We start from the raw sequence: 42669 nt of genomic DNA on the forward strand, positions 1-42669 counted from the left end.
CTCAGGCGCGACCATCGGGCCACCTTAATGAGCCGGGGACCGTGCAGACGTACCGCCAAAAGGATGCATCACGGATATTGGAACCCCCGGTAACACATGGCATTCTGAGCTTGTTGACCAGCGGTTAACGGCGGGGAGGCCACTATGGACATACTCGCCGACATCGGCGCGCACTGGCACGTCTACGCCACCATGCCGCTCATCGCCGCGCTCATCGGCTACCTCACCAAGCGCGTCGCCATCGAGATGATGTTTCGCCCGCTGGAGTTCAAAGGCGTCCGGCCCTTCGGCTGGCAGGGCGTCATCCCGGCGAACGCGCGGCGGATGGCCACCACGGCCGTCGACCTGCTGACCCGCAACCTCGTCGACCCGAAGGAGATCTTCAGCAGGCTCGATCCGGAAGAAATGGTCAAGGAGCTCGAACCACCCCTGCTGAAGGCCGTCGAAGAGGTCACGCGGGAGGTCATGGAGACCTACCAGCCGCGGCTGTGGGAGATGCTGCCGGCGCGGGCGCAACGGCTGCTCGTCGACCAGGTCCGCGCGCAGGCCCCCGCCGTCGTCAAGCGGCTGCTGCGGGACGTCTCCGCCAACATCGACGACGTCCTCGACGTCAACGACATGTTGATCGGCGCGATGGTCCGCGACAAGTCGCTCACCTGCCGGCTGATCCGCGAGGTCGCCACGCCCGAGTTCAAGTTCATCGCGCGCTCGGGGATCTGGTTCGGGTTCGTCATCGGGCTCGTCCAGTCCGTCGCCTGGGCGCTGACGAAACAGCCGCTGATCATGCCGATCTTCGGTTTCGTCACGGGCTTCGTCACGGACTGGCTCGCCCTCAAGATGATCTTCTACCCGCGCGAGCCACGCGGGTTCGGCTTCTTCCGCTGGCAGGGCATGTTCCAGAAACGCCGCCAGGAGGTCGCCGCCGACTACGGGGCGCTGATCGCCGACGAGGTGCTCACCGTGCGGAACGTGATGGAGGCCGTGCTCACCGGGCCGCGCTCGGACAAGCTGTTCGCCATGGTCACCCGCGAGGTCCAGCGCACGATCGACGCGCAGGCGAGCATCGCCAAGCCACTGGTCGCGCTGACCATCGGCGGCCGGCAGTACCAGGAGATGAAGCGCGCGGCAGCCGCCAAAGCGATCGAGTTCCTCCCCGAAACGGTGAAACACGTCGAGAGCTACGCCACCGGCGCCCTCGACGTCCGGAACACGATCGTCACGAAGATGCAGCAGCTGACCCCGCTCGAGTTCGAAGGCATCCTGCGGCCGGCGTTCAAGCAGGACGAGTGGAAGCTCATCGCCGTCGGCGCGGTGATCGGCGGCCTGGTGGGTGAACTCGAGGTGCTGCTCCTGCTGCACTGACCGCGGCCGATAACGTGCGCGCGTGGACTTCGGCACGCACTGGCAGGTGTACGTCACCATGCCGGTCATCGCGGCGCTGATCGGCTACGTCACCAAGCGCGTCGCCATCGAAATGATGTTCCGGCCACTCGAATTCGTGGGCATCAAGCCCTTCCTCGGCTGGCAGGGCGTGCTTCCCGCGAACGCCGAGCGGATGGCGGCCACTTGGCCCTCAAGATGATCTTCCTGCCGCGCGAACCACGCCGGTTCTTCGGCCTCTGCACCTGGCAGGGCATCTTCCAGAAGCGCCGCGACCAGGTGGCCGCCGACTACGGCGACATGATCGCGCGCGAGATCATCACCATCCCGAACCTGCTGGAGGCGGTGCTGCGCGGCCCGAAGTCCGACCGGCTGTTCGCACTGATCACCCGCGAGGTGCAGAAGACGATCGACGCGCAGGCGAGCGTCGTCAAGCCGTTCGTCGCCATGGCCGTCGGCACGAAACGGTTCCAGGAGATGAAGCAGACGGCGGCGGCGAAGGCGGCGGAACGCGTCCCGGAGACCATCCGGTACGCCGAGGACTACGCAATCAACGCCCTCGACGTGCGCAACACGATCGTCGACCGGATGAAGCGGCTGAGCGCGCTGGAGTTCGAGCAGCTGCTGCGGCCGGCGTTCCGGCAGGACGAGTGGAAGCTCATCGCCGTCGGCGCGGTCATCGGCGGGCTCGTCGGGGAACTGCAGGTGCTGGCCCTACTCGGGTAGGGCGGTACGGTTTCGATCTCGGGATCGCGAGGGAGGCCGGAATGGACGCTGTCCTGCACGACCTCGCCCTGCACTGGCCGCTCTACGCGGCGATGCCGTTCGTCGCCGCGCTGATCGGGTACGTCACCAAGCGCGTCGCCATCGAGATGATGTTCCGGCCCCTCGAGTTCATCGGGATCCCGCCGCTGCTGGGCTGGCAGGGTGTCGTCCCGAAGCACGGCGGGCGGATGGCCGCGGTCGCGACCGAGCTGCTGACGGCCAACCTGCTGGACCTGCGTGAGGTGCTCGAACGGATCGACCCGGTGATCATCACCAGCGAGCTGGAGCAGCCGCTGCTGAAGGCGGTCGACCACACCGCGCGCGAGGTGCTGGCCGAGCACCACCCGCGGCTGTGGGAGGTGCTGCCGACGCTGGCGCAGGAGATGCTGATCAAGCAGGTCCAGGCGTCGGCGCCGCGGCTGGTGCGCGAGTTCCTCGACGACGTCCGCGAGAACCTCGACGAGGTGCTCGACGTCCAGCACATGACGGTCCAGCGGCTGACCCGGGACAAGAAGCTGCTCGTGCGGCTGATCCGCGAGACGTCCCGGCCGGAGATGGCGTTCATCGCGCGGATGGGCATCTACTTCGGCTTCGCGCTGGGGCTCGTCCAGACGATCGTGTGGGCGTTCACCCGCGAGCCGTGGGTGCTGCCGATCTTCGGCGGCGTGATCGGCCTGTGCACGGACTGGCTGGCGATCAAGCTGATCTTCGTCCCCCGCGAGCCGGTGCGGGTCGGGCGGGTGATCTTCCAGGGCAAGTTCCAGCGCCGCCGGGCCGAGGTGGCGCGGCAGTACGGCGAGCTGATCGCGAACGAGGTGCTGACCGTCCAGAACCTGCTGGACGCGATCCTGCGCGGCCCCCGCGCGGACCGCCTGGCGGCTCGGGTGGAGCACCTGGTGTCGGAAACGGTCGACGCGCAGATGCCCCTGGCCTGGACGGTGGGCGGCACGCGCCTGAAGGAGATGAAGCACGCGGCGGCCCGCAAGGCCCTCGAACAGCTGCCGGACACGGCCCGGCACGCCGAGGGCTACCTCACGGAGGCGATGGACGTGGCGAAGGTGATCGAGCAGCGGATGCTGGCGTTGACACCGCTGGAGTTCGAGGGCCTGCTGCGGCCGGCGTTCCGGCAGGACGAGTGGAAGCTGATCGCCGTCGGCGGGGTGATCGGGTTCGTGGTCGGTGAGCTGCAGGTCCTGCTGATGCTGGGTTAGGCCGCCGCGACGAGCGCCGGGTCGACCGAACGGACCCGGGTCCGGCGGTCGCGCTGCCACGCCAGGATCCGGCACACCACGTAGATGAGGAACGAAATCGCCGTCACGAACGCGCTCACCGGGAGGCCCGGCGCCAGTGACAGCACGATCCCGCCGATCGCCGACACCTCGGCGAACACCACCGCCAGCACCGTCGCCTTCCACGGGGACGCCGTCACGCGAGCGGCCGCGGCCGCCGGCGTCACCATCAGCGCCACCACCAGGAGCGACCCGACCACCTTCACGCTCAACGCGGTCGAAACACCCACCAGCAGGGCGAAAACCACCGTCAACGACTTCACCGGGACCCCGCGCGCCACGGCCACGTTCCGGTCGACCGAAGCGAACAGCAACGGCCGGTACACCAGCGCCAGCACCGCCAGCACCACCACCGACGACACCACGAACAACGTCAGGTTCGTCGAGTCGATCGTGATGATCTGACCGGTCAGGATCCCGAACTTGTTCCCGGACCGTCCTTTGTAGAACGACAGGAACAGCACGCCCATGCCGAGCCCGAACGACAGGATCACGCCGATCACCGAGTCGCGGTCGGCGTCACGCGCGCCGAGGATGCCCAGCAGCAGCGCCGCCACCACCGCGCCGATCAGCGCGCCGTACTCGACGCCGATGCCGAGCAGCAGGGCCGCCGCGCCGCCGGTGAACGCCAGCTCCGACGTCCCGTGCACCGCGAACGACATCCGGCGCATCACGATCAGCGGGCCCAGCACGCCGGCCACCAGACCGAGGATCGCGGCCGCGAGCAGCGCCGTCTGGACGCCGTCGAGCTCGGTGATCAGCTCCCAGGTCTTGCCGAAGTCGAACAGATCCAAAACTCAGCCCACTTGCTCTTCGACGTCGTGTTCGTGGTGGTGCGGCTCGGCTTCGCACAACGCGCTCTGCGCGCCCGCGATGTGGATCTGGCCACCGACCTTGAGCACCTCGACGCGGGTGCCGTACAGCTGCGACAGCGTCGACGTGGTCATGACCTCGTCCGGCCTGCCGATCCGGAACTGCCCGTTGACCAGGTAGAGCACGCGGTCGACGAACGGCAGCACCGGGTTGATCTCGTGCGTCACGAACAGCACGGCGGTGCCCGACGACCGGCGCCGCTCGTCGATCAGCTCGCTGATCGCGCGCTGGTGGGCCAGGTCGAGGGACAGCAGCGGCTCGTCGCACAGCAGCACTTCGGGGTCGCCGACCAGTGCCTGCGCCACCCGCAGCCGCTGCTGCTCGCCGCCGGACAGCCGGCCGACCGGCTGCTTCGCGTAGCGGGTCGCCCCCACGGCGGAAACCGCCGCGGCGACCTGACGGCGTCGTGCCGCCATGCCGGCCAGCCCGAACCCCCAGCGGTGCCCGTCGAGGCCCAGCCCGACCAGGTCGACGCCCCGCAGCGTCAGCGCCTCGTCGATGGCGCGCTGCTGCGGGATGTACCCGACCCTGCGGTTCGCGCCGCCCGGACGGCCGCCCGCGATCTCGACCGTGCCCGCCGACAGGTCCTGCATGCCGAGCAGCGCCTTGAGGAAGCTGCTCTTGCCGGAACCGTTCGGGCCGAGCACGGCGAGGAACTCCCCCGGCTCGACGACGAGGTCCAGCCCCGACCAGAGGGTGCGGGGGCCGAACGCGAGCCCCGCCCCGCGGACCCGGACCGCGGGGCGCACGTCGTCGGATGCGGGTGACATGGCTACTTCAACGCCCCAGCCAGCTCGTCGACTTCCGCGGTCATCCAGCCAATGTAGTCCGTCACACCCGCGGGGAGCGTTTCGGTCACGCCGACCACGCCGATGCCGGCTTCCTTCGCCTGCTTGACGACGTCCTGGGTCAGTGGCGTCACCGTCTGCTCGTTGTTGATCAGCGCCTTGACCTGCTTGGTCGCGATGAGCTGCTTGTACGCGCTGACGGCGTCGGCCGGCACGTCGGTGTCGTTCTCCACCGCGTCCGAGAACGCCTTCGGCGTCGCGTCGGTGATCTTGGCGCTCTCCAGCAGGTAGTGCGCGACCGGCTCGGTGACGACGACCTTCGTACCCGGGTGGGTGGCACCCAGCTCTTCGAGCCGCTTCTCGAGCGCGTCGACCTTCGTCTTGAACGCGGTCGCGTTGTCGGCGAACTGCTGCTTCGACGCCGGCTGGAGCTCGCCGAGCTGCGTGGCGATCTGGTCGGCGATCTTGTCGACACCCGGCAGGTCGTACCAGACGTGCTCGTTCTCGTCGCCGGTCGCGGCGATGTCGTAGGCGACGAGCTTCTTGGCCGTGGCCGCCTGCTCGGTCAGCTTGCCGAAGAACTCGTCGTACCCGCCGCCGTTGGACAGCAGCAGCTGCGCGCCCTTGGCCGCGAGCGCGTCGTCGGCCGTCGTCTCGTACGAGTGCGGGTCGGCCGACGGGTCGTGGATGATCGACTTGACCTCCACCTTGTCGCCGCCGACGGCGCTGACCACGCTGCCCCAGACGTCGGTCGACGCGACGACCTTGATCTTGGCGTCGCTGCTCGCCTGCGCGCCGCCGCCGTCGGAGGACGTCCCGCCGCCGGAGCACGCGGCCAGGGCGAACACGGAGAGGGCCGAAGCGGCGGCGAGCACGCTCCTGGTGCGGCGAGAACTCATCGAGGTACTCCTGAGAAAAGACACAGACGCTAATGGTAACCGTTGTCAGATTCAGCTTACCCCATCCGGATGACTTCCTGGCCATCAGTTCGCACTTTGGTGTATGCGTCTCCGCGCATGCGGATCGAGACATCGACCACGCGGGGTGTCTCTTCAGGAAACCGATCTGAACCGTTACGGTTTGCTGATGGGACGTCCTATTCGCACCCGGAGGCAGGCGACACTGGCGTCGCTCGCGGCGGAGCTCGGTGTGTCCAGGACCACGGTGTCCAACGCCTACAACCGGCCGGACCAGCTGTCCCCGGAACTGCGCCGCCGCGTCCTCGAGACCGCGCGGCGCCTCGGCTACCCCGGGCCCGACCCGGTCGCCCGCTCCCTGCGCACGCGCAAGGCGGGCGCGGTCGGCCTGCTGCTCACCGAGAACCTCTCCTACGCCTTCCGCGACCCCGCCGCCGTCGGCGTGCTCGAAGGACTGGCGCTGGCCTGCGAAGACGCCGGCGTCGGCCTGCACCTGGTGCCGGCCAGCCCGGGCCGTGAGGACGTCGCCGCGGTGCACCGCGCGGGTGTCGACGGCTTCGTCGTCTACTCCGTCCCGGACGACGACCCGCACCTCGCCGCCGTGATGGAGCGGCCGGTACCGACGGTGATCATCGATCAGCCGAGCCTCGAGGGCATCGACCGCGTCGGCCCGGACGACGCCGCCGCGGTCGGCAAGATCGCCGAGCACCTGGTGACGCTGGGGCACCGCCAGGTCGGCGTCATCTGCATGCGGCTGGCCCGCGAGCGCAACGACGACTTCGTCTCGGCGGCCCGCCAGAGCGGCGCGCACTTCCACGTCCAGCGCACCCGGCTGGAGGCACTGGCCGTCGCGTTCTCGGCGGCGGGCGTCGACTGGGCGAGCGTCCCGGTGGTCGAGCGCTTCGACCACACGGTGGACGACGGCGCGTCCGCGGCCCGCCAGCTGCTGGACGCGTACCCGCAGATCACGGCGGTGATCTGCACCTCGGACATCCTCGCGCTCGGCGCGATGGCCGAGGCCGAGCGGCGGGGGCTGCGGGTGCCGCAGGACCTCACGGTCACCGGCTTCGACGGCATCGCCGAAGCCGAGCGGATCGGGCTGACCACGGTCCACCAGCCGGTCCTGGAGAAGGGCAAGACGGCCGGGCGGCTGCTGCTCAGCTCGGGTGAGCGCAGCGCGCCGAAGGTGATCACGCTGCCGACCGAGCTGCGCATCGGACGGACGTCCGCGCCGCCGCGAACGGTCGAGGAGCCCTGGTTCGGCGGTTGACACCCCGTGACATTGCCCTTAGTGCATTGCTCATCGGGGTACTGACCCGGTCCAATGGAGTGGTACGCCCGCGCCGCGGGGCCACTGGCCGGAAGGTGACCGATGACCTCGATCGACGTACTGCTCAAGCGCAACCAGGAACTCGGCGAGGTGACGCCCGGCGACCGGTCGTCCCCGAAGCCCTCGCTCCAGGTGGCCATCCTGACCTGCATGGACGCCCGGATCCGGGTGTTCGAGCTGTTCGGGCTCCTGCAAGGCGAGTCGCACGTCCTCCGCAACGCGGGTGGCGTGGTGACCGACGACATGATCCGCTCGCTGGCGCTTTCGCAGCGCAAGCTGGGCACGCGTGAGGTGCTGATCGTCCAGCACACCGAATGCGGCCTCTCGATGGTGACCGAGGACGACTTCAAGGACGAGCTCGAGACCGACACGGGCCTGCGGCCGACGTGGTCGGTCGAGGCCTTCCGGAGCGTCGAGAACAGCGTCCGGACGTCGATGGAGCGGGTGCGGCGCAGTGCGTACCTGCCGCACACGGAGACCGTGCGCGGGTTCGTCTACGACGTGAAGACCGGGAAGCTCTCCGAGGTCCAGTAGCATCCCATCCAGATGATGATGACATCTGGATGGGGACAGCATGCGCATGCTCTTCGCCGGGCTGGCGTCCGCCGGCCACACGTACCCGATGCTCCCGCTCGCGACCGCGGCGCGGGACATCGGGCACGAGGTGCACTTCGCCGCCGGTGAGCACGTCCACGCGCCGCTGCGCCGGCTCGGGCTGAACCCGTTCCGGCCGGCGGACGCGTTCTACGACATCTACGCCGAAGACCTCGAACCGGACCTGGCACGCCTGCGACCGGACCTGGTCGTGCACGGCTGGGGCGTCCCGGAGGTGGGCGTCGCCGCGAAGCGCGCCGAGATCCCGTCGCTCTGGCACGGCTTCGGCCGGATGTTCCCCGACGGGATCGGGCTCCCGCGCCCTTCCGGTGGTGTGCACCTCGACATCTGCCCGCCGTCGCTGCAGGACGCGGGCTTCCTCGCGACCGCGGACCGGATCGCGCTGCGTCCGGTGCCGTTCGCCGAGCCGGGCGACTTCCGGGGACCGCTGGTCTACCTGACGCTCGGCACCGCCTTCGGCACCCCGGAGGTGCTCGGCACGGCGCTCGAAGGGCTGGCCACGCTCGGCACGCACGTCGTGGTGGCCACCGGCGGGGTGCCCCTCGGCCCGCTGCCCGCCCACGTCACCGCCCGGGCCTGGGTGCCGCAGGCGGCCGTGGTCCCGCACGCCGACCTCGTCGTGCACCACGGCGGCAGCGGCACCACCCTCGGCGCGCTCGCCGCCGGCGTCCCGCAGCTGGTCCTGCCGCAGGGCGCCGACCAGTTCGCCAACGCCGACGCGCTCGTCGCCGCGGGTGCCGCGCTCCGGCTCCTCCCCGGCGAGCTGACCGCCGACGCCGTCGCCGAACAGGCCCGGAAGGCGTCCTCCTGCCGGGACGCGGCCCGCGCGATCGCGGCGGAAATCGCCGCGATGCCGTCGCCGGACGAGGTCGCCCGCGAGCTGCCGAAGCACGCGAAGTAGCCTCCCGGCGTGGCTGTGGACGCTGACGTACTGCTCGACTGGTTTTCCGCACACGGCCGGGATCTGCCGTGGCGCGCGCCGGACTGCACGGCCTGGGGTGTGCTGGTCAGCGAAATCATGCTCCAGCAGACCCCCGTCGTCCGGGTGCAGCCGATCTGGCACGAGTGGATGGCGCGGTGGCCGGTGCCCTCGGCGCTGGCGGCGTCGTCGCAGGGCGAGGTCGTGCGGGCGTGGGGCAAGCTCGGCTACCCGCGCCGGGCGCTGCGGCTGCACGAGGCCGCCGGGGTCATCGCGAAGGAGCACGGCGACGTCGTTCCGTCCGATGTGGACACTCTGCTGGCGCTGCCCGGGATCGGTGCCTACACCGCGCGCGCCGTCGCCGCGTTCGCCTACGGCAGGCGGGCGCCGGTGGTCGACACGAACGTCCGGCGGGTCGTCGCGCGGGCGGTGCACGGCGCCGGCGACGCCGGACCCGCGTCCAACACCCGGGACATGAACGACGTCGAGGCGCTGCTGCCTGCCGAAGACGCGCCCGCGGCTCGCTTTTCGGCCGCGATCATGGAGCTGGGCGCGCTGATCTGCACCGCGCGGGCCCCGAAGTGCGCGGACTGCCCCATCTACGACGAGTGCGCGTGGCAGCACGCCGGCCGTCCGGAGTACACCGGCCCGGCCAAGCCGGTGCAGCGGTACGCGGGCACCGACCGGTACGTCCGCGGGCGGCTGCTCGACGTGCTGCGCGGCAGCGAGGGCCCGGTCGAGAAGGCCAAGCTCGACCTGGTGTGGCACGACGGCGGCCAGCGCGACCGCTGCCTGGACTCCCTGCTGGTCGACGGCCTCCTGGAGCAGACCCGCGACGGCCTCTTCGCCCTGCCAGGTGAACACTGACGCACTACAACCAAAGTTGGTCAATAGTTGTCATCGGCGCGATGCGGGGTTACCTTTTTCCGCATGGTCACTGTTGACCGCCGGACCCTGCTGAAGGCGGGGGTGACCGCGTCCGCGGCCGGCGCACTGGGGATGACGACCACGGGGACGGCCGGCGCGGCCGTGCCGGTTCCGGCGATCCACCCGGCGTCCGACTGGGGCGCCCGGCCCGCCGCGGGCACGATCGTGGTGGAGAACCACAAGCCGACCTACATCGTCGTCCACCACGCGGTCGACCCGCCGATGAACAACGACTTCTCGCTGGCGCGCGCGTACTACGTCTCGCGGTTCATCCAGAACCTGCACATGGACAAGAACGGCTGGATCGACAGCGGCCAGCAGTTCACGAACAGCCGCGGCGGGTACATCACCGAAGGCAGGCACCGCAGCCTGGAGATCCTGCGCGGCGGCACCCGGCACGTGCAGGGCGCGAACGTCGGCGGCCACAACAGCGAGGTCATCGGCATCGAGAACGAGGGCCTGTACAGCACGGTGGACGTCCCGCCGGCACTGTGGAACTCGCTGGTCTCGCTCGTCGCCTACATCGCGAGCCAGTACGGCATCGCGCCGGAGTTCATCAAGGGGCACCGCGACTTCAACTCGACCGAGTGCCCCGGCCAGGTGCTCTACAACCGGCTGCCGGAGCTGCGGACGGCCGTCGGCCGCGTCCTCGGCGTCGCGGTGGCGCGGGCCGAAGCCGAGTGGCCGCTGCTCAAGCCGGGTGACACGGGCCGGAAGGTCCGGCTGGCGCAGCAGTTCCTGCGGAAGTCCGGGTTCGGGGTGCCGACGGACGGCGTCTTCGGGAAGTCCACAAAGGACGCCGTGGCCGCGCTGTCCGTTCAGGCGGGGTTGCCCCGTGACACGTGCACCGCGGCGAAGGCGGCGGACGAGACGGGCTTCCTCGGCGCGGACGTCTGGCCCCTGATCGTCCCGGCGGACCGCTCGACGGCGGCCTGGCGAGCGGACCTGGCCCGTACGTGACCAGGAGGTCGGTGCGCCGGGCTCAACGACGCGCTCGGTGTGCCGTCCTTCTGCTCACGCGCGGCTTCAGCGGTTCAGGACCTGGCTGAGGAACGCCTCGACGGCACCCCGGTAGATCTCCGGGGCCTCGTCGTGGGGCAGGTGGGCCGAGCCCGGCACCACCAGGTGTTTCGCTCCCGCGACCCGGTCGGCGACGAGTGCCTGCTGGCCGTGCGGCATCGCGGTGTGCTCGCCCTCGACCAGCAGCAGCGGGCAGCGGATCGCGTCGACGACGTCCCAGTAGTCCCGGCAGCCCCACTCGGCGGCGATGCCGTACAGGTCCTCGAGATCCGCGACCAGGTGGAACCCGTCCGAACGCTCCTCGACGCAGTCGGCGAAGTACTCGCCCGCGTCGCCGAAGAACTCGCGGACGTGGTCGAGCGAGGAGAACGGGACCGGCCAGCTCTCGAAGTACCCGCGCCAGGTCTCGACGGTCCGGCCGCGCTGGTCCGGCGCGAAGTCCTCCGACACGACCGCGCGCACCAGCTCCGGGTGCCGCGCCGCCGTCGCCCAGGCGTGCAGGCCGCCCATCGAGTGCCCGATCAGCACCGCCGGGCCCGCGTCGAGGGTCCGCAGCGCGTCGGCGACGTCGTCGGCGAAGCGCTCGGTCGTCCACGGGCCGACACGCGGGGCGTTGCCGTGGCCGCGCGCGTCGAGGCCGTACACCGCGCCGTAGGGCCGGAGCCACTCCGCGACCCGCCACCACGTCCGCGCGCGGCCCATCAGGCCGTGGAGCAGAACGATCGGCACGCCGCTGCCGCCGAAACAGAGCACGCGGCCACCTAACCACAAAACCCCTGGTGCGGAACGTGACCAAATGATCGCATTCCATCACCTATGGTGGTGGGGTGCGCCGCCGACTGACCGCCCTGGCCGTCTGCGCCGCGGTGGTCTTCGCCGTGGCGTGCGGTGGCGACGCCGTCACCGCGGCACCCCCGCCGCCGCCCATGCACCCGCTGCCGGGCGCGTCCGGCGCGGGCGACCCGTACTACCCGGACGACGGCAACGGCGGTTACGACGCCCTCGGCTACCAGGTCGACGTCAGGTACGACCCGCCGAGCGGGCACCTCGACGGCGACACCACGGTGACCGCGAAGGCCACCCAGGACCTCAGCCGGTTCGACCTCGACCTGCGCGGGCTCGACGTGCACAGCGTCGAGGTCGACGGCAAGCCGGCGCAGTTCGGCCGCGAGAAGGCGTTCGAGCTGATCATCACCCCGCCGGCCCCGATCCGCGCGGGGACGACGTTCCGCACGCGGGTGCGGTACGGCGGCGACCCGGCCAGGACCCCGCACGAGGGCGGCAGCGAGAACGGCTGGAAGCACTCGGCCGACGGCGGCGCGTACGTGGTCGGCGAGCCGCACTCGGCGGCGTTCTGGTACCCGGTGAACGAGACCCCGCGCGACAAGGCGACCTTCACGCTCACCGCGCACGTCCCGCCTGGCTGGACGGTGATCTCGAACGGCCGCGAGGGCCCGCCTGGCACCTGGACCGACCCCAACCCGGTGGCGAGCTACCTGACGACGATCGCGATCGGCAAGTTCGGTGTCGACAGATCGACACTGCCGGACGGCACCCCGGTGGTCACGGCGTACGCGCCGGGCACCGAGGCCCGCCGCGCGATCGGCGACCGCCTCCCGGAGGTCATCGGCTTCCTGGCCGGCAAGTTCGGCCCGTACCCGCAGTCGGCGGCGGGCGGGATCTTCCTGAACGAGAACGTCCCGTTCTCCCTGGAGACGCAGACCCGGCCGACGTACGCGAAGTGGGCCGACCTGCCGACGCTGGTGCACGAGAACGCCCACCAGTGGTTCGGTGACTCGGTGTCGGTGCGGAACTGGTCCGACATCTGCCTGAACGAGTGCTTCGCGTCGTACTCGCAGTGGCTGTGGGCCGAGCGCGAGGGCCAGAACCTGGACGACCGCTACCGCGCGGCCATCGAGATCACCCGCGGCAGCACGGACTTCTGGGCGCAGCAGCTGGTCGACATGGGCCAGGGCCACGAGTTCGAAGGCGTCTACAACAAGGGCATCCTGGCGCTGCACGCCCTGCGCCGCGAGATCGGCGACCCGGCGTTCGGCAAGCTGCTGCGCGAGTGGCCGTCGCGCTACCGCCACGGCAACGCGACCTGGGCCGACTTCGAGGCGATGGTGACGCGGATCGGCGGCAAGGACCTGCGGGCGTTCTTCGACACGTGGTTCCGGGGGACGAAGCTGCCGGCGGACGCCGACCTGTTCCCCGGTTCACTGCGCAGCTGAACTGCCCAGCAACGACCGCGTCAACGCACTGCGCGCGTCCTGCATCTCCCGCAACGCCGTCGTCAGCTCCTCGTCGCCGACGACGACGTCCTCGTCCGGACGCACCGCCAGCGCCCGCAGCGACGCCCGCCGCAGCAGCTCCTTCGCGAACGACGCCGTCATCCCCGCCGTCGCCTCGACGATCGGCGCCAGGTCCGCTGTCAGCTTCAGGCCGCGCGCGTACAGCCGCAGCAGCGCCTCCCGCCCCGCCGCGTCCGGCAGCGGGATTTCCACCGCGAGATCGACGCGGCCCGGGCGGTCGGCGAGGGCCTTCTCCAGCTCGCCCGCCCGGTTGGTGGTGAGCAGGAACGTGACGTCGGCGTCGCCGCCCACGCCGTCCATCGCGTCGAGCAGGGTGAACAGCAGCGGCTGGACCATCGGCCCGTAGCTGCGGTCCTGCGCGATCAGGTCGACGTCCTCGAGCACGACCACGCTCGGCTGCAGGCGCCGGGCCAGCTCGGCCGCCTTGCCCACGAACTTCATCGCCGTGCCGGTCAAGATGAGGACCGTGGTGTCCGGCAGGCGGCCCATCAGGTAGCGGACCGTGTGCGTCTTGCCGGTGCCGGGCGGGCCGTGCAGCAGCAGGCCGCGCTTGAGGTGCTGGCCCGCCGCCAGCAGCCGCTCGCCGTGCTCGGCGATGCCGACCGTGTGCCGCTCGATCGCCTCGAGCACGCCGTCCGGCAGCACGACCTCGTCGCCGGTCAGCGTGGGCCGCGGGAGGAACGTGAGCAGCTCGTTGCCGCGGTGCTCGCTGGTGCCGAAGGCCAGCACCTGCCCGCGCAGGAGGTCGTGCTCGGCCATCAGCCGCTCGACGCGGTCGCGTACTTCGGTGGCGGTCGCCCGCGACGTCGCGAGGACCTCCAGCCGGCACTGCTCGAGCCCCCACTGCGGGTTCGGGCCGCGGATGGCGAGCAGCACCGGGTCCCCGCCCGGCCCGCTCGTGCCGACCAGCCCCAGCTGGACGGCTTCGGTGGCGTCTTCCGGGCCGGTCGCCGTGGTCGTGTAGTCCACCGAGCCCAGCTCGTACATGCCCTGCCGGCGCGCGACGGCGAGCATCCCGATCAGGTCCTCGTGCGTGCGCTGGCCGCCCGCGACGCCGAACCAGGGCACGGCCGTACCGTGCTCGGCCAGGTAGGCGTCCACCCCGCGCTGGAGGTTGGCGTGCTCCCACATCGGCCAGTTGCGGGTCACCACCACCACTTCCGGCAGCGCCGCCCCCAGGTGACCGGTCACCCGCTCGATCAGTTCGCTGCCCTGACCGCTCGCGACCTCGTCCGCGGTGGCGCGGACGATCCGGGCGAGGTCGGCGGCGAGGTCGCGCTCGGTGCTCCCCATGTCCTCAACAGTGGCACGGGTCACACCCGCGAGCCAACTAGGGTGGGAGCCATGAGTGTCGTGAAGATCAACGCGATCGAGGTCCCCGAGGGCGCCGGCCCCGAGCTGGAGAAGCGGTTCGCCGCGCGCATGCACTCCGTCGACGAGCAGCCGGGCTTCCTCGGCTTCGAGCTGCTGCGGCCGGTTTCCGGCGAGACGCGCTACTTCGTCTACACGAAGTGGGAGTCCGAGGAGCACTACCAGGCGTGGGCGACGGGCGGCCCGGCCGCGGCGGCGCACGCGGGCGAGCGCGCCAAGCCCGTGTCCACCGGCGCGAACCTGCTGGAGTTCGAGGTCGTCCTCGGTTCACAGCCGGGTGAATGAAGCCGCGAAGCTCCTGGACGGCGCCGGCGCGCTCCTGATCTGCGCCGGCGCCGGCATGGGCGTCGACTCCGGGCTGCCGGACTTCCGCGGCGGCGAAGGCTTCTGGCGCGCGTACCCGCCGTACGCCCGGCTCGGGCTGCGGTTCGAGGAGCTCGCCGACCCCCGGCACTTCGCCGAGGACCCCGAGCTGGCCTGGGGCTTCTACGGGCATCGGCTTTCGTTGTACCGCAGGACAGAGCCGCACGACGGGTTCCGTCTCCTGCGCGAATTCGGCTCGAACCTGCCCTGCGGCGCCCGGGTTTTCACGTCCAATGTGGACGGCCAGTTCCAGGCGGCGGGCTTCGGGTTCGTCGCGGAGGCGCACGGCTCGATCCACCACCTGCAGTGCCTCGCCGGGTGCACGGACGACATCTGGCCCGCCGAAATGGACGTCGTGGTCGACGAAGAGACCATGCGCGCGGTGCCGCCGCTGCCCTCGTGCCCCCGCTGTGGCGGCCTCGCGCGGCCCAACATCCTGATGTTCGGCGACTTCTCGTGGGTACCGGACCGCAGCCAGGCCCAGCTCGACGAGCTGACGGCGTGGCGCCGGACGGCCCGCGACCTCGTGGTGGTGGAGCTGGGCGCGGGCCAGGCGGTCCCGACGGTCCGCCGCCACAGCGAACTGGCCAGCGCGGCGACCGGCGCGTTGATCCGCGTCAACCCGCGGGAACCGCAGATCCGCCACGGCCGCGGCGTCTCGATCGCGGCCGGCGCGCTGGAAACGCTGAAGCAGCTCCTGCCGCGCTGATCACGGCAGCCGGACCTCGGCGAACACCGCCCGGTGGTCGCTGCCGGCGACGTCGAACACGCGGTAGTCCAGCACCGCCGCGCGGTTGTCCACCGCCACGTGGTCGATCGTCACCACCGGCATGGACGACGGCCACGTCGGGGCCAGGCCTTCGCCGCGTTCCTCGGCCGCGTCGCGGTAGCCACGGGACAGGACCGTGCGGTAGGCCGCGTGGTCCAGCGTGGCGTTGAAGTCGCCGGCCAGGATGCGCAGGCCGTGCTCGCCCGCCGGGCGCGAGAGGTCCTTGATCTCGCGCTCCCACTGCGGCGTGTCGACGTCCGGGGAGATCGGGTGGACGGCGACGATCTCGGCCACCACGCCGTCGCCGAGGTCGGCCTCCGCGCCCGGCTGCTTGGCCGCCGAGTCACCGGCCAGGTTGACCTCCTTCAGCGGGAAGCGCGAGGCGATCCCCGAGCCGAACGCGCCGGGTGCCGGGTGCAGCACCCGGTGCGGCAGCAGGTCGAACAGCCCGGCCGCGGTCAGCCGGTCGACCGCGGACGGCGTCATCTCGACCAGGTTCAGCACGTCGATCCGCTGCTCGCGCACCAGGTCGACGACGGCTTTCGCGTCCGCCCGGCCGTAGAGCAGGTTCGAGGCGAGGACGCGGAGCGTCTTGCCGTTCACCGTGCGTTGTTCGCCCGCCGACATCCGCGGCAGGACGAGGAGGGTCAGCGCGAGCGCCAGCACCAGCGCGACCCCGCCGGTCCACCACCGCCGCAACGCCAGCGCGACGCCGCCGACGAGCACGCCCGCGGCCGCCGCGTACGGCGTCAACGACAGCGCGACGAGCGTGTACCAGCCGCCGTCGTAGCCCACCAGGCGCAGCGCCGCCAGCATCGCCAGAGGCACGACCGGCAGTACCACCAGGCCTGTGACCAGCGGATTCTTCCGCCGCGACCGCGTCTCTTCCGCAACCACCATGCTGCCGAGTATGCCGAGATCGCCCGCCGCGGGCCCGGGCCCCGACAACTCCTCCACAAGATCTCCACCAGCGGCTGCCAGCCGCTGCCAGCGCGCTGTGCGCGGTCTACCAGCGCCGGCGTCCACTGTGATCCACAGACGCGACAGCGAAGGAGGACGCCCATGTCGCACGCAATCCAGGCCGAGGGCCTGGTCAAGCAGTTCGGGGAGACGAAGGCGCTGGACGGGGTGGACCTCGAGGTCCCGTTCGGCCAGGTCGTCGGGGTGCTCGGGCCGAACGGCGCCGGCAAGACGACCGCCGTCCGGATCCTGGCGACCCTGATGAAACCGGACGCCGGCCGGGCCACGGTCGGCGGCTACGACGTCGTCACCGACCCGGTCCGGGTCCGCAGCCTGATCGGGCTGACCGGGCAGTACGCGTCGGTCGACGAGGACCTCAACGGCATCGAGAACCTCGTCCTGATCGGCCGGCTGTACGGCTACTCCCGGGCCACCGCCAAGTCCCGCGCCACCGAGCTGATCGAGCGGTTCGAGCTGACCAAGGCGGCCAAGCGGCCGATCCGGACGTACTCGGGCGGCATGCGGCGGCGGCTGGACCTGGCGGCCAGCCTCGTCGGCCGGCCCGAGGTCCTCTACCTCGACGAGCCGACCACCGGGCTCGACCCGCACGCCCGCAACGAGGTCTGGGACGTCGTCCGCGGCCTGGTCGCCGAGGGAGCGACGGTGCTGCTGACCACGCAGTACCTGGAGGAGGCCGACCAGCTGGCCGACAAGATCACCGTGTTCGACCACGGCCGCGTCGTCGCCGACGGCCGGGCCGACGAGCTGAAGCGCCGCGTCGGCGGGCAGACGCTGCAGGTCCGGCCGACGCGACTGGCCGACATGGACGCCGTCAACCGGATCCTCGGCGACCTTTCCGGCGTCCGGCCGGTCCGCGACGACGCGACCGGCCTGCTCACCGCGCCGGTGGACGACCCGGTCCTGTTGTCCACTTTGGTCCGCAAGCTGGACGAGGCCGGGATCACCGCGGACGAGCTGGCGCTGCGGCTGCCCAGCCTCGACGAGGTGTTCCTCGCCCTCACCGGGCACACCGCCGAACAGTCCACCGAGGACAAGACCCTCGAAGGGAGCCTGGCATGACGACGCTGGCACTCGACCGCCCGGCCCCGCCGCGGCACATCAGCCCCGGCAAGGGGTTCCAGCACGCGCTTTCGCTGGCCTGGCGCGGCATCCTGAAGATCCGCAAGAACCCCGAACAGCTCGCCGACGTCACCCTGATGCCGATCATCTTCCTGGTGATCTTCGTCTACCTGTTCGGCGGCGCGCTGTCCGGCTCGACCGACGCCTACCTGCAGCTGGTGGTGCCCGGCATCATCGTGATGAACATCCTGCAGGCGTGCCTGACCGTCGGCGTGCAGCTCAACACCGACGTCACCAAAGGCGTGTTCGACCGGTTCCGCAGCATGCCGATCGCCCGCTCGGCACCGCTGGTCGGCGCGGTGCTCGCCGACGTCGTGCGCTACGTCGTCTGCCTGACCGTGCTGATGGTCGTGGCGACGATCATGGGCTACCGGATCGCGACCACCCCCGGCGAGTTCGCCGTGGCGATCCTGCTCGCGCTGGCGTTCGGGCTGAGCTTCTGCTGGGGCTCGGTGTTCGTCGGCATGCTGATGAAGACGCCGGGCTCGGCGCAGGCGCTGATGTTCGTCTTCATCATGCCGCTGACGTTCGGCAGCAACGTGTTCGTGCAGACGTCGACCATGCCGGGCTGGCTGCGGGCGTGGGCGGACATCAGCCCGGTCAGCCTGATGGCTAACGCGCTGCGCGGCCTGATGAACGGCGGGCCCGTCGCCGGTCCGCTGGCCGGGGCGCTGGCCTGGATGGCCGGGGCCGTGGTCGTGTTCTTCCCGCTGGCCACCTGGGCCTACCGCCGGCGGGTCTGAAAGGCGCGGAGACACGGGGGTGTTCCGCACCGGGGGAAGGTCGTGAGTGAGAAACAGGGGTTGGACACGGGTTATAGACCACGCACGCTTTCGTCCCTTCCCCCTGGGGTGTTTGTTTTTTTTTTAAAACTTTTTTTCCCACCTTCTCCCACCCCCACGACCGATTTCGTCCATGAGCCAGGCAATGGTGTCCTGTTTGGACGTTGCGAGGCCGGTTTCGTAGCGGGAGTCGTAGTCCGGGAGGGCCGCGCGCAGCTCGTCGATGAGCGCCCGCACCTCGGGGCTGCCGAGGTCCAGCCGCCCGCGGACGACGGCGGACGCGGCGAGCACCCGGGTCGCCGTCTCCGGACGGCCCTGCCGCTGCCGGATCATCGCCAGCAGCTCCACCGCCCCGGCCATGTCCGGCATGTCGCCGCGCCGGTTCGTCGCCCGGATCGCGGTGGCCGCGTGCCGCTCCGCCTCGTCGGCGCGGTCCTGGGCCAGCAGGATCCGGGCTTCGAACGCGTGGATGAACTCCTCGCCGATCCCGCCGGGGAACCAGTCGTCGCCGCCCATCCGGGCGACACGGTCGAGCAGTGCCCGCGCTTCGGCCAGCCGGCCGGTGCGCAGCAGCAGTTCGAGCCTGCCGAACATCAGGATGGCCCGGTGCTGCAGGTTCGTGATGCCTTCGCCGTAGCGCTCCGCGGCCTCCTGGTCGCGCCAGGCACCTTCGAAGTCCCCGGCGCGCGCCCGCTCGACGGCCAGCCGCCACCAGTGCTGCACCGCGTCCTCGTAGGACCGCAGCTCGATCGACAGCGCCAGGCCGCGCTGGTAGATCTCGATGGCCTTGTCGCTGTCGCCGGTTTGCGAGAGCGCGTACGCCTTGAAGCTCAACGTCATCGCGATGCCCCACCGGTCGCCCACCGCCTCGAACCCGGCGTGGGCCAGGTCACGTGCGCGGTCGGCACCCGCGACGTCACCGACGTCGTCGAGCAGGAAGCTCTCCACCCAGTGCCCGCCGGCGCGGGTCCAGGTGTCGCCGCTGTGCTGCGCCCGCCGCACCTCGCGGACGGCCACCTCGCGGTCGCCGCCGAGGAACGCCAGCATCGGCAACGCCACCGCGAGCCCGGGGTACCGCCGCACGGCGTCGGTGCGCACGCACTCGTCGACCAGCCGGAGGATCTCGTCGCGGTTCGCGTGCACCGGCACGTCGTCCATGAGGTAGACGAGCGCCCGGTAGGCGGCCCGCACCGCGGGCGGCAGCCGGTCGCCGAACTCGAGGGTCTCGTGGATCAGCCCGCCGGCCCGGCCGCCCTGGCCGAGAATGGTGAGGTACCAGAGCATCCCGTCCAGCAGCTCGACGGCGTTGTCCACATCGGACATCTCGATCGCGCCGCGCAGGGCCGCGACCAGGTTCGCGCTCTCGGCCTCGTACCGGTCGATCGCCCGCAGCTGCCCGGCGGTGCGCAGCGTCGGGTCCAGCCGCTGGGCGAGCTCGCCGTAGTAGGCGGCCATCGCCCGGCGCACCCGGTCGTGCTCGCCCGACTCCACCAGCCGCTCGGTGGCGTAGGCCCGCAGCGTCTCGAGCATCCGGTACCGCGGCTCGCCGGCGCCGTCGACAGTGTCCACTATGGACTTCTCGACGAGGCTGCCGAGCACGTACGGCACGTCGGCGGCGGGCAGCAGCCCGTCGGCGCAGACGGCTTCGATCGCCGCCAGCTCCGCCCCGCCCGCGAACACCGCCAGCCGCCGGGCCAGCACCAGCTCGGGCTCGGCCAGGAGGTCCCAGCTCCACTCGACGACCGCGCGCAGCGTCCGCTGCCGCGGCAGTGCCGTCCGGCTGCCCGAGGTGAGCAGCCGGAACCGGTCGCCGAGCCGTCCGGCGATCTGGGCCACGGTCATCGACCGCAGCCGCGCCGCGGCCAGCTCCAGCGCGAGGGGCATCCCGTCGAGCCGGCGGCAGATCTCCGCAACGTGGTCCACAGTGGACTCGTCGAGCACGAAGTCGGGGCGCACCGCGGCGGCCCGGTCGAGGAACAGCCGGGTCGAGTCCAGCTCGGCGGCCTCCGCGGGCGCGGCGCGTTCGGCGGGCACCGGCAGCGGGCCGAGCGGGCAGAGCGCCTCCCCGGTGATGGCCAGCGGCTCGCGGCTGGTCGCCAGGATCCGCAGCCGCGGCGCCCGGTGCAGCAGGGCGTCGGCCAGCCGGGCGGCGGCGTCGATGACGTGCTCGCAGTTGTCCAGCACCAGCAGGGCCTCGTCGCCGCCGAGCACCTCGACGGCCTGCGCCACCGGATCCGGCGGCCGCCGGTGGACCTCGGTCTCGGTGCGGATCTCGCGGACCTCGAGCGCGCCCAGCAGCGCACCGGTGACGTCGTCGGGGTCGCGGACGCCGGCCAGCGCGGCGAACCAGACCCGGCCCCGCTGGTGCGCGGGGTGCCGCGACGCCGCCTCGGTGGCCAGCCGGGTCTTGCCCGCCCCGCCCGGCCCGGTCAGCGTGACCAGCCGGGCGCCGCCGAGCAGCTCGGCCAGCAGCTTGAGCTCGTCGTCGCGGCCGACGAACGTGGTCAGCCGGGTCGGCAGCCGCTCGGCCACCGGTGGCGGCGGCGCGAACTCGCCGCGCAGCGCGGCGACGTGGACCTCCTGCAGCTCGGCGGAGGGATCGACGCCGAGCTGGTCGGCCAGCGTGCGGCGGATCCCGGCGTAGGCGGCCAGGGCCTCCGACTGCCGCCCGGCCGCGCACAACGCGCGGATCCGCAGCCCGGCGAGCCGTTCGCGCAGCGGGTCGGCCTCGGCCGCCACGGTCAGGTCGGCCAGCACCCCGGCGTGCTCGCCCAGCCGGATCAGGGCTTCGAACCGGTCCTCGGCCGCCTCGGTCCGCAGGTCGGTGAGCCGCCGCGCCGGCGAAGGCGCGAAGGGCGCGTCGAGGACGTCGGCGAGCGCGGCGCCCTGCCACAGCGCGAGGGCCTCGGTGAGCAGGTCGGCGGCCCGGGCGTCACGACCGGCGGCCAGCTCCCGGCGCCCCTCGGCGGCGAGCCGTTCGAACCGTTCGGCGTCGACGTCACCGGCTTTCACCGCGAGCCGGTAGCCACCCGGCCCGGATTCGACGGCCACCGGCAAGGCCTTCCGCAGCCGCGAGACCAGCGACTGCAGGGCGTTGGCGGCGTCGGCGGGTGGTTCGCCGCCCCAGAGCCCGTCGACGAGCGCGTCGGCCGGGACCGCGCGCCCGGCGTCCAGCGCGAGCCTGGCCAGGAGCATGCGGAGGCGGGCGCCGCCGATGTCGATCGGCGTGCCGTCGTCTTCCGCCACCCGGAGCGGCCCCAGCAGCGCAACGCGCATGCGTCCAGCTTTCCAGACGGCGGGCCGGCGCCGGGGCGGGCCGACGGAAGTGCTGATTATCCGGACAAACAAGACGGGATGCCCCGGACGGCCCGTTCCCGGCGATACGTTGCGGAGGAGGCTCACCCGAACACGGACAGGAGCGGTCATGAGGGGACGGAAACCGGTCGTGGTGGCGGCCGCGGTGGTCGCCAGTCTCTGCCTCGGCGCCGGTGTCGCCGCGGCGGGCGACGGCTGGGGCGCGGCGAAGCCCGGCAGCGACGGCGCCGGGGACAGCTACTACCCGCAGGACGGCAACGGCGGGTACGACGTGGCCGACTACGACCTCAAGGTCACCTACGACCCGGCGTCGCACCAGCTCACCGGGAACCAGGACATCTCCGCACGGGCGACCCAGTCGCTCAGCTCGTTCAACCTGGACCTGCACGGCCTGACCGTCGACTCGGTCGAGGTCGACGGCCGCGCCGCGGCGTTCACCCGGACCGGCGACCACGAGCTGGTCATCACGCCTTCGCGCGCGCTGTGGCGGGGTCAGCGCTTCAAGGTCGAGATCGCCTACCACGGCGTGCCGGCGCCGATCGACGACCCGGCGCTCGGCAACAGCGGCTGGCAGTACGCCAAGGCGGGCGGCGCGTTCGTCGCCGGCGAGCCGAAGTCGGCCACCACCTGGTACCCGGTCAACGACACCCCGCGCGACAAGGCCACGTTCCACCTGGCGATCACCGTGCCCGACGAGTGGGGCGTGATCGCCAACGGCCGTGAGAAGCCGTCGTTCCAGGCGCCCGGCGGCACCACGCACGTCTGGGCCGAAGAGACGCCGATCGTGCCGTACATGACGACGGTCGCGATCGACAAGTGGACATTCGACCGGCAGCGGCGGAAGGACGGGACGCCGATCGTCAGCGCGTTCGCCCCGGGCGTCCCCGACTCGACGAAGCAGGCCGAGGCGCGGCTGCCGGAGATCCTCGACTTCCTCGAGTCGAAGTTCGGCCCGTACCCGATCGACGCGGCGGGCGGCATCTTCCTCAACGAGGAGATCGGCTTCTCGCTGGAGACGATGAGCCGGCCGATCTACTCGGCGGGCTGGGCGGGCACGGTCCCGACGATCGTCCACGAGAACGCCCACCAGTGGTACGGCGACTCGGTGGCGGTCGCGCACTGGCGCGACGTCTGCCTCAACGAGTGCTTCGCCTCCTACGCCACCTGGCTGTGGGACGAGGCGAAGGAGGGCGTCGACCTGAACGCGCAGTACGCCAACGACGTCAAGACCGCGCCGGCGCGGCTCTGGGACGGCAAGCTCTACGACATGGGCGCCGGCAACGAGTTCACGTACGTGTACTCGAAGGGCCCGATGATGCTGCACGCACTGCGCAACTACGTCGGCGAGCAGGCGTTCGCCCGGGTGTTGAAGACCTGGCCGTCGCTGCACCGCGACGGGAACGCGAGCATGCAGGAGTTCCAGCGGTACACCGAGTTCGTCACGCACCGGAGCCTCAAGGGCTTCTTCGACGCGTGGGTGTACGGCACCGGCAAGCCGGCCGCCGAGTATCTCTTCCCGCGGACGTAGGGTGGCCTCGACGCTTGTTTCGGTCCGTTCCGGGAGGGGACATGGCCAGGGTGCTGATGACGGGGTTCGCCCCGTTCGGCGGCGAGTCGGTGAACCCGTCGTGGCAGGCGGTTTCGCTGGTGGCCGCGCGCCGTGACGACGTCGCGGCGGTGGAGCTGCCCTGCGAGTTCGCGGCTTCGCTGCCCGCGCTGCGCCGGGCGGTCGTCACGCATCGGCCTTCGCTGGTGGTCTGCGCCGGCCAGGCGGGCGGCCGGTCCGAGGTGACGCCGGAGCGGGTGGCGATCAACCTGGTCGACGCCCGCATCCCGGACAACGCGGGCGCGCAGCCGGTGGACATCCCGGTGGTCCCGGACGGCCCGGCGGCCTACTTCACGACGCTGCCGGTGAAGGCCTGCGTGGCGGCGATCCGCGCGGCGGGCGTCCCGGCGTCGGTCTCCCACACGGCCGGGACGTACGTGTGCAACCAGGTGTTCTACGGCTTGATGCACCTGCTGGCCACGGAGTTCCCGGCGGCGCGCGGCGGATTCGTGCACGTCCCGTTCAGCCCGGCCCAGGTCGCGGCGGCGGGCAAGAGCGACGCGTCGCTGAGCGTGGAGCTGATCGCCCGCGCGCTGGAAGCGCTGGCGGACACCGCGTTGCGGGTGACGGAGGACCTGATGGTCAGCGCGGGCGCGGAGCATTGAGCAGCGACCGCCGGGCGAGACCAGCGCCCCAATGTGGCCTTGGTTGCGTTCAACGCACCGAAGGCCACATTGGGGCGCATCGCCGGGCCGCCGTCGACGAGGTTCCCTAACCGCCGCGGCCGGTGAGCTCGACGAACGCCGGCGGGCCCGGGACGTTGTGGTGGACCGTCAGGTCCGCGACCCGGTCGCCGCTCCAGGACGGCGTGAAGCTGACCACCAGCGTGCACCGGCGGCCCGGGGCCACCTCCTGGCCCACGCACCCGCTCGGGTCCACCGCGAAGTCCGTGCCGTCCAGCTCGATCCCGCTCACCCGCACCGGGCTCGCGCCGACGCTGCGGACCGCCACCACGCAGGACGTCGTCGTGTGCACCGGGGTCGTTCCGCACGTGACCGACTCCGGGACGATCACCCGCGGCTCCGCGGCCACCGCCGGGACGCCGGGGAACGTGGCGGGGCGGCCGCGCACCAGGTCGAGCACCGTCACGCCCGTCACCGTCAGGACCAGCGCCCCCGCCGCCAGCAGCACGATCGCGATCGCCTTGATGCCGCGGGCGCTGCCGTCCTTGGCGGTGAACCCGCCGGCCGCCAGGACCGTGACCACCAGCGTGGAGATCAACGTCGCGTCCGGGCCGGCCCCGATCGCGGCCGGGACCAGCGTGCCGAGCAGCGACGCGCCGACCGTGACCGCGAATCCCGTCCAGGAGAAGCGTTTTGCCTCGCGCAGCTGCCGCCGCACGGTCGGCGCCCGCGGTTTCGTGACTGTGCTCATGCAGGTAGGAGCGTCGAGCCCCGCCGCCACGGACGACATTCGCCCGTTCGGCGGTACGGTAGCCGGGTCGTGATCTGGGGCACACCGTCCGCAATCCACCCTGTCGCGTGATCGAACGGTGTTTACATGTCCGGAACGCGCAGTCCGAAGAAGAGGTGAGCGATGATCGGATTCGAGACCGACCTGCAGGACCTGCGGGACTCGGCCCGGGCCCTCCAAGGCGCGGCCGATGCCGCGGAAGCCGCGTCGAACGGCCTGCGCGGCACCGACGTCCCGGTCAACTCCGGCGACACCGGCGGGTTCTTCGGCGGCCTCGGCGCGATGTTCCCCGCGGACAACGCCTTCGGCCGCACCCTCGGCATGCCGGCCGTCGCGGCCGCCTACAACGACCACCTGGCGAAGATCCAGAAGCTGGTCGCGCAGCTGCACCAGACCACCGCGGACACCAGCCACGCGCTGATGCGGGTCGCCGAGCTGTACGAAAAGGCCGACGAGAACTCCAAGCAGCGCGTCAACCGCGCGGCCGCCGGCCTGGAGGGGAACTGACGTGGACGGCTACTTCGACAGCGGGCTCGACGCCCAGCCGATGTCCGGTGGCGACAACCGCCGCGCGGAGCTCCTGGAAGGTGTCTCCGAGGACCTGAAGCAGGGCGCGAACGACGCCCTCGACGCCCTCGAGATCCTGCGCCTGACCGACTGGATCTTCGGCATGGGCCCCGGCGACGACGGCTTCAAGCAGATGCAGGACGACACCGCCGGCCTCTACCGCGAGTTCTCCGACGCCGACATCGACCACGACTCGGCCGAGGGCCTGCAGAGCCTGATCATGAAGCACGACGCCGTCTGGAAGGCGCTGCAGCGCGACTCGGGCCCGAAGCTCGACGACGCCCGGCAGTTCCTCGACGTCTGGCGCGGCTCCGCGGCCAACGCCGTCAAGGCCTACCTGAACAACCTCGCGGACACCTTCACCGAGGTCGAAACCAAGATCACCATCCTGGAGGCCGACCTCGTCGCCGCGCGCGAGGCCATCGCTTCGGCCCGGCAGGACCTGAACAACCTCGGCTCGACGTTCAAGAAGACGGCGGAGGACTACCAGAAGTCGCAGGATCGCAAGCGCGAAGCGGCCATGTCGAAGGTGCTGGCGGCGACGTTCGCGGGCGCGGTCACCGGCCTGCTCACCGTGGCCACCGCCGGCGCGGGCGCCGCGGCGGGCGCGGCGGTCTTCACCATGGCCAACGGCGCGATCGTCGCCGGGAACGCCGCCGGCGGCGCGATCACCGCGATGGTGGCGAACCAGGCGGAGATCACCGGCGACAACGGGTTCGACCTGTACAAGAGCTTCTCCGACAGCGCGGGCAAGATCCGCAACGCCGCCGGCGACGCGGCGCAGACGCTGGCGGACCGCATCGGCGACGAAGCCGTCGACCTGCCGAAGATCCCCGACGCGCCGGACGTCAGCCCGGGCTCGAGCTTCGACCCGGACAACTTCGAGACCGACCGCACGTCGCGGCAGACCGAGCAGAACGTCCGCGACGCGAACGTCGACATCGCGCCCGACGGCCAGGTGTCCAGCGGCGCGACGCACGCCGGGAGGCTGGATGGCTGACGGCCCGGACCGCGACGCCCTCCTGGCCGAACTGTCCGCGCTGTCGGCGACGGCGACGTCCGCCGACGGCGCGGTCACGCTGTCGGTCAACACCGACGGCGTGCTGACCCGGCTGCGGCTGAGCGACGCCGTCTCGCGGATGTCGCCGGCGGAGATCGCGGACGCCGTCCTGCGGACCTACGTCGAAGCGCAGCGCGACTCGGCGAAGCGGACCGGGCAGCTGCTGGCGCCGCTGGGCACCGGCGGCTACCTGATGGACCGGCTGCGCTGGCGCGTCCAGTTCGAGCCGGCCCCGGTTCCGGTGGCCGCGCCCGCGCCACCACCGGCCGCCGGGGATGCCGGGGGTGCGGACGGCAAGGTGCTCAAGGACCGGTCATCGGACGCCGCGGCCGCCGCGCCGCCGTCCGGACCGGTGCCGGACGACGACTGGTACGCCGGCGGCCTGCGGTTCGACAAGGCCTGGTGAGTCAGGCCGGCTTGACCTGGCTGGTGAAGAAGGCCACGAGGTCGGCGGTACGGCGCGCGTCGAGCGAGGTGTAGAGCGCGGCCGCCCGCCGGTCGTCCGAGCCGAAGAGCACGATCCCGGAGTAGCTGCCGACCCCGGCGACGTACCGGCCGCGCAGCCCGCCGCCGTCCCAGGTGCCCTGCACGATGTCGCGCGCGCCGACCTGCAGCTTCGTGCTCGCCTCGATCTCGCCGACGGTGACGCCCTGGTAGTAGCTGACGACGCTGCCCTTGCCGAACCCGCAGGTCACCGCCGTCTGGGCGTGCACCAGCTTGCCGACGGAGTCGGCGGGCCGGCAGGTGGTGCGGTCCGGGACGGTGCCGGCCAGCGAGCGCGTGCAGGGGGTGAACCCGGCCTGGTCGCGCTGCGCCGTCGTGGTGCAGTCCACTGTGGACTGGGCGGACTCGCTCTCCGTCGCGAAGAGGACGACGGCCACGGTGATCACGACGACGACGAGCGCCGCGATGCCGATGAGCAGGGCTTTGTTCTTCTTGCGCGGCCCGGGTTCCGGCGATGGCGGCGGGGGCGTGAACTGCCGGGCCGGTTGCTGCCACGGCTGCGGCCGCGGCGGCGGCGGCACCGGCGGCCGGACGGGCGCGAACGCGGGCACGGTGAGGTCGGTGGTGGTGCCCAGCGGAACGTGGTGCAGCCCGAACGCGACGGCCGTCTCGGGCTGGTCCTGCGTGGTCGGCGTGACGCCGAGCTGCCGCCCGAGCAGCGTGGCCAGCAGCGGCATCCGGCTCGGCCCGCCGACGAGGTAGACACCGGCGAGCTGCGCGGGGCTGAGCCCGGCGCGGCCGATCGTCGAGCCGAGCAGCTCGGCGCTGCGCAGCAGGCTGGGCCGCACGAGCGCTTCGAGCTCGTCCCGGCTGACGAGGACGTCACCGAAGGGCTCGGGCATCGGCACGTGGGTCTGCGCGTGCCGCGAGAGGCTTTCCTTGGCGTCGCGGACGTCCTGCAGCAACGCTCGCCGTGTGCGGCGGTCGGCGGTGGTCTGCGGGCGCAGGAGCCGTTGCCACTGCGCCGGATCGGCGTGCGAGACCGAGCGTCCGATGTGGACGAGCAGGGCCTGGTCGATGTCGAGGCTGCCGAGATCGGGCAGGCCGTCTTCGGCGAGCACGGTGAAGCCCTGCCGGGTGACGCCGACGACGGCGCAGTCGAAGGTGCCGGCCCCGAGGTCGTAGACACCGATGGGCCCACCGCCCCGGCTCCCGAGACTGGCGTAGTGCGCGGCGGCGGCCACCGGTTCGGGGATCAGCCGGACATCGGCGAACCCGGCCCTGGCCGCGGCGGCCCGGAGCACCTCCTGCCGAGCGGCACCCCAGCCGGCGGGGTGCGAGATCCGCGTCTGCGCGGGCGGCCGGCCCAGCTGCCGTTCGGCTTCCTCGCCGATCCGGCGCAGGATGGCGGCAAAGGCGTCGACGACGGGGACGTCGACGTCCCCGAGCTTGATCGCGCCCTCGTCGATCCGCCGCTTCGGGTTCGGTTCGAACCGGCTGGGATCGAGCCGGGCCCGCCGTTCGGCGTCCTGCCCGACGACGAGCAGGCCGTCATCGTTGGCGTAGACGGCGGAGGACATGGTGACGGAGCCGTCGACCTCGATGGCCCGGGGGCCGCGCCCGAAGGCGGAGAGCACGCCGACGGTGCTGGAAGTCCCGAAGTCGATCGAGAGCACGTCCACGCGGATTCCCCTCCCAAGGTCCGCGGGCATCGTCTCACGGCCGGGGATCGCCACCGTGGTCAGGCGCAGGCATCAGAGCTGTCGCGTTGAGCGGCCGACACGGTGACGTCACGATCTTCGAAGTCGGCGACCACCCGCATCCGGCCGCCGAGGGCCGTGATGTAGCGGCGGAGGGTGTCGAGCGCCATCTGCCCCGGATCACCCTGTTCGAGCTGGCTTATCCGCGGCTGGCTGACCCCCATGCGCCGGGCGAGCTCGGTCTGGCTGACACCGGCGTCTTCGCGGAGCTGCGCCAAGCGGAAGCCCAAGACGTAGGCCTCGGTGGCCTCGCGCGCCACCGTACGCGCGGCCTCGACGTCACGGCCGGTTTCCCGGTCGATGGCGAGCTTCTCAGCCTTGACGTCCTTCCACGACCGGCTCATCGCTCAGCCCCCTCTCCGGTTCGCAGGTGTTCCCGGAACCGCTTCTCCGCGATCGGGATGTTGTAGTCGTACCAGCCTTTCCAGTTCCCGGACTTGTCACCGGCCACCAGGAGTAACGCGCACCGCACGGGATCGAAGGCGAAGAGAATCCTGATCTCACTGCTACCCGCGGACGCCGGTCTCAACTCCTTCAGGTGGTGCAAGCTCGACCCCTTCACCCGGTCGACCAACGGCCTGCCGAGCCGAGGACCTTCACGGGCAAGCATGTCGATCGCTTCTTCTACGCGGTCGGCGGAGACCGGGTCTTCCCTACACAGGTCCACAAACCACCGGTCGACCTCATCGTGAAGTTCGATCTCCCACTCCATCCGACTACTATAATGTACGCCTTATAGCCGGAGTTCGCCAGACAGCGAGAAGGGCGGCTCCCCACTCGGGGGAACCGCCCTCCTGGCGTACTACGCGACGATCACTCGCCTTCGGCTTCGCCGCCCTGCTCCTCGTGGCCCGCGCCGATGCTGACCGGCGGGGCGTCCGGGATGGACGACGGACGACGCTCACCGCGGAAGGTGAAGCGTGCCTGGTCGTCCTTGTCTTCGGGGTTGCCGCTCCAGCCTTCGACGTCGACCAGGATGATCTGGCCCGGCTCGACCTCGCCGAACAGGATCTTCTCCGAGAGCTGGTCTTCGATCTCGCGCTGGATGGTGCGGCGCAGCGGCCGCGCGCCGAGCACGGGGTCGAACCCGCGCTTGGCCAGCAGCGACTTGGCCTTCTCGGTCAGTTCCAGCTCCATGTCCTTCGCGCGCAGCTGGGTCTCCACCCGCCCGATCATCAGGTCGACCATCTGGATGATCTGTTCCTGGGACAGCTGGTGGAACACGATGATGTCATCGATCCGGTTGAGGAACTCCGGGCGGAAATGCTTCTTCATTTCCTCGTTGACCTTCTGCTTCATCTTCTCGTACCGGTTCGTGGTGTCGTTGGCACCAGCGAACCCGAGCGACACGGACTTGGAGATGTCCGAGGTCCCCAGGTTGGACGTGAAGATCAGCACCGTGTTCTTGAAGTCGACCGTGCGGCCCTGACCATCGGTCAGGCGGCCGTCCTCCAGCACCTGCAGGAGCGTGTTGTAGATCTCCTGGTGCGCCTTCTCGATCTCGTCGAACAGCACCACCGAGAACGGCTTGCGCCGCACCTTCTCGGTCAGCTGGCCACCCTCTTCGTACCCGACGTAGCCGGGAGGGGCACCGAAGAGCCGGGATGCGGTGTAGCGGTCGTGGAACTCACCCATGTCGATCTGGATGAGCGCGTCGTCCTCACCGAACAGGAACGACGCCAGCGCCTTCGACAGCTCCGTCTTACCGACGCCGGAGGGGCCGGCGAAGATGAACGAGCCCGACGGGCGCTTCGGGTCCTTCAGACCGGCGCGGGTGCGGCGGATCGCCTGCGACACGGCCTTGACCGCGTCCTCCTGGCCGATGATGCGCTTGTGGAGCTCCTCCTCCATGCGCAGCAGCCGGGTGGTCTCCTCCTCGGTCAGCTTGAACACCGGGATGCCGGTCCAGTTGGCCAGCACCTCCGCGATCTGCTCGTCGTCGACCTCGGCGACGACGTCGAGGTCGCCGTCCTTCCACTGCTTCTCCCGCTCACCCTTCTGGCCGAGGAGCGTCTTCTCCTCGTCACGCAGGCGGGCGGCCCGCTCGAAGTCCTGCGCGTCGATCGCGGACTCCTTGTCGCGGCGGACGTTGGCGATCTTCTCGTCGAACTCGCGCAGGTCCGGCGGCGCGGTCATCCGGCGGATGCGCATCCGGGCGCCGGCCTCGTCGATCAGGTCGATCGCCTTGTCCGGGAGGAACCGGTCGTTGATGTACCGGTCCGCCAGGGTCGCGGCGGCGACCAGCGCCGAGTCGGTGATCGAGACGCGGTGGTGCGCCTCGTACCGGTCGCGCAGGCCCTTGAGGATCTCGATCGTGTGCTCCAGCGACGGCTCGCCGACCTGGATCGGCTGGAACCGGCGCTCGAGGGCGGCGTCCTTCTCGATGTACTTGCGGTACTCCTCGAGCGTGGTCGCGCCGATCGTCTGCAGCTCACCGCGGGCGAGCATCGGCTTCAGGATGCTCGCGGCGTCGATCGCGCCCTCGGCGGCACCCGCACCGACCAGCGTGTGCAGCTCGTCGATGAACAGGATGATGTCGCCGCGGGTCTTGATCTCCTTGAGCACCTTCTTCAGGCGCTCTTCGAAGTCACCGCGGTAGCGGGAGCCGGCGACCAGGGAGCCCAGGTCCAGCGTGTAGAGCTGCTTGTCCTTGAGCGTCTCGGGCACCTCGCCCTTGACGATGCTCTGCGCGAGGCCCTCGACGACGGCGGTCTTGCCGACGCCGGGCTCGCCGATCAGCACCGGGTTGTTCTTGGTCCGGCGGGACAGCACCTGCATGACCCGCTCGATCTCCTTGCCGCGCCCGATGACCGGGTCGAGCTTGCCCTCGCGGGCGAGCACGGTCATGTTGCGGCCGAACTGGTCCAGCACCAGCGACGACGACGGGGTGCCCTCACCGCGGCCGGAACCGGTTTCGGTGGACTCCTTGCCGCCCTGGTAGCCCGAGAGCAGCTGCAGCACCTGCTGGCGGACCCGGTTCAGGTCCGCACCCAGCTTGACCAGCACCTGCGCGGCGACGCCCTCGCCCTCGCGGATCAGGCCCAGCAGGATGTGCTCGGTCCCGATGTAGTTGTGGCCCAGCTGCAGCGCCTCGCGCAGCGACAGCTCCAGCACCTTCTTGGCGCGCGGCGTGAACGGGATGTGCCCGCTCGGCGCCTGCTGGCCCTGGCCGATGATCTCCTCGACCTGCTGACGCACGCCCTCCAGGGCGATGCCCAGCGACTCCAGCGCCTTGGCGGCGACACCCTCACCCTCGTGGATCAGACCCAGGAGGATGTGCTCGGTGCCGATGTAGTTGTGGTTGAGCATCCTGGCCTCTTCTTGAGCCAGGACGACCACCCGCCTCGCGCGGTCGGTGAACCTCTCAAACATGTGCACTCCCTCGACTGCTGCGCCGGCGGCCCGTTTCCATCGCGTGCTTTCACCCCGATGGATTCAGCACCGTGAGACCACTCTAGTAGCCAAGCCGTCGCGCTGGCGTACCACTACGGCTCTCCGTGGCCTTTTTCGCACCCGGACAGGGGGTCTTCCGGGTACTTCCATCATCAGGTTGCCCTGCACCTTTACGTCAAGGACAACGTGCGGCCCGCCATCCGGATTCCGCCATCCGCGCGCTGTCCGCTCACCGCGAACAGTCCGCACCCTGGGAGTACCGCACCCGATTGGCGCAATGATCTCCAGCCTGTAAGGTTAGGCACGCCTAATCCACTACGGCGCTTCGAGGAGGGCCGCGGTTGAACCAGCAGCGGTCCTTCCGTGACGCGCGCGAGGTCGGCGACGGCCTCGCGTCGTCGTTGCGGCGGGTTTCGGGGCGCCAGGAGCGCACCGAGCTGCGCCGCGACGTCCCGGCGGGCTGGATCCGCTGCTCGGAGCTGCTGGAGACCCCCGGGTACTTCGACGAGTGGCGCGGCCTGCTGGGCGACTGGCTGCTGCGCGAGCACGCGGCGGCACCGGCCCGCACGACGGCCAGCTGGGTGCTGACGTGGTACCTGCACGTCCCGGCGTACGTGGGCGCGCTGCTGCTGCACCACGAGCGGCGGGTGCCATCCCTTGCGCCCGCCGAGCTGGCGTTCAGGTTGTCGGACGACCGCCCCCACCCGGACGGCATGGCGGTGCTGGGTGACGCGTTCCACTGCCTCCCGACGGACCCGGGCTCGGCCCGCCCGGAGGCCACTGTGGTCCGCGACGAGCGAGCACTGGCGGCGGTGCTCCGCGCCCGCTACCTGGCCCACGCGGCCCGGTTCGTGGGCGTGTACGCGCCGATCAGCAGACTGGGCCGCCGCACGCTCTGGGCGGCGGCGACGGACGCGCTGGAGAACTCGCTGTGGTGGGCGGGCCGCCAGGGCGGCACACCGGAGGCGGAGGGCGCGGGGGTCGCGGACGCGGCGTTGGTGCTCGACGAGCGCTACCCACCGCTGACGTCGGCGTCGACGTTGCGCATGGCGGAGGGCCCGGAGGGCCATCGGGAGTGGACCCGGCGGCGCGAGAGCTGCTGCTTCTCGTACCTGCTGCCGTCGTCGGCCGAGTGCGACGGCTGCCCGCGCACCTGCTCGCGCTGAGTCAGGCCGTCCAGGCCGGGTCCCGCCCGGCCGCGCCCAGCGCCCGCTCCAGCGGCGACGCGTCGGCCGCCACCGCCACCGCCGGGCCGTACACCCCCATCGACCGCGCCTGGTCGCCCATCGCCACCGCGGACTCGTACACCGCCGTCGCCGCTTCCGGGGTGTACGCACACGACTGCCCGCTCGCCCGGGCCAGGTCCCAGCCGTGCAGCACGAACTCGCCCAGCACCATCGCGCCCACCACCGACGACGGCATCGCGGCCGAGCCCAGGGACGTCATGCCCGTCCACGCCGCGGGCGTCCCGAACACCTCCAGCAGCGTCTCCGTCTGCTTCTCCAAGTCCGCGCGCCAGTCCTCCGTCACCACAGCCGCCTCGCCACCGGCCGGCGCGGGCGCCGGCAACCGACGACCCGCCGCGATCAGCCACGGGCCCCAGTACAAGAGGTGGTTGAGCAACCCTCGGACGTCGTACCCCGCGCACGGTGTCGGGGCGGTCAGGTCGGGGACCGCGCACGCGATCCGGAGGAATTCGGCCGCGGCCGGGCGCAGCAACGAAGCAGTCATGCGGTGATCCAAACCTCCGGCGAACGAGACGTCTTGGACGAACGCGACAGCTACCGTGAACCCGTGACGCACCGGATCCCGCGCGGCATCGTGGCCGAGGCCACCGCGCGCACGATGTTCACGCTGACCCGGCACCCGCCCGCGCCGGAGCTCGCCGAATTCGTCGAATACCACTGGATCCTGCGCTGGGACCTGCGCGGCAAACCGCCGTACGAGCAGCGGGTGCTGCCGAACCTCGCCGTCCACGTGACGTTCTTCCCCGGCGCCTCCGGCGTGCACGGCCCCGCCCACGACGTCTTTTCGCACCGCTTGACCGGCCGCGTCCAGGGCTTGGGTGTGCGATTCCGGCCGGGCACCTTCCGCGCGTTCCTCGGCGGCCCGGTGCGTGACATCGCCGACCGGGCCGTCCCGCTCACCGACGTTTTCGGACCGGCCGCGGATCGGGCCGCCGAATCGGTGGGCGTCGCCGGCAGCGACGCGCAAATGGCCAGTGCGATCGACAACTTGCTGATCGCAAAACCGGTGCGGCTGTCGCCGGCCGCGCGGGCGGCCGCGGAGGCGGTGGAATCAATCGCGCGGGACCCCGGAATTACCCGGGTGGCACACCTGTGTGCGGATACTGGACTAACCACCCGGTCCGTACAGCGCATGTTCGCCGAACACGTCGGCGTCCCGCCCAAGTGGGCGATCCGGATATACCGCCTCAATGACGCAGCGCAGCGGCTCGTCACAGAAGGAGATCCCGATTACGCCGGTCTGGCGGTTCGACTGGGCTATAGCGACCAGTCGCACTTCATCCGCGATTTCCGGACGGTGACCGGCCAGTCGCCCGCCGAGTACGCGCGAACCGCCCGCACCGCTGAACGGCAACCGGACAGCGCCAAGACATGAAGAAAGCCGCCGGGCGAGAATTCGCCCGGCGGCCCGCTGAAACCCCGCGTCGACGAGATTGCCACGCCATCACCGGCACCTGCGGATAACTGCTGGTCAGCGACCCGCGGCCGACCCGCACGAAGACGGCGTGAACAATCTTCAGTTCTTCTTGTGGTAGGCCTCGACGACCTCGGAGGGGATGCGGCCGCGGTCGGAAACCGCGTAACCGTTCTTGCGCGCCCACGACCGGATGGCCTGGTTCTGCTCGCGGTCGACGGCGGCCGGACGAGCCGAACCCTTACCCGCGACGGGGCGAACCGAAGCGCGCTTGCGACCGCCCGCACGACGCGCGTGCTCGACATACTGGGCAAGCGCGTCCCGCAGCTCCTCGGCGTTTTCCGAGGAGAGATCGATCTGGTAGCTGACTCCGTCCAAACCGAACTCGACGGTCTCTTCCGCCTCACTGCCGTCGAGGTCGTCGACCAGCGAGACGAGCACCTTCTGTGCCATCCGATTCCTCCTGCGGGGCTTACTCAATGATCTGGTACGGGGCAAGCCCCGGGACAGAAGACTTTGTCTAGAACATTAGTACCCGCTTCTGGAGTGCAGCGCAAATCTCATTGCCATAACCGACGGCTATCCTCACACGGCCGGGTTATTCGGGGCGCACCAGCGGGAAGAGGATCGTCTCCCGGATACCGAGCCCGGTCAGCGCCATGAGGAGCCGGTCGATACCCATTCCGACGCCGCCGCTCGGCGGCATTCCGTACTCCAGGGCACGGAGGAAATCCTCGTCCAGCCGCATGGCTTCGCTATCGCCCTGCGCGGCCAGCAGCGACTGTTCGGTGAGGCGTTCCCGTTCGACGACCGGATCGACCAGCTCCGAGTATCCCGTCGCGAGTTCGAATCCGCGCACGTAGAGGTCCCACTTCTCGGCCACGCCGGCCCGGGAGCGGTGCTGCCGCGTCAATGGCGACGTCTCCAGCGGAAAATCACGGACAAACGTCGGTGCGTGCAGGTGATCTCCGACGAGGTGTTCCCACAGTTCCTCGACGAGCTTGCCGTGCCCGAGCTTCGGATCCACTTCCAGGCCCCTGGCCTGCGCGAATCCGAGCAGTTTGGCCGCGGGCGTCTCCGGCGTCACCTCTTCGCCGAGGGAATCGGACAACGACTCGTACATTCCGAGCGTGGTCCATTCGCCGGACAGGTCGTACTCCGAACCGTCCGGCAGCGTGACGACCAGCGTGTCCAGCACCGACTGCGCGGCCTCCTGGATCAGCTGGCGCGTCATCACGGCGTTCGTGTCGTACGTGGCGTAGGCCTCGTAGTACTCGAGCATCGCGAACTCCGGCGAGTGCGACGAGTCGCTGCCCTCGTTCCGGAAGTTGCGGTTGATCTCGAAGACCTTCTCGATGCCGCCGACGACGCAGCGCTTGAGGTAGAGCTCCGGCGCGATCCGCAGGAAGAGCTCCATGTCGAAAGCGTTCGAATGCGTGACGAACGGCCGGGCCGCGGCGCCGCCGTGCAGCGTCTGCAGCATCGGCGTTTCGACCTCGGTGAACCCGCGGCGGTGGAACGACTCCCGCAGCGACCGGACCACGCCGGCCCGCGTGCGCACGACGTCCCGCGCGCGCGGGCGCATGATGAGGTCGACGTAGCGCTGGCGGATCCGCGTTTCCTCGGCCAGCTCCTTGTGCGCGGTCGGCAGCGGGCGCAGCGCCTTCGACGTGATCCGCCAGGCGTCGGCCATCACCGAAAGCTCGCCGCGCTTGGACGTGATGACCTCGCCCTGCACGAACACGTGGTCGCCGAGGTCGACGTCCGACTTCCACGCCGCCAGCGCGTCTTCGCCGACCTTCGCCAGGCTGATCATCGCCTGCAGCTCGGTGCCGTCACCCTCGCGGAGGCTCGCGAAGCACAATTTGCCCGTATTGCGCAGGAACATCACCCGGCCGGTGATGCCGACGGTCTCGCCGGTGGCGGTGTCGGCGGGCAGCCCTTCGTGCGCCGCCCGCACCTCGGCGAGCGAGTGCGTCCGCGGTACCTCGACCGGGTAGGGATCGATACCCTCCGCGAGGATCCGGTCGCGCTTCTCCCGGCGCACCCGCATCTGCTCGGGCAGTTCGTCTTCGGCGGGCTCGCTGGTGGAAGCGGGGTTTTCGGTCATGGCCCATAGGGTACGAACCCCCCGGACCGCTACGCCAACCGGATTACCTTTACCTTTCCCTCCATTAGCCTGGGCGAGGTGAGTGATCCCACGCGAGGTCAGCGCGCTTCTTCCTTCGGCACCCGCGCCGCCGAGTACGCCGAGCACCGGCCCGGTTACCCGCGGGCAGCGATCGAATGGGGCCTTTCCGGCACGACCGGAACAGCGCGCCGGGTGCTCGATCTCGGCGCCGGAACCGGCAAGCTCACCCTCGGCCTCACCGCGCTCGGGCTCGACGTCACGGCGGTCGAGCCGGACCCGGAAATGCGCGCCGAACTCGAGCGGGTCGTGCCGTCGGCGAAGTCGCTGGCGGGGCAGGCCGAACGGATCCCGCTGCCCGACGCGGCCGTCGACGCGGTTTTCGTCGGCCAGGCGTTCCATTGGTTCGACGTCCCGGTGGCGATGACGGAGATCGGCCGCGTACTGCGCCCTGGTGGCGTGTGCGTGCCGATGTGGAACTACGAAGACGAATCGGTGCCGTGGGTCGCCGAGTTCACCGAACTGGGTCGCGACGGCGCCCGCCGCCCGGCGAGCACCGAAGATATGCGAGAGGTGACGAACCCGGCATTCGAACCGTTCGAAATCGAGCGGTTTCACCATGCGCAACGGCGCACGGCGGAGAGCCTGGTGGAAACGATCGCGACGTATTCGCAGGTGATCGTGTCGGCACCGGCGGAGTCGGCGGCGCTGCTCGGGCGGCTCCGGCAGTTCCTCACGGAAAACCCGGCCACCGCGGACGGCGAGTTCGACCTGCCGCTGGTCACCACGGCGTTGCGCGCGCGGCGCCGCTGAGGCCGGTCAGGGCCGGATGTTGCGCTCGTAGGCCAGCCGCAGGCCGAGCAGGGTCAGCTCGGGCACATGGTCGGTGATCGTCTCCGACTCGCCGAGCACGAGCGGGGCCAGGCCGCCGGTGGCCAGCACCGCCACCGGCTCCTTCCCGCCGGGCGAAAGCTCGCGGACGATCCGGCGCACCAGGCCGTCCACCTGGCCCGCGAAGCCGTACAGGATCCCGGACTGCAGGCATTCCACCGTGTTCTTGCCGATCACCGACCGCGGCGGCACCAGTTCGACCTTCCGCAGCGCCGCCGCGCGCAACGCCAGCGCGTCCACCGAAATCTCGATCCCGGGCGCGAACGCGCCGCCCAGGAACTCGCCGCGGGCCGAAATGGCGTCCACGTTGGTCGACGTGCCGAAGTCGACCACCACGCACGCCGTGCTGTGGAGGTGGTGCGCGGCCAGCGTGTTGACCAGCCGGTCCGCGCCCACCTCCTTCGGGTTGTCCACCAGCAGGGCCACGCCGGTGCGCACGCCCGGCTCGACCACGATCTTCGGCACCCGGGCGTAGTACCGGCCGAGCATCACCCGCAGCTCGCGCAGCACCGCCGGCACCGTCGACAACGCGCTGATCCCGGACACGGCGTCCGCGTGCGGGCCGAGCAGCCCGCGGACCGTCAACGCCAGCTCGTCGGCCGTCATGCGCGCGTCCGTGCGCATGCGCCAGTCGCCGACCAGGTCCTGACCGGACCACAGGCCCAGGACGATGTTCGTGTTGCCGACGTCGACGGTGAGCAGCAAGCGGGTCAGCTTTCCGCGTGCAGCAACGCGTCGAGGCGGCGGGCGTCCGCCGTCTCGGCGACCGGGAAGACCGCGGTGTCGTCGTCCGGCGGCAGCGTCACCGTGCCGGACAGCAGCCCGGACCCCTCCGGCGCGTGGCCGGGGTCGGTGTGCCGGTGGACGATCCGGTTGTCCGCGTCGACGAACACCACGCGCGGCTGGTACGTCATCGCCTCGGCGTCGTCCATCTGGCCGTACGAGATGAGGATGACCAGGTCACCCGGGTGCACCAGGTGTGCCGCGGCGCCGTTGATGCCGAGCACCCCGCTGCCGCGTTCCCCCTTGATGACGTAGGTCTCCAGCCGCGCCCCGTTGGTGACGTCCACAATGGACACCTGTTCCCCCGGCAGCAGGTCCGCGGCCTCCATCAGGTCCTCGTCGACCGTCACCGAACCCACGTAGTGCAGGTCGGCCTGGGTCACCGTGACGCGGTGGATCTTCGACTTGAGCATCGTGCGGTACATCGTGGACTCCTATTCCCCTGCGTCCAGCCGCTCCGGGTGCTCGACAGCCGCGCCGAGCAACACCGGAACGTTGTCGATCAGCCGGGTACTCCCCACCCGGGCCGCGATCAACAGTCGTGCCTCACCGTCGACGGGCGCGAGCCCGAGGTCGGTTCCCCTCAACTCCAGGTAATCCACCTCGACCGCGGGCCGCGCGGCGAGGGTCTTCCACGCGGTCTCGAGGACCGCGTCGGCACCGTCCCGGCCGACGAACGCCCCCGCGGTGAGGGCGGCCGACAGGACGATGGCGTCTTCGCGCTGCTCAGGCGTCAGGTAGACGTTGCGCGACGACAACGCGAGGCCGTCCCGCTCGCGCACGGTCGGCACGCCGATGACCCGCGTGCCGATGTTCAGGTCGCGCACCATCCGCTTGATCAGCACCAGCTGCTGGTAGTCCTTCTCGCCGAAGAAGGCGTAGTCGGGCTGGAGCAGGTTGAACAGCTTCGCGACGACGGTGAGCACGCCGGCGAAGTGACCGGGCCGGGCGGCGCCTTCCAGCTCGTCGCCGAGCGGGCCCGGGTGCACGGTCACCACGGCACCCTCGGCGTAGAGGGCGTCCGCGCTCGGCGTGAACGCGATTTCGATGCCGTCCTCGCGCAGGACGTCGAGGTCGGCCTCCAGCGGCCGCGGGTACGCCTCGAAGTCCTCGCCCGCGCCGAACTGCAGCGGGTTCACGAAGATCGAGGTGGCCACGACGGTGTTCGGCAGCCGCTTCGCGCGGCGGATCAGCTCGCGGTGCCCGGCGTGCAGCGCGCCCATGGTCGGCACGAGCGCCAGCTTGCGGCCGACGCCGTGCAACGCCCGGCTGACCTGGCTCACCTGATCGGGAGAGGCGAACGTGTTCAGGGTGCCGCGGCTGAATTTCGGTGTGGTCACTGGTCTGGGTGCCCTTCGGCGGGATCGTCGAGGAGTTCGGTGAGGTCTTTGGCGGCCGCGGCGTCCAGCAGCCCGGCAGCCGTCGAGCGCGCCGCCGTGCGCTTGGCCAGCGCGCGGTAGGCCGGCGCCACGTCCGGCGCCCGGTCCACCAGCACCGCGAGGTGCTTGCGGACGGTGCCGAGATCGCCACGCGCGACCGGCCCGGTGAGGGCGCGGTCGCCGTGTCGCAGCACATTATCCAATGCCGCCGAAAGCAGTGGCGCGACCAGGCGTTCGGACTGCTCGATTCCGGCCTGGCGCAACAGGTCCGCGCAGTCGGCGACCAGCGTCATCAGGTGGTTTGCGCCGTGGGCCAACGCAGCGTGGTAGAGCGCTCGCGCGGAGTCGGGAATCCGCACCGGCTCGGCACCCATCTCGACGGCCAGCGCTTCGCCGACGTGCCACGCCGCCTCGTCGTCCTCGGCCGCCGTGACGCCGATGCTGCACGCCGCCAGCCGTTCGAGATCCTCCTCGCGGCCGGTGAACGTCATCACCGGGTGCAGGGCGAGCGGCAGGGCACCGGCCTCGGCCGCGGGGGCCAGGACGTCGATGCCGTGCGCCCCGGAGGTGTGCACGACGATCTGGCCGGGCCGCAGCGACTCGGTGGCGACGAGCCCGCGCACCATCCCTTCCAGCGCGTCGTCGGGGAGGGCGAGCAGCACGAGGTCCGCCCGGCGGACGGTTTCGTCGGGCGGCAGGAGGGGCACGTCGGGGAGGAGGCGTTCGGCACGGGCCAGCGACGAAGCGGACAGCCCCGACGCGGCGACCACGGTGTGCCCCGCCCGGGCCAGCGCGGCGCCGAGCACGCTGCCCACCCGGCCGGCGGAAACGACGCCGACCGCGAGGCGGGCGGGCCTCATCATGGCGTGCGCCTGTGGACGCTCATGGTTCGCAGACTCCCTCTGCTCTCGTTCCAGTCCCTTGGCGGGTACCGGACGAACGGCGCGAGACTAACTCGGGCGGGCGCGCGCCGTTGAGCCCGGGTGACCAGCTTCACCCGGACCGGGTCACCCGCGGGCGGCCTCGTCGGCGAGGCGCGTCGCCTCCGCGCGGGCGGCCTTCAGGGTCTGCAGCAGCTCCTGCTGGCGCTGCCGGTCGGTGTCGCTGGTGAGCGGGTGCCGGTCGAGGAACGCGAGCTCCGTCACGCTCGCCTGATAGACGCTGACGGCCTTCGCCGCTTGCTTGCCGGACTGGCGTTTCGCCTGGCGGCGCCAGGCGCGGCGGCCGGACAGGCTGGCCAGCAGGTCGACCTCCGACGGCGCGATCCACCGCGCCGCGGCCATGTGCGGCAGGGCGGCGGCGATGATCCGCTGCTCCCGCTTCCGCTGCAGGATGACCAGGTAGACCACGCCGAGGAACAGCGGGACCATGATCAGGAAGTAGACGGTGAGGAACTTCGACCCGCCGAGCAGCGCGGCGCTGTTCCAGAGCGCGTGCAGGCAGACGGCGGCGAGGTACCCGGCGATCGGCGCGACGATCTTGAGCGCCTTGGTGGTCGTCCGCGCGGCGATGCCGATCCCGATGCCGGTGAGCACGGCGAACAGCGGATGCGTGAACGGCGCGAGCACGCCCCGCAGGAAGAACGCCGTGATGACGCCCTGGCTGTGCCCGTCACCGAAGCCGTAGTCGGCGAAGGCGCGCCCGAAGTAGTAGATGTTCTCGGTGAAGGCGAACCCGGCGGCGCTGAACCCGGCGTAGACGACCCCGTCCACAACGCCGTCGAACTCGTTGGAGCGCCGCCAGAGGATCAGCACGACGAAGAGGGCCTTTGCGGCCTCCTCGACGACGGGTGCGGAGACGAGCGCGGCGAGCGCGTTGCCCTGGCCGGAGCCGAGCAGCTGGTCGCCGACGGTCTCGGCGGTGGTGTTGATGAGCAGCGCGGTGATGGTCGCGATGCAGGCGCCCCAGGCGAAGGCGAGCAGCAGGAACTTCGCGGGTTCGGGCTCCCACCGGTCGACCCAGAGGAACCCGGTGACGACACCGGCGACGGGCACGAGCGCGGCGAGGACGCCGATGGTGACGGCGAGGGGCCCGACCCGCGCGGTGGCGAGCCCGAACAGGAACAGGCCGCACAGGGCCACCACGATCAGCCCGAGCACCGGCAGCAGCACGGTGACCCGGCGAGGCCGCCGTCCGCGATCAAGTCCCGTCGCGGGCGAGAGGGTTCCGCTCACAGCGGGTCACCCTACGCAGGCCCGCTCGAAGGAGGAAACGCCACCTGGCACACGAGGCGCGCGATTCAGCCTGCCGGACACGGGCGAGATGCCCCCAATGTGGCGTTCGGTGCATCAGACGCACCCAATGTGGCGTTCGGTGCATCTGACGCAACCAATGTGGCCTTCGGTGCATCCCACGCACCCAATGTGGCCTTCGGTGCATCTGACGCAACCAACGCCACATTGAGGTTTTCTCAGTAGCGGCCGTGGTGTTCGTGGTGGGTGAGGACGAGGGCGGCTTGGACGATGTGGCCGATGCGGTGGGGGCAGAGGGTGATGCGGTTCAATGCCTGCCAGCGGGTTTTGAGGATGGCCATGGCGCGTTCACCCAGGGCCCGGGCTCGGGCGTGCAGCATGTTGTGGACCCGTTGCCGGGCGTTGAGGGGTGGTTGACCTGCGGTTTTCTTGAACGGGGTGAGGATGCCGATCCCGGCGGCGTGGTAGGCCTTGTCGGCCAGAGTTGTCAGGCCCTGGCCGGCGGCGGCGGTCAGCGCGCCGACGATCCCGTGGTCGCGGGCGGCGGAGAGGTC

Annotated in this window: 42 protein-coding genes and 1 pseudogene (1 of these 43 only partly in view); 21 read left to right on the forward strand and 22 right to left on the reverse strand. The window is 71.0% G+C overall.

The window, feature by feature from the left end:
* On the reverse strand, nucleotides 1-15 hold the start of the coding sequence (locus I4Q55_RS08390; protein ID WP_206785428.1) for a hypothetical protein. 882 nt of this gene lie to the left of the window's left edge; only the first 15 of its 897 coding nucleotides appear in the window; the start codon lies at nucleotides 13-15; the stop codon falls past the left edge of the window.
* Between the two features lie 129 nt (nucleotides 16-144).
* Here I4Q55_RS08390 and I4Q55_RS08395 point away from each other — a divergent pair, with 129 nt between their 5' ends.
* From I4Q55_RS08395 to I4Q55_RS08405, 3 genes and pseudogenes are all read left to right on the forward strand, one after another.
* Complete coding sequence (locus tag I4Q55_RS08395; protein WP_206785429.1) at nucleotides 145-1362, forward strand: DUF445 domain-containing protein; 1218 nt, start codon at nucleotides 145-147, stop codon at nucleotides 1360-1362.
* Between the two features lie 58 nt (nucleotides 1363-1420).
* Nucleotides 1421-2106 (forward strand): annotated as a pseudogene (locus tag I4Q55_RS08400) (DUF445 domain-containing protein).
* A gap of 41 nt (nucleotides 2107-2147) precedes the next feature.
* A complete protein-coding gene (locus I4Q55_RS08405; RefSeq protein WP_206785430.1) occupies nucleotides 2148-3356 on the forward strand; it encodes a DUF445 domain-containing protein in 1209 nt (402 codons plus the stop codon).
* On the opposite strand, the gene I4Q55_RS08410 is transcribed toward I4Q55_RS08405, so the two are convergent.
* The 3 genes from I4Q55_RS08410 to I4Q55_RS08420 are packed head-to-tail and all read right to left on the reverse strand — an operon-like array spanning nucleotide 3353 to nucleotide 5994.
* On the reverse strand, nucleotides 3353-4228 hold the full coding sequence (locus tag I4Q55_RS08410) for a metal ABC transporter permease (protein WP_206785431.1): 876 nt from the start codon (nucleotides 4226-4228) through the stop codon (nucleotides 3353-3355). The genes I4Q55_RS08405 and I4Q55_RS08410 overlap by 4 nt on opposite strands.
* A gap of 3 nt (nucleotides 4229-4231) precedes the next feature.
* Nucleotides 4232-5077: a metal ABC transporter ATP-binding protein gene (locus tag I4Q55_RS08415; RefSeq protein WP_206785432.1), complete on the reverse strand. Its 846-nt coding sequence runs from the start codon at nucleotides 5075-5077 to the stop codon at nucleotides 4232-4234.
* Between the two features lie 2 nt (nucleotides 5078-5079).
* A complete protein-coding gene (locus I4Q55_RS08420; RefSeq protein ID WP_206785433.1) occupies nucleotides 5080-5994 on the reverse strand; it encodes a metal ABC transporter solute-binding protein, Zn/Mn family in 915 nt (304 codons plus the stop codon).
* A gap of 187 nt (nucleotides 5995-6181) precedes the next feature.
* Here I4Q55_RS08420 and I4Q55_RS08425 point away from each other — a divergent pair, with 187 nt between their 5' ends.
* From I4Q55_RS08425 to I4Q55_RS08445, 5 genes are all read left to right on the forward strand, one after another.
* Complete coding sequence (locus tag I4Q55_RS08425; RefSeq protein ID WP_206785434.1) at nucleotides 6182-7282, forward strand: LacI family DNA-binding transcriptional regulator; 1101 nt, start codon at nucleotides 6182-6184, stop codon at nucleotides 7280-7282.
* 102 nt (nucleotides 7283-7384) lie between these two features.
* Nucleotides 7385-7876 carry a carbonic anhydrase gene (locus I4Q55_RS08430; RefSeq protein WP_206785435.1) on the forward strand — a complete coding sequence of 164 codons (492 nt, stop codon included), beginning with the start codon at nucleotides 7385-7387 and terminating at the stop codon, nucleotides 7874-7876.
* 40 nt (nucleotides 7877-7916) lie between these two features.
* Nucleotides 7917-8858 carry a glycosyltransferase gene (locus tag I4Q55_RS08435; protein ID WP_206785436.1) on the forward strand — a complete coding sequence of 314 codons (942 nt, stop codon included), beginning with the start codon at nucleotides 7917-7919 and terminating at the stop codon, nucleotides 8856-8858.
* Nucleotides 8859-8867: 9 nt separating this feature from the next.
* Entirely contained in the window at nucleotides 8868-9743 is an 876-nt protein-coding gene (locus I4Q55_RS08440; RefSeq protein WP_206785437.1) for an A/G-specific adenine glycosylase, read from the forward strand.
* A gap of 63 nt (nucleotides 9744-9806) precedes the next feature.
* On the forward strand, nucleotides 9807-10763 hold the full coding sequence (locus I4Q55_RS08445) for an N-acetylmuramoyl-L-alanine amidase (RefSeq protein ID WP_206785438.1): 957 nt from the start codon (nucleotides 9807-9809) through the stop codon (nucleotides 10761-10763).
* 66 nt (nucleotides 10764-10829) lie between these two features.
* Here the strand turns inward: I4Q55_RS08445 and I4Q55_RS08450 are convergent, their stop codons facing one another.
* The gene (locus tag I4Q55_RS08450) at nucleotides 10830-11576 is read right to left on the reverse strand and encodes an alpha/beta fold hydrolase (protein WP_206785439.1); all 747 of its coding nucleotides are present in this window, start codon (nucleotides 11574-11576) and stop codon (nucleotides 10830-10832) included.
* 74 nt (nucleotides 11577-11650) lie between these two features.
* Between I4Q55_RS08450 and I4Q55_RS08455 the strand changes: the two genes are divergently transcribed.
* Nucleotides 11651-13057 (forward strand): M1 family metallopeptidase, encoded by a 1407-nt coding sequence (locus tag I4Q55_RS08455; protein ID WP_206785440.1) that lies wholly within the window; start codon nucleotides 11651-11653, stop codon nucleotides 13055-13057.
* Here I4Q55_RS08455 and I4Q55_RS08460 read toward each other — a convergent pair.
* Entirely contained in the window at nucleotides 13043-14431 is a 1389-nt protein-coding gene (locus tag I4Q55_RS08460) for an ATP-binding protein (protein WP_206785441.1), read from the reverse strand. The genes I4Q55_RS08455 and I4Q55_RS08460 overlap by 15 nt on opposite strands.
* A 51-nt stretch (nucleotides 14432-14482) precedes the next feature.
* Here I4Q55_RS08460 and I4Q55_RS08465 point away from each other — a divergent pair, with 51 nt between their 5' ends.
* Entirely contained in the window at nucleotides 14483-14794 is a 312-nt protein-coding gene (locus I4Q55_RS08465) for an antibiotic biosynthesis monooxygenase (protein ID WP_206785442.1), read from the forward strand.
* On the forward strand, nucleotides 14787-15581 hold the full coding sequence (locus tag I4Q55_RS08470) for a Sir2 family NAD-dependent protein deacetylase (RefSeq protein ID WP_206785443.1): 795 nt from the start codon (nucleotides 14787-14789) through the stop codon (nucleotides 15579-15581). The genes I4Q55_RS08465 and I4Q55_RS08470 overlap by 8 nt, the downstream gene beginning before the upstream one ends.
* On the opposite strand, the gene I4Q55_RS08475 is transcribed toward I4Q55_RS08470, so the two are convergent.
* Nucleotides 15582-16598: an endonuclease/exonuclease/phosphatase family protein gene (locus tag I4Q55_RS08475; protein ID WP_374194454.1), complete on the reverse strand. Its 1017-nt coding sequence runs from the start codon at nucleotides 16596-16598 to the stop codon at nucleotides 15582-15584. It abuts the gene before it with no gap.
* Nucleotides 16599-16703: 105 nt separating this feature from the next.
* Here I4Q55_RS08475 and I4Q55_RS08480 point away from each other — a divergent pair, with 105 nt between their 5' ends.
* Together I4Q55_RS08480 and I4Q55_RS08485 are read left to right on the forward strand one after the other, a co-directional pair.
* Nucleotides 16704-17681 carry an ATP-binding cassette domain-containing protein gene (locus I4Q55_RS08480; protein WP_206785445.1) on the forward strand — a complete coding sequence of 326 codons (978 nt, stop codon included), beginning with the start codon at nucleotides 16704-16706 and terminating at the stop codon, nucleotides 17679-17681.
* Nucleotides 17678-18484: an ABC transporter permease gene (locus I4Q55_RS08485; RefSeq protein WP_206785446.1), complete on the forward strand. Its 807-nt coding sequence runs from the start codon at nucleotides 17678-17680 to the stop codon at nucleotides 18482-18484. The genes I4Q55_RS08480 and I4Q55_RS08485 overlap by 4 nt, the downstream gene beginning before the upstream one ends.
* 123 nt (nucleotides 18485-18607) lie before the next feature.
* Here I4Q55_RS08485 and I4Q55_RS08490 read toward each other — a convergent pair whose 3' ends face one another.
* Nucleotides 18608-21799 carry a BTAD domain-containing putative transcriptional regulator gene (locus I4Q55_RS08490; protein WP_206785447.1) on the reverse strand — a complete coding sequence of 1064 codons (3192 nt, stop codon included), beginning with the start codon at nucleotides 21797-21799 and terminating at the stop codon, nucleotides 18608-18610.
* 148 nt (nucleotides 21800-21947) lie between these two features.
* On the opposite strand from I4Q55_RS08490, the gene I4Q55_RS08495 reads away from it, so the two are divergent.
* Nucleotides 21948-23366: a M1 family metallopeptidase gene (locus tag I4Q55_RS08495; protein ID WP_206785448.1), complete on the forward strand. Its 1419-nt coding sequence runs from the start codon at nucleotides 21948-21950 to the stop codon at nucleotides 23364-23366.
* A gap of 41 nt (nucleotides 23367-23407) precedes the next feature.
* Nucleotides 23408-24049 (forward strand): pyroglutamyl-peptidase I, encoded by a 642-nt coding sequence (gene pcp, locus I4Q55_RS08500; protein WP_206785449.1) that lies wholly within the window; start codon nucleotides 23408-23410, stop codon nucleotides 24047-24049.
* Nucleotides 24050-24155: 106 nt separating this feature from the next.
* Here pcp and I4Q55_RS08505 read toward each other — a convergent pair whose 3' ends face one another.
* Nucleotides 24156-24818, reverse strand: a complete 663-nt coding sequence (locus I4Q55_RS08505) for a hypothetical protein (RefSeq protein ID WP_206785450.1) — start codon at nucleotides 24816-24818, stop codon at nucleotides 24156-24158.
* A 162-nt stretch (nucleotides 24819-24980) separates the two neighbouring features.
* Here I4Q55_RS08505 and I4Q55_RS08510 point away from each other — a divergent pair, with 162 nt between their 5' ends.
* From I4Q55_RS08510 to I4Q55_RS08520, 3 genes are read left to right on the forward strand one after another with little or no spacing between them, the layout of a single operon-like run.
* Nucleotides 24981-25364: a hypothetical protein gene (locus I4Q55_RS08510; protein ID WP_206785451.1), complete on the forward strand. Its 384-nt coding sequence runs from the start codon at nucleotides 24981-24983 to the stop codon at nucleotides 25362-25364.
* Between the two features lies 1 nt (nucleotide 25365).
* Nucleotides 25366-26424, forward strand: a complete 1059-nt coding sequence (locus I4Q55_RS08515; protein WP_206785452.1) for a hypothetical protein — start codon at nucleotides 25366-25368, stop codon at nucleotides 26422-26424.
* Entirely contained in the window at nucleotides 26417-26890 is a 474-nt protein-coding gene (locus I4Q55_RS08520; RefSeq protein WP_206785453.1) for a YbaB/EbfC family nucleoid-associated protein, read from the forward strand. Before I4Q55_RS08515 ends, I4Q55_RS08520 begins: the two co-directional genes overlap by 8 nt.
* A 1-nt stretch (nucleotide 26891) precedes the next feature.
* On the opposite strand, the gene I4Q55_RS08525 is transcribed toward I4Q55_RS08520, so the two are convergent.
* The 4 genes from I4Q55_RS08525 to I4Q55_RS08540 all read right to left on the reverse strand — a co-directional run bounded on the left by I4Q55_RS08525 (nucleotide 26892) and on the right by I4Q55_RS08540 (nucleotide 32060).
* Complete coding sequence (locus tag I4Q55_RS08525; RefSeq protein ID WP_206785454.1) at nucleotides 26892-28610, reverse strand: Hsp70 family protein; 1719 nt, start codon at nucleotides 28608-28610, stop codon at nucleotides 26892-26894.
* A 59-nt stretch (nucleotides 28611-28669) separates the two neighbouring features.
* Complete coding sequence (locus I4Q55_RS08530) at nucleotides 28670-29032, reverse strand: helix-turn-helix domain-containing protein (RefSeq protein ID WP_206785455.1); 363 nt, start codon at nucleotides 29030-29032, stop codon at nucleotides 28670-28672.
* On the reverse strand, nucleotides 29029-29400 hold the full coding sequence (locus I4Q55_RS08535; RefSeq protein WP_206785456.1) for a type II toxin-antitoxin system RelE/ParE family toxin: 372 nt from the start codon (nucleotides 29398-29400) through the stop codon (nucleotides 29029-29031). Before I4Q55_RS08535 ends, I4Q55_RS08530 begins: the two co-directional genes overlap by 4 nt.
* 101 nt (nucleotides 29401-29501) lie before the next feature.
* A complete protein-coding gene (locus I4Q55_RS08540; protein ID WP_206785457.1) occupies nucleotides 29502-32060 on the reverse strand; it encodes an ATP-dependent Clp protease ATP-binding subunit in 2559 nt (852 codons plus the stop codon).
* A gap of 362 nt (nucleotides 32061-32422) precedes the next feature.
* On the opposite strand from I4Q55_RS08540, the gene I4Q55_RS08545 reads away from it, so the two are divergent.
* Entirely contained in the window at nucleotides 32423-33247 is an 825-nt protein-coding gene (locus I4Q55_RS08545; RefSeq protein ID WP_206785458.1) for a (2Fe-2S)-binding protein, read from the forward strand.
* Nucleotide 33248: 1 nt separating this feature from the next.
* On the opposite strand, the gene I4Q55_RS08550 is transcribed toward I4Q55_RS08545, so the two are convergent.
* Nucleotides 33249-33812 (reverse strand): TIGR03086 family metal-binding protein, encoded by a 564-nt coding sequence (locus I4Q55_RS08550; RefSeq protein WP_206785459.1) that lies wholly within the window; start codon nucleotides 33810-33812, stop codon nucleotides 33249-33251.
* Between the two features lie 33 nt (nucleotides 33813-33845).
* Here I4Q55_RS08550 and I4Q55_RS08555 point away from each other — a divergent pair, with 33 nt between their 5' ends.
* On the forward strand, nucleotides 33846-34703 hold the full coding sequence (locus I4Q55_RS08555; RefSeq protein WP_206785460.1) for a helix-turn-helix domain-containing protein: 858 nt from the start codon (nucleotides 33846-33848) through the stop codon (nucleotides 34701-34703).
* A 141-nt stretch (nucleotides 34704-34844) separates the two neighbouring features.
* Here I4Q55_RS08555 and I4Q55_RS08560 read toward each other — a convergent pair whose 3' ends face one another.
* Both I4Q55_RS08560 and lysS read right to left on the reverse strand, forming a co-directional pair.
* A complete protein-coding gene (locus tag I4Q55_RS08560; RefSeq protein ID WP_020641935.1) occupies nucleotides 34845-35195 on the reverse strand; it encodes an Lsr2 family protein in 351 nt (116 codons plus the stop codon).
* 145 nt (nucleotides 35196-35340) lie between these two features.
* Nucleotides 35341-36852: a lysine--tRNA ligase gene (lysS, locus tag I4Q55_RS08565; RefSeq protein ID WP_206785461.1), complete on the reverse strand. Its 1512-nt coding sequence runs from the start codon at nucleotides 36850-36852 to the stop codon at nucleotides 35341-35343.
* A 78-nt stretch (nucleotides 36853-36930) separates the two neighbouring features.
* Between lysS and I4Q55_RS08570 the strand changes: the two genes are divergently transcribed.
* Nucleotides 36931-37683, forward strand: a complete 753-nt coding sequence (locus I4Q55_RS08570; RefSeq protein ID WP_206785462.1) for a class I SAM-dependent methyltransferase — start codon at nucleotides 36931-36933, stop codon at nucleotides 37681-37683.
* A 6-nt stretch (nucleotides 37684-37689) separates the two neighbouring features.
* On the opposite strand, the gene I4Q55_RS08575 is transcribed toward I4Q55_RS08570, so the two are convergent.
* The 6 genes from I4Q55_RS08575 to I4Q55_RS08600 all read right to left on the reverse strand — a co-directional run.
* Nucleotides 37690-38466, reverse strand: coding sequence for a type III pantothenate kinase (locus I4Q55_RS08575; protein ID WP_206785463.1), 777 nt, complete (start codon nucleotides 38464-38466; stop codon nucleotides 37690-37692).
* 5 nt (nucleotides 38467-38471) lie between these two features.
* Nucleotides 38472-38969 carry an aspartate 1-decarboxylase gene (gene panD / locus I4Q55_RS08580; protein WP_206785464.1) on the reverse strand — a complete coding sequence of 166 codons (498 nt, stop codon included), beginning with the start codon at nucleotides 38967-38969 and terminating at the stop codon, nucleotides 38472-38474.
* A gap of 9 nt (nucleotides 38970-38978) precedes the next feature.
* Nucleotides 38979-39884, reverse strand: coding sequence for a pantoate--beta-alanine ligase (gene panC / locus I4Q55_RS08585; protein ID WP_206785465.1), 906 nt, complete (start codon nucleotides 39882-39884; stop codon nucleotides 38979-38981).
* Entirely contained in the window at nucleotides 39881-40840 is a 960-nt protein-coding gene (locus tag I4Q55_RS08590) for a Rossmann-like and DUF2520 domain-containing protein (protein ID WP_374194456.1), read from the reverse strand. The genes panC and I4Q55_RS08590 overlap by 4 nt, the downstream gene beginning before the upstream one ends.
* 90 nt (nucleotides 40841-40930) lie before the next feature.
* Nucleotides 40931-42034, reverse strand: coding sequence for a PrsW family intramembrane metalloprotease (locus I4Q55_RS08595; RefSeq protein WP_206785508.1), 1104 nt, complete (start codon nucleotides 42032-42034; stop codon nucleotides 40931-40933).
* Nucleotides 42035-42333: 299 nt separating this feature from the next.
* On the reverse strand, nucleotides 42334-42669 hold a 336-nt coding region (locus I4Q55_RS08600; RefSeq protein WP_242545494.1), incomplete at its 5' end, for a transposase family protein.

This window comes from Amycolatopsis sp. MtRt-6, from assembly GCF_017308975.1.
Lineage (GTDB): Bacteria > Actinomycetota > Actinomycetes > Mycobacteriales > Pseudonocardiaceae > Amycolatopsis.

Coding starts and splice junctions, on each gene's coding strand:
- I4Q55_RS08395 (WP_206785429.1), top strand. CDS start 145: ATGGACATACTCGCCGACATCGGCGCGCACTGGCACGTCTACGCCACC.
- I4Q55_RS08405 (WP_206785430.1), top strand. CDS start 2,148: ATGGACGCTGTCCTGCACGACCTCGCCCTGCACTGGCCGCTCTACGCG.
- I4Q55_RS08415 (WP_206785432.1), bottom strand. CDS start 5,077: ATGTCACCCGCATCCGACGACGTGCGCCCCGCGGTCCGGGTCCGCGGG.
- I4Q55_RS08420 (WP_206785433.1), bottom strand. CDS start 5,994: ATGAGTTCTCGCCGCACCAGGAGCGTGCTCGCCGCCGCTTCGGCCCTC.
- I4Q55_RS08425 (WP_206785434.1), top strand. CDS start 6,182: ATGGGACGTCCTATTCGCACCCGGAGGCAGGCGACACTGGCGTCGCTC.
- I4Q55_RS08430 (WP_206785435.1), top strand. CDS start 7,385: ATGACCTCGATCGACGTACTGCTCAAGCGCAACCAGGAACTCGGCGAG.
- I4Q55_RS08435 (WP_206785436.1), top strand. CDS start 7,917: ATGCGCATGCTCTTCGCCGGGCTGGCGTCCGCCGGCCACACGTACCCG.
- I4Q55_RS08445 (WP_206785438.1), top strand. CDS start 9,807: ATGGTCACTGTTGACCGCCGGACCCTGCTGAAGGCGGGGGTGACCGCG.
- I4Q55_RS08460 (WP_206785441.1), bottom strand. CDS start 14,431: ATGGGGAGCACCGAGCGCGACCTCGCCGCCGACCTCGCCCGGATCGTC.
- I4Q55_RS08465 (WP_206785442.1), top strand. CDS start 14,483: ATGAGTGTCGTGAAGATCAACGCGATCGAGGTCCCCGAGGGCGCCGGC.
- I4Q55_RS08480 (WP_206785445.1), top strand. CDS start 16,704: ATGTCGCACGCAATCCAGGCCGAGGGCCTGGTCAAGCAGTTCGGGGAG.
- I4Q55_RS08485 (WP_206785446.1), top strand. CDS start 17,678: ATGACGACGCTGGCACTCGACCGCCCGGCCCCGCCGCGGCACATCAGC.
- I4Q55_RS08490 (WP_206785447.1), bottom strand. CDS start 21,799: ATGCGCGTTGCGCTGCTGGGGCCGCTCCGGGTGGCGGAAGACGACGGC.
- I4Q55_RS08495 (WP_206785448.1), top strand. CDS start 21,948: ATGAGGGGACGGAAACCGGTCGTGGTGGCGGCCGCGGTGGTCGCCAGT.
- pcp (WP_206785449.1), top strand. CDS start 23,408: ATGGCCAGGGTGCTGATGACGGGGTTCGCCCCGTTCGGCGGCGAGTCG.
- I4Q55_RS08505 (WP_206785450.1), bottom strand. CDS start 24,818: ATGAGCACAGTCACGAAACCGCGGGCGCCGACCGTGCGGCGGCAGCTG.
- I4Q55_RS08510 (WP_206785451.1), top strand. CDS start 24,981: ATGATCGGATTCGAGACCGACCTGCAGGACCTGCGGGACTCGGCCCGG.
- I4Q55_RS08520 (WP_206785453.1), top strand. CDS start 26,417: ATGGCTGACGGCCCGGACCGCGACGCCCTCCTGGCCGAACTGTCCGCG.
- I4Q55_RS08530 (WP_206785455.1), bottom strand. CDS start 29,032: ATGAGCCGGTCGTGGAAGGACGTCAAGGCTGAGAAGCTCGCCATCGAC.
- I4Q55_RS08535 (WP_206785456.1), bottom strand. CDS start 29,400: ATGGAGTGGGAGATCGAACTTCACGATGAGGTCGACCGGTGGTTTGTG.
- I4Q55_RS08540 (WP_206785457.1), bottom strand. CDS start 32,060: ATGTTTGAGAGGTTCACCGACCGCGCGAGGCGGGTGGTCGTCCTGGCT.
- I4Q55_RS08550 (WP_206785459.1), bottom strand. CDS start 33,812: ATGACTGCTTCGTTGCTGCGCCCGGCCGCGGCCGAATTCCTCCGGATC.
- I4Q55_RS08560 (WP_020641935.1), bottom strand. CDS start 35,195: ATGGCACAGAAGGTGCTCGTCTCGCTGGTCGACGACCTCGACGGCAGT.
- lysS (WP_206785461.1), bottom strand. CDS start 36,852: ATGACCGAAAACCCCGCTTCCACCAGCGAGCCCGCCGAAGACGAACTG.
- panD (WP_206785464.1), bottom strand. CDS start 38,969: ATGTACCGCACGATGCTCAAGTCGAAGATCCACCGCGTCACGGTGACC.